The organism is Nitratidesulfovibrio sp. SRB-5, assembly GCF_019931275.1.
Taxonomy (GTDB): Bacteria; Desulfobacterota; Desulfovibrionia; order Desulfovibrionales; family Desulfovibrionaceae; genus Cupidesulfovibrio.
In genome coordinates, this window is record NZ_JAIOTY010000002.1 from 1142631 (window position 1) to 1200301 (window position 57671).

The 57671-nt window shown below is 67.8% G+C and carries 48 protein-coding genes and 2 rRNA genes (2 of these 50 cut by a window edge); 33 read left to right on the plus strand and 17 right to left on the minus strand.

Features of this window, described 5'->3' with window-relative positions:
- The 3 genes from K6142_RS12110 to K6142_RS12120 form a co-directional block, all read left to right on the plus strand.
- Nucleotides 1-1440: ribosomal RNA gene (locus K6142_RS12110) — 23S ribosomal RNA — on the plus strand (it extends 1488 nt beyond the left edge of the window).
- Nucleotides 1441-1543: 103 nt separating this feature from the next.
- Nucleotides 1544-1658 (plus strand): 5S ribosomal RNA (rrf, locus tag K6142_RS12115).
- 402 nt (nt 1659-2060) lie between these two features.
- A complete protein-coding gene (locus tag K6142_RS12120) occupies nt 2061-3869 on the plus strand; it encodes a methyl-accepting chemotaxis protein (protein ID WP_190245658.1) in 1809 nt (602 codons plus the stop codon).
- Nucleotides 3870-4105: 236 nt separating this feature from the next.
- Here K6142_RS12120 and K6142_RS12125 read toward each other — a convergent pair whose 3' ends face one another.
- From K6142_RS12125 to K6142_RS12145, 5 genes are all read right to left on the minus strand, one after another.
- Nucleotides 4106-4393: a YciI family protein gene (locus tag K6142_RS12125; RefSeq protein WP_190245659.1), complete on the minus strand. Its 288-nt coding sequence runs from the start codon at nt 4391-4393 to the stop codon at nt 4106-4108.
- Nucleotides 4394-4482: 89 nt separating this feature from the next.
- Nucleotides 4483-5649 carry a SufB/SufD family protein gene (locus K6142_RS12130; protein ID WP_190245660.1) on the minus strand — a complete coding sequence of 389 codons (1167 nt, stop codon included), beginning with the start codon at nt 5647-5649 and terminating at the stop codon, nt 4483-4485.
- A 2-nt stretch (nt 5650-5651) separates the two neighbouring features.
- Complete coding sequence (locus K6142_RS12135) at nt 5652-6440, minus strand: ABC transporter ATP-binding protein (RefSeq protein WP_012612060.1); 789 nt, start codon at nt 6438-6440, stop codon at nt 5652-5654.
- A gap of 386 nt (nt 6441-6826) precedes the next feature.
- Nucleotides 6827-7570, minus strand: coding sequence for a rhomboid family intramembrane serine protease (locus K6142_RS12140; RefSeq protein WP_190245661.1), 744 nt, complete (start codon nt 7568-7570; stop codon nt 6827-6829).
- 11 nt (nt 7571-7581) lie between these two features.
- Complete coding sequence (locus K6142_RS12145; protein ID WP_190245662.1) at nt 7582-9258, minus strand: dephospho-CoA kinase; 1677 nt, start codon at nt 9256-9258, stop codon at nt 7582-7584.
- Nucleotides 9259-9367: 109 nt separating this feature from the next.
- Between K6142_RS12145 and upp the strand changes: the two genes are divergently transcribed.
- Both upp and uraA read left to right on the plus strand, forming a co-directional pair.
- On the plus strand, nt 9368-9994 hold the full coding sequence (gene upp, locus K6142_RS12150) for a uracil phosphoribosyltransferase (RefSeq protein WP_012612057.1): 627 nt from the start codon (nt 9368-9370) through the stop codon (nt 9992-9994).
- Between the two features lie 224 nt (nt 9995-10218).
- Nucleotides 10219-11505, plus strand: a complete 1287-nt coding sequence (uraA, locus tag K6142_RS12155) for a uracil permease (RefSeq protein ID WP_190245663.1) — start codon at nt 10219-10221, stop codon at nt 11503-11505.
- A gap of 380 nt (nt 11506-11885) precedes the next feature.
- Here the strand turns inward: uraA and cmk are convergent, their stop codons facing one another.
- Together cmk and hisC are read right to left on the minus strand one after the other, a co-directional pair.
- Entirely contained in the window at nt 11886-12545 is a 660-nt protein-coding gene (gene cmk / locus K6142_RS12160; protein WP_012612055.1) for a (d)CMP kinase, read from the minus strand.
- A gap of 76 nt (nt 12546-12621) precedes the next feature.
- The gene (hisC, locus tag K6142_RS12165; RefSeq protein ID WP_190245664.1) at nt 12622-13785 is read right to left on the minus strand and encodes a histidinol-phosphate transaminase; all 1164 of its coding nucleotides are present in this window, start codon (nt 13783-13785) and stop codon (nt 12622-12624) included.
- A 549-nt stretch (nt 13786-14334) separates the two neighbouring features.
- Here hisC and K6142_RS12170 point away from each other — a divergent pair.
- On the plus strand, nt 14335-15693 hold the full coding sequence (locus K6142_RS12170) for an NAD(P)/FAD-dependent oxidoreductase (protein ID WP_190245665.1): 1359 nt from the start codon (nt 14335-14337) through the stop codon (nt 15691-15693).
- A 355-nt stretch (nt 15694-16048) separates the two neighbouring features.
- On the opposite strand, the gene K6142_RS12175 is transcribed toward K6142_RS12170, so the two are convergent.
- Nucleotides 16049-16492: a universal stress protein gene (locus K6142_RS12175; RefSeq protein ID WP_012612052.1), complete on the minus strand. Its 444-nt coding sequence runs from the start codon at nt 16490-16492 to the stop codon at nt 16049-16051.
- Nucleotides 16493-16777: 285 nt separating this feature from the next.
- Between K6142_RS12175 and K6142_RS12180 the strand changes: the two genes are divergently transcribed.
- Entirely contained in the window at nt 16778-17314 is a 537-nt protein-coding gene (locus K6142_RS12180) for a hypothetical protein (RefSeq protein WP_223290439.1), read from the plus strand.
- 291 nt (nt 17315-17605) lie between these two features.
- Here K6142_RS12180 and thpR read toward each other — a convergent pair whose 3' ends face one another.
- Both thpR and K6142_RS12190 read right to left on the minus strand, forming a co-directional pair.
- Nucleotides 17606-18421 (minus strand): RNA 2',3'-cyclic phosphodiesterase, encoded by an 816-nt coding sequence (gene thpR, locus K6142_RS12185; RefSeq protein ID WP_223380862.1) that lies wholly within the window; start codon nt 18419-18421, stop codon nt 17606-17608.
- 140 nt (nt 18422-18561) lie between these two features.
- Entirely contained in the window at nt 18562-19233 is a 672-nt protein-coding gene (locus K6142_RS12190) for a CinA family protein (protein ID WP_190246016.1), read from the minus strand.
- A 155-nt stretch (nt 19234-19388) separates the two neighbouring features.
- Between K6142_RS12190 and K6142_RS12195 the strand changes: the two genes are divergently transcribed.
- From K6142_RS12195 to K6142_RS12220, 6 genes are all read left to right on the plus strand, one after another.
- Complete coding sequence (locus K6142_RS12195; RefSeq protein WP_190246017.1) at nt 19389-20168, plus strand: hypothetical protein; 780 nt, start codon at nt 19389-19391, stop codon at nt 20166-20168.
- Between the two features lie 271 nt (nt 20169-20439).
- Nucleotides 20440-20790: a PilZ domain-containing protein gene (locus K6142_RS12200; RefSeq protein ID WP_190246018.1), complete on the plus strand. Its 351-nt coding sequence runs from the start codon at nt 20440-20442 to the stop codon at nt 20788-20790.
- 124 nt (nt 20791-20914) lie between these two features.
- Nucleotides 20915-21970 (plus strand): glucokinase, encoded by a 1056-nt coding sequence (locus tag K6142_RS12205; RefSeq protein ID WP_190246019.1) that lies wholly within the window; start codon nt 20915-20917, stop codon nt 21968-21970.
- 150 nt (nt 21971-22120) lie between these two features.
- Nucleotides 22121-22897, plus strand: coding sequence for a TVP38/TMEM64 family protein (locus K6142_RS12210; RefSeq protein ID WP_190246020.1), 777 nt, complete (start codon nt 22121-22123; stop codon nt 22895-22897).
- Nucleotides 22875-24446: a dihydrolipoyl dehydrogenase family protein gene (locus tag K6142_RS12215; RefSeq protein ID WP_223380863.1), complete on the plus strand. Its 1572-nt coding sequence runs from the start codon at nt 22875-22877 to the stop codon at nt 24444-24446. The genes K6142_RS12210 and K6142_RS12215 overlap by 23 nt, the downstream gene beginning before the upstream one ends.
- A 519-nt stretch (nt 24447-24965) precedes the next feature.
- A complete protein-coding gene (locus K6142_RS12220; protein ID WP_190246041.1) occupies nt 24966-25889 on the plus strand; it encodes a deoxyribonuclease IV in 924 nt (307 codons plus the stop codon).
- A 166-nt stretch (nt 25890-26055) separates the two neighbouring features.
- On the opposite strand, the gene K6142_RS12225 is transcribed toward K6142_RS12220, so the two are convergent.
- A complete protein-coding gene (locus K6142_RS12225) occupies nt 26056-26748 on the minus strand; it encodes a hypothetical protein (RefSeq protein WP_190246040.1) in 693 nt (230 codons plus the stop codon).
- A gap of 405 nt (nt 26749-27153) precedes the next feature.
- Complete coding sequence (locus tag K6142_RS12230) at nt 27154-28053, minus strand: hypothetical protein (RefSeq protein ID WP_223380864.1); 900 nt, start codon at nt 28051-28053, stop codon at nt 27154-27156.
- 386 nt (nt 28054-28439) lie between these two features.
- Here K6142_RS12230 and K6142_RS12235 point away from each other — a divergent pair, with 386 nt between their 5' ends.
- From K6142_RS12235 to K6142_RS12315, 17 genes are all read left to right on the plus strand, one after another.
- Nucleotides 28440-28967 (plus strand): Hpt domain-containing protein, encoded by a 528-nt coding sequence (locus tag K6142_RS12235; protein WP_190245952.1) that lies wholly within the window; start codon nt 28440-28442, stop codon nt 28965-28967.
- 221 nt (nt 28968-29188) lie between these two features.
- A complete protein-coding gene (locus K6142_RS12240; protein ID WP_190245953.1) occupies nt 29189-29821 on the plus strand; it encodes a hypothetical protein in 633 nt (210 codons plus the stop codon).
- 79 nt (nt 29822-29900) lie between these two features.
- Nucleotides 29901-31025 (plus strand): FlgO family outer membrane protein, encoded by a 1125-nt coding sequence (locus K6142_RS12245; RefSeq protein ID WP_223290474.1) that lies wholly within the window; start codon nt 29901-29903, stop codon nt 31023-31025.
- A gap of 618 nt (nt 31026-31643) precedes the next feature.
- Nucleotides 31644-31781 (plus strand): 50S ribosomal protein L34, encoded by a 138-nt coding sequence (gene rpmH, locus K6142_RS12250; protein WP_007522780.1) that lies wholly within the window; start codon nt 31644-31646, stop codon nt 31779-31781.
- On the plus strand, nt 31769-32311 hold the full coding sequence (rnpA, locus tag K6142_RS12255; RefSeq protein ID WP_190245957.1) for a ribonuclease P protein component: 543 nt from the start codon (nt 31769-31771) through the stop codon (nt 32309-32311). The genes rpmH and rnpA overlap by 13 nt, the downstream gene beginning before the upstream one ends.
- A complete protein-coding gene (gene yidD, locus K6142_RS12260) occupies nt 32308-32625 on the plus strand; it encodes a membrane protein insertion efficiency factor YidD (protein WP_012612036.1) in 318 nt (105 codons plus the stop codon). Before rnpA ends, yidD begins: the two co-directional genes overlap by 4 nt.
- Nucleotides 32615-34234, plus strand: coding sequence for a membrane protein insertase YidC (yidC, locus tag K6142_RS12265; protein WP_190245954.1), 1620 nt, complete (start codon nt 32615-32617; stop codon nt 34232-34234). Before yidD ends, yidC begins: the two co-directional genes overlap by 11 nt.
- Before the next feature lie 159 nt (nt 34235-34393).
- Nucleotides 34394-35908 (plus strand): protein jag, encoded by a 1515-nt coding sequence (locus tag K6142_RS12270; protein ID WP_223380865.1) that lies wholly within the window; start codon nt 34394-34396, stop codon nt 35906-35908.
- Between the two features lie 186 nt (nt 35909-36094).
- A complete protein-coding gene (gene mnmE / locus K6142_RS12275; RefSeq protein ID WP_190246037.1) occupies nt 36095-37531 on the plus strand; it encodes a tRNA uridine-5-carboxymethylaminomethyl(34) synthesis GTPase MnmE in 1437 nt (478 codons plus the stop codon).
- Nucleotides 37532-37659: 128 nt separating this feature from the next.
- The gene (locus tag K6142_RS12280) at nt 37660-38463 is read left to right on the plus strand and encodes a 4Fe-4S binding protein (RefSeq protein ID WP_190246038.1); all 804 of its coding nucleotides are present in this window, start codon (nt 37660-37662) and stop codon (nt 38461-38463) included.
- A 185-nt stretch (nt 38464-38648) separates the two neighbouring features.
- A complete protein-coding gene (locus K6142_RS12285) occupies nt 38649-40085 on the plus strand; it encodes a 4Fe-4S binding protein (RefSeq protein ID WP_223380866.1) in 1437 nt (478 codons plus the stop codon).
- 227 nt (nt 40086-40312) lie between these two features.
- The gene (locus K6142_RS12290; RefSeq protein ID WP_190245504.1) at nt 40313-40918 is read left to right on the plus strand and encodes a 3'-5' exonuclease; all 606 of its coding nucleotides are present in this window, start codon (nt 40313-40315) and stop codon (nt 40916-40918) included.
- 292 nt (nt 40919-41210) lie between these two features.
- Nucleotides 41211-41903, plus strand: a complete 693-nt coding sequence (locus K6142_RS12295) for a response regulator (RefSeq protein ID WP_190245505.1) — start codon at nt 41211-41213, stop codon at nt 41901-41903.
- Between the two features lie 244 nt (nt 41904-42147).
- Complete coding sequence (pstB, locus tag K6142_RS12300; RefSeq protein WP_035065552.1) at nt 42148-42915, plus strand: phosphate ABC transporter ATP-binding protein PstB; 768 nt, start codon at nt 42148-42150, stop codon at nt 42913-42915.
- Nucleotides 42916-43245: 330 nt separating this feature from the next.
- A complete protein-coding gene (phoU, locus tag K6142_RS12305) occupies nt 43246-43926 on the plus strand; it encodes a phosphate signaling complex protein PhoU (protein ID WP_012612028.1) in 681 nt (226 codons plus the stop codon).
- A 174-nt stretch (nt 43927-44100) separates the two neighbouring features.
- On the plus strand, nt 44101-44382 hold the full coding sequence (locus K6142_RS12310; RefSeq protein ID WP_190245506.1) for a hypothetical protein: 282 nt from the start codon (nt 44101-44103) through the stop codon (nt 44380-44382).
- A gap of 97 nt (nt 44383-44479) precedes the next feature.
- Nucleotides 44480-45865, plus strand: a complete 1386-nt coding sequence (locus K6142_RS12315; protein WP_190245507.1) for a 2-phospho-L-lactate transferase CofD family protein — start codon at nt 44480-44482, stop codon at nt 45863-45865.
- Nucleotides 45866-46254: 389 nt separating this feature from the next.
- On the opposite strand, the gene alaS is transcribed toward K6142_RS12315, so the two are convergent.
- Together alaS and recA are read right to left on the minus strand one after the other, a co-directional pair.
- The gene (gene alaS / locus K6142_RS12320) at nt 46255-48894 is read right to left on the minus strand and encodes an alanine--tRNA ligase (RefSeq protein WP_190245508.1); all 2640 of its coding nucleotides are present in this window, start codon (nt 48892-48894) and stop codon (nt 46255-46257) included.
- Nucleotides 48895-48998: 104 nt separating this feature from the next.
- Nucleotides 48999-50072: a recombinase RecA gene (gene recA, locus K6142_RS12325; RefSeq protein WP_167127348.1), complete on the minus strand. Its 1074-nt coding sequence runs from the start codon at nt 50070-50072 to the stop codon at nt 48999-49001.
- A 327-nt stretch (nt 50073-50399) separates the two neighbouring features.
- Here recA and K6142_RS12330 point away from each other — a divergent pair, with 327 nt between their 5' ends.
- Nucleotides 50400-51506 carry a tRNA(5-methylaminomethyl-2-thiouridylate) methyltransferase gene (locus tag K6142_RS12330; protein ID WP_190245509.1) on the plus strand — a complete coding sequence of 369 codons (1107 nt, stop codon included), beginning with the start codon at nt 50400-50402 and terminating at the stop codon, nt 51504-51506.
- Nucleotides 51507-51821: 315 nt separating this feature from the next.
- Entirely contained in the window at nt 51822-53186 is a 1365-nt protein-coding gene (locus K6142_RS12335) for a sodium-dependent transporter (protein WP_012612022.1), read from the plus strand.
- Between the two features lie 347 nt (nt 53187-53533).
- On the opposite strand, the gene K6142_RS12340 is transcribed toward K6142_RS12335, so the two are convergent.
- Both K6142_RS12340 and K6142_RS12345 read right to left on the minus strand, forming a co-directional pair.
- On the minus strand, nt 53534-53998 hold the full coding sequence (locus tag K6142_RS12340; protein ID WP_223290417.1) for a thermonuclease family protein: 465 nt from the start codon (nt 53996-53998) through the stop codon (nt 53534-53536).
- A gap of 307 nt (nt 53999-54305) precedes the next feature.
- Complete coding sequence (locus K6142_RS12345; RefSeq protein WP_190245510.1) at nt 54306-54668, minus strand: molybdenum cofactor biosynthesis protein MoaE; 363 nt, start codon at nt 54666-54668, stop codon at nt 54306-54308.
- A 52-nt stretch (nt 54669-54720) separates the two neighbouring features.
- On the opposite strand from K6142_RS12345, the gene K6142_RS12350 reads away from it, so the two are divergent.
- Nucleotides 54721-57345, plus strand: a complete 2625-nt coding sequence (locus tag K6142_RS12350; protein ID WP_190245511.1) for a tetratricopeptide repeat protein — start codon at nt 54721-54723, stop codon at nt 57343-57345.
- A gap of 230 nt (nt 57346-57575) precedes the next feature.
- Here the strand turns inward: K6142_RS12350 and K6142_RS12355 are convergent, their stop codons facing one another.
- A protein-coding gene (locus K6142_RS12355) for a Tex family protein (protein WP_263284405.1) crosses the window boundary here: on the minus strand, nt 57576-57671 show its 3' end. 2124 nt of this gene lie beyond the right edge of the window; only the last 96 of its 2220 coding nucleotides appear in the window; its start codon lies off the right edge, out of view; it ends in the stop codon at nt 57576-57578.

Sequence of the window (57671 nt, forward strand, 5' to 3'; positions counted from 1 at the left end):
TGGCTTAGCCGGTGCAAGCAGGTAGGCTTGAGGGTAGGCAAATCCGCCCTCTTTAAGGCCGAGACGCGAGTCCGTGACCGCAAGGTCTGAAGCTGTTGAGCCTCTACTGCCTAGAAAAGCTCCTAAGTTTAGCGCGTGCGAACCGTACCGGAAACCAACACAGGTGGGTGGGGTGAATAACCCAAGGCGCTCGAGAGAACTCTGGCCAAGGAACTCGGCAAAATAACCCCGTAACTTCGGAAGAAGGGGTGCTCTTATGGGTGAAGGATTTACTCTCTAAGCCCACGAGAGCCGCAGAGAAATGAGGGTGGCGACTGTTTACTAAAAACATAGGTCTCTGCTAAGTCGCAAGACGACGTATAGGGACTGACGCCTGCCCGGTGCCGGAAGGTTAAGAGGAGAGGTCAGCGCAAGCGAAGCTTTGAATCGAAGCCCCGGTAAACGGCGGCCGTAACTATAACGGTCCTAAGGTAGCGAAATTCCTTGTCGGGTAAGTTCCGACCTGCACGAATGGCGTAACGATCTCCCTACTGTCTCGGCCAGAGACTCGGTGAAATTGAAGTCGCGGTGAAAATGCCGTGTACCCGCAGAAAGACGGAAAGACCCTGTGCACCTTTACTATAGCTTGACATTGGGTTTTGGGCTTGCATGTGTAGGATAGGTGGGAGGCTGTGAACCCTGTACGCCAGTATGGGGGGAGCCACCGTTGAAATACCACCCTTGCAAGTCTAAGGCTCTAATCCATACCCGTTACCCGGGGTGGAGACAGTGTCTGGTGGGTAGTTTGACTGGGGCGGTCGCCTCCCAAACAATAACGGAGGCACGCAAAGGTTCCCTCAGCCTGATCGGAAACCAGGCGTCGAGTGCAAACGCATAAGGGAGCTTGACTGCAAGACAGACATGTCGAGCAGGGACGAAAGTCGGCGTTAGTGATCCGGTGGTTCCGCATGGAAGGGCCATCGCTCATTGGATAAAAGGTACGCCGGGGATAACAGGCTGATCGCGCCCAAGAGTTCATATCGACGGCGCGGTTTGGCACCTCGATGTCGGCTCATCACATCCTGGGGCTGAAGCAGGTCCCAAGGGTACGGCTGTTCGCCGTTTAAAGTGGTACGCGAGCTGGGTTTAAAACGTCGTGAGACAGTTTGGTCCCTATCTTCTGTGGGCGTAGGAGACTTGAGAGGGCCTGTCCCTAGTACGAGAGGACCGGGATGGACGCACCCCTGGTGGTCCTGTTGTCACGCCAGTGGCACAGCAGGGTAGCTATGTGCGGAAGGGATAACCGCTGAAAGCATCTAAGCGGGAAGCCTGCCTCAAGATAAGGTCTCCCTCTCTTCGGAGCTGAAGGGCCCGGGTAGACAACCCGGTTGATAGGCTGGAGGTATACATGCGGTGACGCATTCAGCTGACCAGTACTAATAGCCCGTGCGCCTTGTTTTCTTCTCTACACTTCCTTTCCACCCTGTTTGATTACAACTTTCGGTCCCGGCCGATGTGGCGGCGCAAAATAGCCAGCCTTGCCGGACGGTGACCAGAAATTTGTGCTGGTGTCCATGGAGGAGGGGGTACACCCGATCCCATTCCGAACTCGGAAGTTAAGCCCTCCATCGCCGATGATACTGCGTACTCTTGCGTGGGAAAGTAGGCCGATGCCAGCACTTATTTTCACAGGGATACGAGAAATCGCATCCCTACCCATCACGCGAAAGGCCCCGGTGAGAAATCACCGGGGCCTTCGTGCGTTTAACGGGCATGAGCCCGGACGCCGGGCGGGTGTCATTATCGAGGGCGGCGACACCGAGAGGACAGGGCCCGAACGTGGCGCACTTTCAGGCCTGGTGTGTGATTCGGAGTGGCACCGGGGCGAATCACACAGGCTTGAGCAGCCTTGCAGCGGTGCGTATGCAAGTGTCTACTGATAAAAGGTAGGGATATCACTCATTGCCAGAGCGGGGCGCAACGCTTAGGTTGGTAACATAGTAACTGCCTGTGCGCACGAACGCTTGGCCGCCTCATGGCGGCCCTTTATTTCATCCTTCGTCGGTTGCCTTGGGGGGAACATGTTCCGCAAGTTTACCATCGCCAAACGCATCTATGCCCTGTTCGCCATCATGACCCTGTTTCTGGCAGGAATGGCCATGGGGTTGTATCAGGTGGCGGACCACATTGCCGGGGCGGGCATCGCCACGGCCAAAGAGACCATGCTTTCGGCCGAGAAAAACCGCATTCAGGCGCTGACCCACTCGCTGGCTGTGTCCCTTGGTGATCTTGCAACAGGGCTTGGCGAGGAAGAGCAGCGGTCCGTCATTGCCAGGGGGATCGAGCGGGTGCGTTTTGACGCGGACCAGTCCGGTTACTTCTACGTCTACAAGGGTACGGTGAGCGCCGCGCACCCCGTGCAGAAACAACTGGTGGGCAAGGACCTGGGCGACACCAAGGACCGCGAGGGCAAGTACTACGTGCGCGAGCTGTCCCGCGTGGCATCTGCCGGGGGCGGCTTCGTGACCTTCGTGTTCCCCAAGCCGGGCATGGGCGACCAGCCCAAGCTGGGCTATGCCGAAAGCATTCCCGGCACTCCCTTCTGGGTGGGTACGGGCATCTACCTTGACAATATCCAGGCTGCCGAAGCGCAGGTGGCCGCTTCGATGGAGCAGGTGCGCACCCGCGAGGTGTTGTACACATACGCCGTCGTGTTGGGCCTGCTGCTCCTGGTGGGTCTGCCGGTGGCCTATCTGCTGGCCCGCTCCATCGTGCTGCCGCTGCGCGAGGCCACCCGCACCGCGCAGGACATCGCGGCGGGTGATCTTGACCGTCACATCGCCGTGGAGGGCGAGGACGAGGTCTCCGCCTTGCAGTCGGCCCTGGATGTGATGGTCACCACCCTGCGCGGCAATATCGAGCGCATGAGCGCCCAGCAGAACGAGGCCCGTCGCCTGGCCGAAAGCGCCAGCGAGGCCGCCCGCAATGCCGATGAGCAGGCCCGCGCCGCCATGGCCTCCAAGGAGGGCATGCTGGAGGCGGCTGCACGCCTGCAGCGCATGACCGAGGACCTTGGCGTGTCCGCGCGCGAACTGGCCAGCCGCTCGGCCACGCTGTCCGAGGGCTCGCGCTCGCAGACCACCCGCGTGGCTGAAACCGCCACCGCCATGGAGCAGATGAACGCCTCGGTCATGGACGTGGCCCGCAGCGCCGCCGATGCCGCCCGCGAGACGGAAGCCTCGCGCGAGCGGGCCCGCCAGGGGGCCGAGGCCGTTACCGCCACCATGGACGCCATGGGCGAACTGCGCCAGCTTGCCGAAAGTCTGCACGAGAACATGCGCAGGCTGGGCGGCCAGTCCGAGGCCATCGGCACGGTCATGAGCGTCATCAACGACATTGCGGACCAGACCAACCTGCTGGCCCTCAATGCCGCCATCGAGGCGGCCCGCGCCGGTGATGCCGGGCGCGGATTCGCCGTGGTGGCCGACGAGGTGCGCAAGCTGGCCGAAAAGACCATGAACGCCACCCGCGAGGTGGGAGAGACCATCAAGGGCATCCAGTCGCTGACCGAGGCCAACGCCCGCAGCATGGACGATTCGCTGCGGGCCATGGAACTGGCGGAGCGCCGTTCCGCCGATTCCGGCGAAGTGCTGCGCGGCATTCTGGATATGGCCGTGCGCGTCACCGGGCAGGTGCAGGCCATTGCCGCGGCGGCAGAGCAGCAGTCCGCCGCGTCGGAGCAGATTACCCGCAGCCTTGCGCAGGTGGACGGGATTGCCCGTGACAATGGGCGACTGGTTACCGAAGAGGACAAGGAAATCCGTGACCTGGGGCGCATGGCCGAACAACTGCGCGGGCTGGTGACGGAGTTGCAGCGCAAGGCCGGATAGCCGATGCGTTGCCGGGCGATGCGTTGACGGCCGAGGGTCCGGTTGCGCCGGGCCAGGCCCCGTACACGGGAGCCGTATCCGGATCCGTTCATGGGTTCGACATTGTTTCATGACGAAAGCGCCCCGCATGACGGGGCGTTTTTCGTTTTATGGCGTTAGCCGGTTGAGGGCGCGCAGCGACTGAAACAGAGCCCCCCCCCGCGATTCGGGTGATTTTGATTGGCATACCGGCGCGGCTACAGTCCTTGCAGCGCTGCAAGCGCTGGGGCGGTCATGGACGCGGTGAATTCGGTCACCGCGCAGGTTGCCACCCCGGCCACGCGAAACGGGTCGCGCTCCAGCCAGGCGTCCAGGCTGGCCCTGTCGCCGGATGCCAGGATGATTCCGCCGGTTCGGGGCGTCTTGCGTCCGGATGCCAGAAAGACACCGGCCGCGTAACCCTCACGCAGCCAGGCCACATGGGCGTCCAGCAGGGCATCCACCTGGTCCAGCGGCTTCACGTAGACAAGCGAGACGATGAACATGGCTGCTCCTTGCGTTGGCCTGCAAAGAACCGGGCCCGGAGCATGCTGCGTCCGGGCCCGAGGTGCGTGCGTGGTGTGGCGCCTGTCGCCTACATGGCGTCGCTGGCGTCCAACTGGTTGATCTGGTCTTCCACGGCCTGTTCCAGTTCGCGGGGCAGGCCCATGATGTCCACGTTCAGGAAGCCGCGCACGATGGTCGAGGTGGCTTCGTCCTCGTCCAGGCCGCGCGCCATGAGGTATTCGATCTCTTCCTGCGCGATCTTGCCGACGGCGGCCTCGTGGGACAGTTCCACGCCGTCCACGGTGCCTTCCAGTTCCGGAATGGCATGGATGACGCCGTTGCCCAGGATCAGCCCCTTGCACTCCAGGTGGCCGCGCGCGGGCACCTGGTAGGCGCCGATGTGCCCCCGGTTGATGATGGTGCCGCCGGTGGTCAGGGTGCGGGCGATGATTTCGCCGCGGGTGTCGGGCGCGTTGAGCAGGATGCGGTTGCCCGTATCCACGTACGAGCCTTCCGGCGCCACGATGACCGAGTTGAACCGCGCCACCGACCCGCGCCCGGCAAGGGTGAGGGTGGGGTACATCTGCAAGTCCTTCACGGGCTTGAGCAGCACGTAGTTGTTCACCAGCACCGCGTCTTCCTCGAGCATGCCGGCGGAACGCGGACGCACCGCCGTGTCTTCGCCCCAGTTGTGGATCATGGTGAAGGTGAGCTTGCCGCCCTTGTGCACGAAGAATTCGGAAATGCCCAGGTGCGCCGCCTCTCGCGTGCCGTGGGCAGTGGCGCAGCCGGTGATGATGTGCATCTCCGCGCCTTCTTCCACGATGACCACGTTGTGCACGTTCTGGCCCACGCCATTGCCCTTGATGAACAGGCACGACTGCACGGGCGCTTCGATCCTGGCCCCCTTGCGGGCGCGGATGAAGTAGCCGCCGTGCAGGTGTTCCGCCGCCGCGCGGGTGTATTCGTCGCGGTTGGGGTCCACCATCTTCCAGAAGTACTGCGGCAGGCCGTCATAGGTCTTGAGGGCCTGCTTGATGTCCATCAGTTCCAGGCCTTCCTGGGTGGACTGGCAGTGCACGCCGCTGTGGTTCATGTGCATGAACGAGCCGCTGCGTTCCTTGGCATTCACGTCGATGCCCGCGTACAGCAGCCGCTTGCGGTCGAATTCGTCCAGCGTGGAAAGGTCGGGGATGGTGTCTGCCTGCGCCCCTTCGAAGCTGTAGCGCGTAAGGTCTACGTTCTTGAAAGCCATGGCTACAGCGCCTCCTTGATCTGGCCGAGCGAAGTGTCGCTGTCGAGACAGCGCAGGCATTCCTGGTAGCCGTACTTGCTGACGTGGTCGAGGATGTCGCGGGGCCGCGCCTCGCAGCACAGGTGCCCGTCGTACATCACCTGGCCGCGGTCGGCGTTGACGTATTCGAGAATGTAGCCGGTGTGGGTGATTATCAGGCCGGAGGTCTTGCAGCGGGCCTTCTGCTGCTTCATCGAGCAGGACGCCGGGGGCATGCCGTCCAGCAACTGGCGGGCAGTCTGGCCGATGAGGGCCATGTTCTCGAGGTCAACGCCAGATTCCGGCTCGTCGAACAGCACCAGGTCGGGCCGCTGGGCCATGAGCTGGAGCATTTCGGACCGCTTGATCTCGCCGCCGGAGAACCCGGCGTTGACGTCGCGCTCCAGGAACCTGTCGAAATTCACCTTGCGCGCCAGGTCTTCCACGTCGATCTCGCGGCCACGCGCGCACATGTTCACCAGCAGTCCGGTCTTCAGGCCGTGGATGGTGGGCGGGCGCTGGAACGACATGCCGATGCCGAGGCGGGCGCGCTCGTACATGGGGGCATGGGTGATGTCCTGCCCCTTGAAGAGTATCTGGCCCTGGGTGACGGTATAGTTGGCGAAGCCCATGAGGGTCATGAGCAGGGTGGTCTTGCCGGAGCCGTTGGGACCGAACAGGATGAAGGTCTCGCCGGCTTCTATCTTGAGATCGATGCCTTTCAGAACCTCTACGTCGCCGATGCAGACGTGCAGGTCGCGTATTTCGAGCATGATGGACCCCTTGCGATGTTTTGCGCGATGCGCGGCCCGGTGCGGGCGCCCGTCCTTGTTGCCCCTTGCCCCGTTTGCAGTGGCGACGGGAAGGCGGGGCGGGCGAAAACGGCGCGAGCCGCCGCGCGGCAGCCCGAAACTTATGCGGCATACCCCCCGGTAAGTCAATGCGAGGAACCCTGCGGAAAACGTGAGGAAGCACTCGCAACAGTGCGGAAAGGTCGGCGGAAAGGCGGGCGGAAAGGCGGGAGCGGCGACGGTGCCAGGAGGGGGCGAGGGGGCTAGGGGGCGAGGGCGGGCAGGGTGGACGTCCGATCGGCGGCGCGGCAACCGCCACTACCGGCAGGGCGTCAGGATGTGCGGAACGGGAGGGGGCAGCCGTGCCGCTATGCCTCGGGATCGTGCGGCGCCCGGATGACGCCCCGGCCCCGGCCCTCCGGAAAATGGCAGTAGTAGCAGCGCCCCTTCTGGCGGAACAGCGGCAGCAGCACGAACCCGGCCACGAAGCCGCCCAGGTGCGCCCACCAGGCGATGCCCGCGCCGTCGCTGCCCAGGGATGACAGACCCGACAGCAGCTGCGTGACGAACCAGATGCCCAGGTAGACCACGGCGGGCAGGTCGAAGATCAGCGGGATGAACAGCAGCGGCACCAGCGTGGTGACCCGCGCGTGCGGATACAGCAGGAAGTACCCGCCCAGCACCCCGGCGATGGCCCCGGACGCCCCAACCACCGGCACCGTGGACGAGGCGGAAAAGACCATGTGCGTCAGCAGCGCCGCCAGCCCGCAGGTCAGGTAGAATATCGTGAAGCGCACCGGCCCCATGACGTCTTCGATGTTGTCGCCGAAGATCCACAGCGTCCACATGTTCACCAGAAAGTGGCCCCAGCCGCCGTGCAGGAACATGTGCGCGACAAAGGCGATGAAACCCCCCGGCGGGTAGCCGGAGGTCAGCGCCCAGTCCGGGTGGGCGAAGCGGGCGGGCACCACCCCCATGAAGTGGAACAGGCGCAGGGTTTCGCCGGGCGTCAGCGTCTGTTGCCACAGGAATATGGCCAGGTTGGCGGCAAGAATGCACCACACCGCCCAGGGGGTGTGCACGCGGGGAATGGTGTCGCGCAGGGGGAACATGCGCTAGCGTCTCATGCCTGCCACAGCGAGGCAAGGTGGTCGGCGGCGCGGGCATCGCGCGCTGCGCGCAGGCGGGCCAGTTCGGCCAACAGGCCGCGTGCCCGGCGGGTCAGGTCTTCCGGCGTGCCGGAATTGTCCACCACAAGGTGGCAGGCGCGCATCTTGTCCGCCTCCGGCCATTGCCAGGCCTCCATGGCGGCGATCATGTCCGGCGGCCAGCCGCGATGCGTTTCCAGCCTGCGGGCACGCTCGGCGAAGGGGCAGTGCACGCCGACAAGGAGGATATTCGGCAGGATGTTCGGCTGCGTGCCCGCCTTCCAGCCCGCCTCCAGGAACAGCGGCACCTCGGCCACGGCCACGGGCGCACCCGAGGCTTCGGCCTGCGCGAAGAATGCGTCCATGTCGTGCCGGGCCAGGGGGTGGATCATGTCTTCCACCTCGCGGCGCAGGGCGGCGTCCGCCTGCATGGCCGCGAACAGGGCGCGCTTGTCCACCGGTCCGGCGGGGTCGGGCACGAAGCGGTCGCCGTAGCGTCCCCGCAGCAGATGATGCCCGCCGCAGCCCGGCTCGTACAGTCGGGCCACGGCCGCGTCGGCGCTCCACACCGGCAGGCCCGCCTCGCCCAACTGGCGCACAAGGGCCGACTTGCCGCAACCCGGCGAGCCGGTCACCACCACCCGCTGCATGCGCCGCGACAGGCGCAGGGCCAGCGCGGCGAAGTCCGGCGGGGGCGGGCAGGTGAAGTGCATGTCCCTGTCCGTTTCCGGATGCCGGAACGACAGGCGCCAGGCGTGCAGCATCTGGCGCGAGGGAAAGTCCGGCAGTTCGCCCGCTGCGGGCGGCACGGCTTCCGACGGGCCGTACACCGCGTCCTGCCACAGGGGGTGGCCCAGGTGGGCCATGTGCACCCGTATCTGATGCGTACGTCCGGTGAAGATGCGCACCGCCACCAGGGCAAAGCGTCCGTCCGGGTCCGCCAGCAGCACCCGCCATGCCGATCGGGCGGGCTTGCCGCCGCGGTTTTCCGGCACCACGGCCATCTTCACCTTGTGCAGCGGGTGGCGGCCAATGGGGGCCTCCAGTTCGCCCTGTGCCTTGGGCACGCCGTGCACCAGAGCCAGATATTCCTTGTGCACCTGCCGCTCTGCAAAGGCGCGTGACAGTTCCAGCCGCACGGCCTCTGTCAGGGCCACCAGAAGAAGGCCGCTGGTGTCCTTGTCGATGCGGTGCACGATGCCGGGGCGAAAGCCCTCCTGCGCGGCCAGTTCGGGAAAGTGGCGCACCAGCCGGTGCACCAGCGTGCCTTCCGGGCAGCTGGGGCAGGGGTGCACGGTGAGCCCTGCGGGCTTGTCCAGCACGGCGATGGCCGCATCGCGGTACAGCACGGCCAGATCGCCGTCTTCGGGGGTTACCTTGGCGGCGGGCACGGCCAGCGTGAGGGTTACCGTCTGGCCCGGCTCCACGCGGGTGTTGGGCACGGTGCACGCGCGGCCCTGCACTGTGGCCGCGCCGTCGCGGATGGCCCGCTTGACCTTCTCGCGCGAGACGGCATCGCCGTGGCCGTCCCTTTCGCGCTGTTCGGCCATGGCGTCGCCCAGAAAGCGGTCCAGCCGCTGCCCGGCGTGTTCGGGGGCGACGGTGAAGGAGTGGGTGCGCGTTTCAGCCTGAGGGTGGGGTAAATTCGACATGTTTGGCAACGGTTATGCTTTCGCTTGACCGACGGGGGCGTGTTTTTTACAACCTGTGCGTTTGGGGGGCAAGCGCCCCCGCACACCGAGACAGACAAGGAGACCTATCGTGGCCGTTACCGTGGTGAATCATCCGTTGGTCAAGCACAAGCTGGGCATCCTGCGCCAGCACGACGTGCCGGTAAGCGAGTTCCGGGCCATTTCCAACGAAATATGCCGCCTGCTTACCTACGAGGCCACCAAGGACCTCGAAACGGAGAAGGTTACCATACAGGGGTGGGCCGGGCCTGTCGAGGTGGACCAGATCCGCGGCAAGAAGATCACCGTGGTGCCCATCCTGCGCGCGGGCCTTGGCATGCTGGACGGCCTGCTGGACATGATTCCCGGCGCCAAGGTGAGCGTTGTGGGCATGTTCCGCAACGAGGAAACCCTTGAGCCGGTCAAGTACTACGTGAAGCTGGCCAAGAACATCGAAGAGCGCATGGCCATCATCATCGACCCCATGCTGGCCACCGGCGGCACCCTGAACGCCACCATCGACCTGTTGAAGGAAGCGGGCTGCCCGCAGATCAAGGGCCTGTTCCTGGTGGCCGCGCCGGAAGGCATCAAGAAGGTCGTGGACCGTCACCCCGACGTGGACATCTACGTGGCGGCCGTGGACGAACGGCTCAACGAGCACGGTTACATCCTGCCCGGCCTTGGTGATGCGGGCGACAAGATATTCGGCACCAAATAGGGCGCACCACGGGGCGGGACAGCAAATGTCCCGCCCCTTTTTACGGGGGGCCTCGCCGCTCCCCGTCGTCCCCTGCGGCACGACCCCGGCAACGGGGGCGCGCCGCACGGACCCAGGTTTTCCGCAAGGCGGCAGGGCGGTTGCCCGAACCGCGCCGCGCAACGGCCCCGCGCCCGCGCGCCGCGCGCATGCACACACCACATCAGCACTTTTCGGAGAGGGCAATGGCCAGAAAGACCATCCAGGTGGAGGAAAAGGTTCCGTTTCTTCAGGGTATTCCCCTGAGCTTCCAGCACCTTTTCGCAATGTTCGGGGCGTCCGTTCTGGTGCCCACCCTGTTCAAGATCGACCCGGCCATCGTGCTGCTGATGAACGGCATCGGCACCCTGATCTACCTGGTGCTCTGCAAGGGCAAGGCCCCGGCCTTCCTCGGCTCCAGCTTCGCCTTCCTGTCGCCGGTGTTCGTGGTGCTGGGCGCGGACCAGGCCATGTGGGGCGCCAACTACTCCTACGCGCTGGGCGGGTTCATCGCCTCCGGCTGCATCTTCATCACCGTGGCCCTGATCATCTGGAAGTTCGGCCCGGAATGGATCGGCGTGGTGCTGCCCCCCGCCACGATGGGGCCCATCGTGGCCCTGATCGGCCTTGAGCTGGCCGGGGTGGCCACCGGCATGGCGGGCGTCATGCCTGACGCCAACGGCGTGTACAATTCCACCGCCATCATCATCTCCATGGCCACCCTGCTCACCGTGGCCTTCGGTTCGGTGCTGTTCCGGGGCTTCATGGCCATCATCCCCGTGCTGACCGGCATTGCCGTGGGCTACGCGGTGTCCATGGCCCTTGGCGCCGTGAACTTCGCGGGCGTGGCCGCCGCCCCCGTGCTGGCAACCCCCACCGTGTACGTGCCCAAGTTCGACATCAACACCATCCTGATCATCATCCCCGCCGCGCTGGTGGTCATTTCCGAGCACATCGGCCATCTGGTGGTCACCGGCAACATCGTGCAGCGCGACCTGACCCGCGACCCCGGCCTGCACCGCTCGCTCATGGGCGACGGCGTGTCCACCGTGCTGTCCGGCTTCTTCGGTTCCGTGCCCACCACCACCTACGGCGAAAACATCGGCGTCATGGCCATCACCCGCGTGTACTCGGTGTGGGTCATCGGCGGCGCCGCCGTCATCTCCATCCTGCTGGCCTTCGTGGGCAAGCTGTCCGCGCTCATCCAGTCCATCCCCACCCCGGTCATGGGCGGCATCTGCATCCTGCTGTTCGGCGTCATCGCCGCCTCGGGCATCCGCATGCTGGTGGAGTCGCGCGTGGACTACTCCAAGCCCGCCAACCTCACCCTGACCGCCATCGTGTTCATCACCGGCATCAGCGGCGTGCCCGTGCAGGTGGGCTCGGTGCAGCTCAAGGGCATGGCCCTCGCCACCGTGGTGGGCATGATCCTGTCGCTGATCTTCCATGTGCTTGATCGCAGCGGTGTGGCGAGTTCGCAAACGGATTTGTAAGAGTATTGAGGATAATCGGGGGAAGGGAGGGGGCTTTGAAAAGCCCCCTCCCTTCCCCCGAGCCCCCAACCCTCCCGCAAACTTTTCATTTGGTTCGTTGCATCCCTGTCGCGGTAACGCGGCGGGGATGTTTTTTTGTGGAGGTAGAGAGGTGTATTCACGGCATCATGGTTTGTATGTTTATCCACGGTTACGCCGAAACCTGAGTGCAACGCACGGCAGCCGTTATGCGAGTCTTCGAGCATTACGGATGGCGATCGCAACGCGCGGCAGCCGTTTGTCCGCCGGAGGCAGTGTGAAAACTGTCCTTGAAATGAAACGGCCCGCGCTTCTCGGGAAGCGCGGGCCGCGTCATTTGAGCAAGGGAGCGAGCGGGTGGTCTACAGCCCGCCGCGCGCGGTGATGTGCCGGGTCAGTTCCGCGAACACGCCGTCGATGTCCAGGGTGGTGGTGTCCACCGTCTCGGCGTCGTCGGCGGCACGCAGCGGGGCCACGGCGCGGTTGCGGTCCATGTCGTCGCGCTCGCGGATCTGGGCGGCGATGGTGGCAAGGTCGGCGGGCTGGCCCTGCGCTTCCAGTTGCTGGCAGCGGCGGCGGGCGCGTTCCTCTGGCGTGGCGTCCAGAAAGAACTTGTGGCGCGCCGTGGGAAACACCACGGTGCCCATGTCGCGGCCTTCCACCACCAGGGCGCACGAGGCCCCCAGCGCCTGCTGCGCGGCCTTCAGCCGTTCCCGCACCACCGGCAGGGTGGCGATGCGCGAGGCCAGCGCGGCCACTTCCTCGGTGCGGATTTCCTCGCCCACGGGCACGCCGTTGCAGGACAGCACGGAGGCCCCGCCCGCGCCGGACAGCGCAAAGCAGAAGCCTTCCAGCCGGGCGCGCAGGTCGCCTTCCGGCAGTTCGTGCGCGCCGGGACCCAGCTTCCAGGCCAGGGTGCGGAACATGGCCCCGGTATCCAGATAGGCCACGCCCAGCGCGTCGGCCAGCCGTTTGGCCAGGGTGGTCTTGCCCACGCCCGCCGGGCCGTCCAGCGTGACCACCGGTACGGAGGGGGAAGCGGTGGGCGAAGCGTTGGCGGGAATGCCTTTGCCCGCGCAGGAACAGGCGCGACACGTATCAGACATGGGCCATGATCTCCCCGGCAGCCTTCAGGAACGCCGCGTTCTCGTCCGGGCTGCCCACGCTGACGCGCAACAGGTCGGGCAGGCCATAGCTTTTCAGCGGGCGGATGATGATGCCGCGCCGCAGCAGTTCCTCGAACAGGTGCGCCGCGCTCTTGCAGGTCGGAGCCGGGCGGAACATCACGAAGTTGGCCTTGCTGGGGTACACGTGACAGCCCAGCGCGGTCAGCCCAGCCGTCAGCGCCGCGCGCCCCTCGCTGGTCACCCGCAGGGTTTCGGCGCGGAACACGTCGTCCGCCAGCGCGGCCAGCCCGGCCTCTTCGGCCAGGATGTTCACGCTGAACGGCAGCCGCACCCGGCGCAGGTAGTCGGCCAGTTGCACGGGCAGGATGCCGTAGCCCAGGCGCAACCCGGCCAGGCCGAAGCTTTTGGAAAAGGTGCGCAGCACGGCCAGATTGGGGAATTCGTCAATGCGGGCCAGTAGCGAGTGGGCCGACTCGTCGCCGCAGAAGTCCATGTACGCCTCGTCCACCACCAGCAGGCAGCCGGAGGGCAGGGCGCGGGCCAGCCGCTCCAGGTCGGCCACGGGTGGGCAGAAGCCGGAGGGGTTGTCCGGCGTGGTCACGAAGACCACGGCGGTGGCATCGTCCACCAGCGCCATCAGGCCGTCCCAGTCGAAGGAAAAGTCCGCCGCCAGCGGCGCCTGCCGGAACTCCACCCCCGCAAGCCGGGTTTGCAGTTCATAGATGCTGAAGCACGGGTTGAACGCCACCACGTTGTGCACGCCGGGCACGGCCCGCACCCGCACGATGAGGTCGATGATCTCGTCCGAGCCGTTGCCCGCCACCACGCGTTCCGCAGGCACGCCGTGATGCGCGGCGATGGCCGCCGTCAGGCGCGGGTTGCCCGACTGGGCATAGCGGAAGGCCAGGTCCGCCTTGTGGCGCAGGGCATGCTGCACCACGGGCGAGGTGCCCAGCGGATTTTCGTTGCTGGCCAGCTTGATGACGTGGGCAAGGCCGTACCTGTCGCGGATTTCGTCGATGGACAGGCCGGGGGTGTACGGCTTGAACCCGCACACCTCGGGACGCACGGCGCTGGGCGAGGCCAGCGGAAGCCCCGTGGGGGCCCCTGCGCTGGCTGTTTTGTCGGCACACATGGGGCAACATGCTCCTTCGTTGGGGCGTGGCGGGGCGGGGTGCGCCCGCCGTCGCGGAAGACCCCTCAGATAGTCCAAGGCGCCCGCACTGCGCAAGGGGCGGTGGGGCGCACGGGCGCACTGTTAAAGGGGGCAGTAGGCGGTGGGGCGCTGTGTGGTGCGATATATTGGTGTGGTGCAGGTCTTGCCCACTTTGCGGGCGGGCCGTCTTGCACCACCCGGCGCCGGGCGTGACCTTGCTACTGCGGGCTACTGCGGGCTACTGCGGGCTATTGCGGGCCGCCTCGGGCCGCCTCGGGCCACTTCGTGCCCCCCCCCTGCCAGTCCTTGCGAGCCCTTGCGCACTCCATGTCCGCCCATTGCCCCTTGCCGCCGCCTGTCGGGTGCGTATATCGTGAAGGATGGCCGCGTGCCCGTGCGCGGCCGGTTCAGTGTTCGCGGGTGCGCAGGCACAGGAACTGCGGAACTGCGGGGCCGTGGGCTCACGGTCTGCGAAACTGCGCGGACACGCCTGCAACCGCACGCGGGACAGCACATACGGAGGCGGACATGATCGGCGGCAACGATACGGACAGGTTTGCGCGCGGCGCCGGCAGGCCCCGCGTGGTCATCGTGGGGGGCGGCTTCGGCGGGCTGTGGGCGGCGCGGCGTCTGGCGCGTTCGGGCCGGGTGGACGTGGTGCTGGTGGACCGCAACAACTACCATACCTTCCTGCCGTTGCTGTATCAGGTGGCGGCGGCGGAGATAGAGCCGGAGCAGATCGCCTATCCCCTGCGCGGGGTGTTCCGGGGGCAGCAGAGGGTCAGCGTGGCGCTGGCGGACGTGCGCGGGGTGGATACGGCCCGGCGGGTGCTGCACACCGACGGGCCGGATATTCCCTACGACCATCTCATCCTGGCGCCGGGCAGCCTTACCTCGTTCTTCGGGGTGCCGGGCGCGGCGGAAAATGCCTATACCCTGAAATCGCTGGAAGATGCGGTGCGCCTGCGCAACCACATCCTGGCCTGCTTCGAGCGGGCCAGCCTGACCGAAGATCCGGCCCGGCGCGCCGCGCTGCTGACCTTCACCGTGGTGGGCGGCGGCCCCACCGGGGTGGAATTTGCCGGGGCGCTGGCGGAACTGGTGCGCACCCCGCTGGCGCGCGACTTTCCGGAACTGGCGGGTAAGACGCCCCCGCGCATCGTGCTGCTGGAAGCGGCGGACGGCCTGCTGACCGGCTTTCCCGAGCAGTTGCGCACCTATGCCCGCGACAGGCTGGCCCTGATGGGCGTGGAGGTGCGCACCCGGGCCGGGGTGGCCGAGGTGGGCCCCACCGACGTGCGCCTGGGCGACGGCCTGCGCATCGCCACCTGCACCGTGGCCTGGACCGCCGGGGTGCGCGGGCACGACGTGGCCGCCGCCATGGGCCTGCCCGTGGGGCGGGGTGGGCGTGTACCCGTGCTGCCCACCCTGCAGGTGGACGGTCACCCGGAAATCCAGGTGGTGGGCGACCTTGCGCTGCCGGATGGGCAGAACCCGCCCATGATCGCCCCCAACGCCACCCAGCAGGGCCGCCACGCGGCGGCCAACGTGCTGCGCCTGCTCAAGGGCGGCACGGCCAAACCCTTCCGCTACCGCGACAAGGGGGCCATGGCCACCATCGGGCGGCAGGCGGCGGTGGTGCGGCTGGGGCGGTTTGCCTTTTCCGGGCTGTGGGCGTGGGTGCTGTGGCTGTTCGTGCACCTTGCCTATCTGATCGGCTTCCGCAACAGGCTGTTCGTGCTGGTGAACTGGGCGTGGGACTATCTGTTTTTCGAGCGTTCGGTGCGGCTCATCCTGCCGCGCGTGGCCATGGACGACGCGGTGTGCGAGGCGCCGCCCGAGGCGGAGCCCGATGCCGCGAAAACCGGAGATTCCGCCGGGGCGTAGCGTCTGGAGGACGCGGTGGGGGGACGCAATGGACAGGCGCAATGGACAGGCGCGATGGTCGAACGCGGTGGGGCGGATACCCGGCATGAGTCCCGTCCGGCATGATCGTGGTCACCATGGTGGCGGACCGGCGTGACCGCTGTCCGGCGTGTCCGGGGTACGATGCGGCCAGTTGAGAAAGCGGCCAGTTGGGAAGCAGTAAATCGAGAACCGGAAAGGGCCGCCGCGAACTGTTCGCGACGGCCCCCGTTCGTCCATATATCGTTGCTGAAATGGGTGCCGTGGCACCCGGCCCCCCGGCATGCGCCGGTTTTCCTGCGGCTCTGCACTGCCCGAAACCGGGCGGCACCCGAAGCTACGCCGAAGGACGGATGGTCAGCACCGGCTGGCGGGCGCTCTTGACCACCTTTTCCGCCACGGAGCCGAACAGGATGCGGTCCAGGCCCTTGCGGCCATGGGTGCCCATGATGATCACGTCCGCGCCTTCCTTGTCCGCGATGCCCAGGATTTCTTCCGCCGCATAGCCGGTGACGATGCGGCCCTCGGCCTTGATGCCCGGGAAGTTTTCGGCCACGAACGATTCCATGGCCTTTTCAGCGCCGGAAACGATTTCGCCCACGAAGTTCTCGATGGAGTTCGGCGGCACGTGGAAGCCCACGTACTGGCTGAGCGAGGGGGCGGCGTACAGCACCACCACCGACCCGCCGGTCAGCTTGGCGAGAGAGGCTGCATAGTCGGCGACATCCTTGCTGTGCTCGGAAAAGTCCACCGCGCAGAGAATCTTCTTGAAGTCCTTCATGGTGTTTCTCCCAGGTTACGGGTTCCGTGCCCCTCGCGGGGCATGGTGGCAGTCTGAACCTCTTCGTATACTTACAGTATGCTTTGAGGGCGAAATAGACAAGGGTCGATTTGATGCGTAGTGTCCGCACATGGGCAAGCCGTGCCGCCCGGCAGCTTTTTCCCGCCTTGCGCGCCGTTGCGGCTCCCGTTGATGCGGGTGTGCCCTTGAAATTTCAACGTGTTGTGTGCGCTGGCCCCATGGCAGGGTTCTTGCTTGGCCACGGGCGTACCCTGCATGCACGACATGCGCTACATCCCTGACATGGGGGACGTCATGAAGATCGGCACGGAACAACTGGAGGCCCTGCAACGGCAGGAGTCGACGCAACGAAAGAACACCGGCGGCGCCAATGCCGTCGGCGACTTCGGCGCGTTGCTCTCGCAGGAGCTGGGCGGAACCGAATCGGCGCAGTCCGCTGCGTCGGTGGTGCCGCCGGGGGCCGCGGGCATCGACCCGCTGCTCATGGTTTCGGCCCCGGACGGCGTTGACGGCGTTGACGCCGTCTCGGATTCGACCGGCCTCGACCAGGCCATGGAGCAACTGGACGGTCTGCTGAACAACTGGGATGCCTACGCCCGCGAACTGGGGCAGGGCGCGTCCACAGGCGGGCTGCGCGGCGCCTATTCGATGCTGCAAGGCATCGACAACTCGCTGCGCGACCTGAAGCAGAACATGCCCAACCTTTCCGACCACGAAGGGCTCGCGGCCGTGGTCAACGAACTCGAAGTGATGGCCGCCACGGAGAAGTTCAAGTTCAACAGGGGCGATTACGCCTCGTAGGGCGCATCATCTTTTTTCGCGGGTTTCCCCAGCGGAAAAACCTGATTCGCCTTGACGACATGCCCGATTCCGCTCCGGCGGAGCAGGGCATGGCACAGCGGCATGAACGCCGCACCTTCGGGTGCGGCGTTTTTCATTTCTTGCGGGGATGGAAGGGAAGAAGCAGCCGGAAAGAAAGGAATTCAAACAAGCGACACCGAAAGGGGAGTGAGCCGCGCTGCACCCTGTTCCGGAGGAGTACCGGGGGAAAGGGCACTCGCATCCGCTCTTTCATCTGAAGGCACAGGGGAATCAGCCCCGCGCGGGCAGCACCGCCAGTGGGGTGTACACCGGGCGGCCACCGCCAGGATCGCTGCGCCACAGCACCATTTCGCGCACGGTGCAGACGGGCCACGGCGATGCGGCGCGGCTGATGCGGGTGTTGATGGCCGCCAGCAGGGCATCGCGCGCGTCCGTTGCCGCATGGGAAGAAGGCCGGGCAGGCGGGGAGGCCGATTCGCCGCCGGGCGGGGCGGCATGGCGCTGCCCGCCTTCGCGCCGGGCCTCGCGCAGCCGGGCCAGCGTAAGGTGCGGGGCAAAGGGGCGGTCCTCCGGCGCAAACCCCAACGGCACCAGCGCCGCGTTGACCGCCGTGGCCAGGGCCGCGCATTCCGGCGCGCCTTGCGCCAACCCCAGCCACAGTACGCGCGGGTCACCCCTGGCCGGGAACACCTCGGCCTTGCCCACGGCCAGTTGCAGGGGCGCAAAACTGATGGTCCGCAGCGCGCCCGCCACCTCGTCGCAGCGGGGGGCGGGCACGCCGCCCAGAAAGCGCAGGGTCAGGTGCCAGTTGCCGGGGGGCGTCCAGTGCAGGCGGGGCAGCAGGGCGGCCAGTGCCGTCAGCCGCATCGGGGCCGGGTCGCGCGTGACGGGGCCGGTTGTATCGGCGGTGGCGCAGGCCGCATGCAGATCGTCGCGCAGCGCGGCCAGCCGGTCCTGCCATTGCGGGGGCAGCGGCAACCCCACGAAACAGCGGACCGTGCCCTGCGTTTGCGCGCCGGGCGTGTCCGAAACGAGGGAGGCTCTGTGGTGGGCCTTTCCCGGCCCGGTTCGCCTGTTACCACTCATGGCGCGTCCTTGTTCATGGCCTGTTGCCGACACTGGCGTCCGGCTGGCTGTCCGGCTGGCTGTCCGGCTGGCTGCCCGGCTGGCTGCCCGGCTGGCTGACTGACGGGGCGGTGTCCGGGTGCTGTCTGGCAGGTGCCCGGCTAAGCGTCCTGTGGCATGGTTGGCGTCATGACTGGGAGCATGGCCAGCAGCATGTCCAGGGCCGCATCCACCGTGGCGCTGCGCACGGCGGCCCTGTCGCCCGAAAACAGAAAGCGTTCGGCCTGCACGTTTTCGCCGTCGGCCACGGCCACCCACACCGTGCCCACGGGCTTTTCCGGTGTGCCGCCATCGGGTCCGGCCACGCCGGATACGGCCACGGCAAAGCGGGTACCGGTCAGGCGGCGCACCCCGGTGGCCATGGCCCGCACCACCGGCCCGCTCACCGCGCCGTGGGCGGCCAGCAGGTCCGGGGCCACGCCCAGCACGTCGCGTTTCACCTCGTTGGCATAGGCCACCACGCCGCCGGTGAACCACGCGGAACTGCCGGGCACTTCGGTGCAGCGGGCCGCAATGAGCCCGCCGGTACACGATTCCGCCGTGGACAGGGTGGCCCCCAATGCCGTCAGGCGCTGGCCCAGCAGCCGGACGCGGGCGTGCGCGTCGTCGGAAGGCGGGGGAACTGGCGTGCCCGACATGCCCGATATGCCCGATAATCCGGATGCGCCCGATGAGCCGGACGTGCCCGATGGGGTGGACGGCTTGGGCCGGGCGGCATCGGCAGGATGCAGCGGGCAGGGGGCGTTGTGGGGGGCGTGCGGCGTGGCAGGCATCTGGTCTCCGGTGCGTGGGCATGCTGCGGGCGGCACGACATGCGCCGCCCCTGCCGCCCGGCTATCACCGAGGAAACGGTTCCGGCAAGTGGCGTGCTTGCTACGGGCTGCCCGCGCTGCTACTCTGTGGGTCGACCAGCAGTCATGGAGACGCAATGACCGACCAGCGAGAGGAAATGGTTTCGGCCTTGCAGGACGAAGTGCTCAGTGAAATGGCTGAGACCTTCTTTTCCGCCCGCAAGGCCGTGGATGACGAGATGGAACTGTTCCGCTCGCGCGAGGAGGAACTGCGCCGGGCCGCCCAGCGTGCCTTGTGTCACGCCGGGTGGCTGGCGGACCTGCTCACCGGGCCGGACATGGCCGAACAGCTGTGGCACGCTCTGGGGGTGCCCGTGGATTTCATGCGCCTGGTGGACGGCACCGCCGTCTGCCCGCATCGCGACATGCCCTTTGCATGGACCCGTTCCGGCCAGTATGAAAAGCTGCTGCTGGAAGTATACGAGGACACCTGGCGCGCTTTCGACGACTATGTCAACGGCGCTGCCGCCACCATACCGGGAAGGCCGGGCAAGGTACGCAAGCTGGGCCATCGGCGGTACCGGCTGTGGGCGGCGGAGATCAATCGCATGGTGGCCAAGGCCAACAGCGACCATTCGCCCTCGTGCGTGCTGGGCATGGCCCGTGCATTGGACGTGGAAGGGCAGGAAAGGATGAAAGTGGCGGGCAGCGGCATGGAAGGATATTCGTGCGCTCTGGACGCCACGCTGGCCCTGCCCCGCCTGGACGAGAGCGTGCCCCAGTTGCCGGACCTGCCGGAACTGCCGCCACCCGCTGCCGCCGCGCGCAGCCTGCGTGCCCTGGCGCGGCGCATCTGGAGTGAACGGCGGGACCGGGCAGCCGCAGCACTGGCGCGCGTGGAGCAGGCACAGGAATGACGTTTTTCGCGGGCATCCCCTGGCCTGACGCAGGTATGCCCGACGCCCGACGCCCGATGAGATGTCCGGATGGCTCCGGCTGACATCGGGCCAGCCTGACATGCGGTTGGCCCGATCTTCCGGCGGGCTGTCCGGCGATGGGGCGGGTTGTTGTGATATCACGGACTGGGACGCATGGCCCGAAATGGGGCAGGCCGTGCGTCCGACGCACATCAGAAGGCACGCCGGGTGCAGGGCCGTACCTTGCGATGCCATGCAGGAGGGGAAACCGATGGAAGCGAAACAGCAGGATGCCGCAAGCGCCGCACCCGCCGCCAAGACCGGGGGCGAGCGCAGGCGCGCCGCCCGCGTGGCCGGACGGTACAAGGGGCGCATAGAGATTTCCGGGTACGGCTTTTCGGTTATGACCTGGGACGTCAGCCTTACCGGCGCGCGATGCGCCGTGCGCGGCAAGTTTCCCGAGGGCACCGTGTGCACGCTGTTCGTGCAGAACGCCCGGGGCGAGGAAATGGGCCTGCCCGCCCGCGTGGTGCGCGGTACCGGCAACGACGTGCGGCTGAGCTTTTCGGCGGTGTCGTCCGAGGCCAGCGTCTTTTTGCGGGCGCTCACCGGCCTGACGTAACGGCGGCGTGCGTCGGGGCGTCCGGGCCGCTCCGGGTCGCTCCGGGACGTCCTGCTTGCCTCCGCACCCGAAGGACCGGAACGAGCGACCCGCGCGGCCACCCCGCACGGAAGGAGAACGGCGCATGCGCGTACTGGCGGCGGACATAGGCGGCACCAACAGCCGCTTTGCCCTGTACGAGACGGGCGGGCTGGCGCGCGGCCACGTGCCGCGCCCGCAGGACCGCCTGTGCGCGGTGCGCCTGCCCACGGCGGGTACGGCGTCCTTTGCCGATCTGCTGCGCCGTGCCGCCGCCGAAGAGCCGGGGCTGTTCACGTCCCCGGCGCTGCTGGTGCTGGCCGTGGCCGGACCGGTGCGCGGCGGGCGGCGCTGCACCCCGCCCAACATCCCCTGGGCGGTGGATCTGGACGACCCGGCGTTGCATGCGCCGGGCATGCCGCCCTTGCCCCCGGTACTGCTCATCAACGATTTCGTGGCCCAGGCCTACGCCTGCCTGCGCTCGGCGGCGCCGGACGAGCCGGATGCGCCGGACGTGCTGAACATGCTGGACGTGCTGGACGGGCATCCCGTGCCGGACGCTCCCATTGCCGTGGTGGGCGCGGGCACGGGCCTTGGCAAGTGCCTGCTGCTGCCCGCGTCCGGTGACGGCATGCCGCCCCGCGTTCTGCCCTCCGAAGGGGGGCACGCCCTGTTCCCCTTCACGGACGAGCGGGAGATGGCCTTTGCCGCGTTCGTGCGTGCCCACACCGGGCGGCAGGTCATCGGCGACCTGGTGGTGTCCGGCCCCGGCCTGCGCCTGCTGCACGCCTTTCACACCGGGCAGTGGCTGGAACCCGCCGAGGTGGCGGCCCGCCTTGCGACCGGAGAACACGGGGCCGATGCCGACCATGCCCTGCCTCACGTCCTGTCCCGGATACTGTCATGGTTCGCCCGCTTCTATGGCCGTGTCTGCCGCGACTACGTGCTGGAAACCCTGGCCCTGGGGGGGCTGTTCATCTCCGGCGGGGTGGCGGCGGCCACGCCCGCGCTGGTGACGCACCCGGCCTTTGCCGAAGCCTTTCGCCAAAGCGATACCCATGCCGACCTGCTGCGCGCGGTACCCGTGCGTCTGGTGCGCAGTCCCGACGCCGGGCTGCTGGGCGCGGCCCTGTATGGTGCCCTGCATCGGCCCACCCACTGAACCGGCCAGCCCCCTGAACTGGGCGGCACGCTGAATCGGCCACCCCCCCGAACTGGGCGGCACCCTGACCGGCGTGGTGTTCCGCCTGACACCGCCTGACACCACTTCGGGCGCCGACAACGGCGGCCCGGCAAACCGGAAAGGAATCTCATGCGTCCGGGATGGACTGATGCGGCGCGGCGCGCCCTGCTTCTGGCGGCGGTGGCCGTCTGCTTCTCGGCTGCGTGGTGGTCTGGCCTTGGCGAATGGCTGTCGCTGGCCCGGCTCAAGGCCTCGCAGGCGCAACTGGTGGCCTGGCACGAGGCCAGCCCCGCGCTGTCCGTGGGTGCCTACATGGCGGTGTACGTGGCCTCCGCCGCGCTGTCGCTGCCCTGGGCCACGGCCCTGACCCTTGCGGGCGCGGCGGTGTTCGGCTTCTGGACCACCCTGTGGGCCACCTCGCTGTCCAGCACCGTGGGGGCCACCCTGGCCTTTCTGGGCGCGCGCTACGTGTTCCGCGACGCGGTGCGCCGCCGCTTCGGCCACCGCATGGTCCGCCTGGACGAAGGGCTGGCCCGCGACGGGGCGTTCTATCTGTTCGGCCTGCGCCTGGTGCCCGCGTTCCCCTTCTTTCTGGTCAACCTGCTGATGGGCCTGACGGCCATGCCCGTGCGCACCTATTTCTGGGTATCGCTGGTGGGCATGCTGCCCGGCACGGCGGTGTACGTGAATGCCGGACGCGAACTGGGCGCCGTGACCACGCCGGGCGACGTGCTGTCGCCGGGGCTGCTGGCGGCCATGACCCTGCTGGGGGTGTTCCCGCTGGTGGCGCGCAAGGTGCTGGACCGGGTGCGTTCGCGGGGCGCGGCATCCGGCAGCGGACCGGTCGGGGAAATGCGGCGCAACGCCCGCAAGGAGGACGAGCATGGCCCGAACCCCACGGCATGACGCGGACCTGCTGGTCATCGGCGGCGGCGCCGCCGGGCTGACGGCGGCTGCGGGCGCGGCGCGCTTCGGCGCGCGGGTGGTGCTGGCCGAGCGTGAACCCGCCCTTGGCGGCGACTGCCTGCACCACGGCTGCGTGCCCAGCAAGACCCTGCTGGCCACGGCCCGTGCGCGCCATGTCATGCGCCGCGCCGCGCTGTTCGGCCTGCCCGCGCCGGAACTGGAGCCGGTGGACTTCGCCGCCGTGGCCCGGCGCATCCGCGAGGTGCAGGCCGTCATCCAGCGCCACGATTCTCCGCAACGCTTCACCGGGCTGGGGGTGGACGTGCGCTTCGGCCCGGCGCGTTTTTGCGACGAACACACCGTGGACATCGGCGGGCGGCGGGTAAGCGCCGCACGCATTCTCATCGCCACGGGTTCCTCGCCGCAGTTGCCGCCCCTGCCGGGGTTGGACACGGTACCCTTCCTGACCAACCGCGAACTCTTTTCGCTGGATGCGCTGCCCGCATCGCTGCTGGTGCTGGGCGGCGGTCCCATGGCCTGCGAGATGGCTCAGGCCTTCGCCCGGCTGGGTTCGCGGGTGACCATGGTGCTGCGCGGTCCCCGAATCCTGCCGCGCGATGACGCGGACATGGCCGGGGTGGTGCATGCCTCTCTGGCTGCGGACGGGGTGCGCGTACTGGCCGGAGCCACGGTGAAGATGCTGCGCGCGGTGTCTGCCGTATCTGCCGTATCTGGCAGTTCTGGCAGTTCTGGCGGACTTGGCGAATCTGGCGGGCTTGGCAAACCGGGCGAACCGGTTGGGCCTGACGGAAATGACGCAGCCGGAACGGGCGTGGAAGCAGAACTGGAAGTGCCCCAGGGCGAGGGGCGCGGGCCGCTCGTGGTCCGTGCGGATCGGCTGCTGGCTGCACTGGGCCGCACGCCGGAAACCGCCGGGCTGGACCTTGCGGCGGCGGGCGTGGCCACCGGCAGGCACGGCGGCATCACGGTGGATGGCCGCATGCGCACCAGCCAGCCGCATGTTTTCGCGGCGGGCGACGTGACCGGAGACTGGCAGTTCACCCACGCGGCAGGGCACGAGGCCGGGGTGGTGGTGGCCAATGCGGTGCTGCGCCTGCCGCGCCGGGCGGACCATGCGCGCATGCCGTGGTGCACCTTCACCGACCCGGAGCTGGCATCCGTGGGTTGCAACGAGCGCATGGCCGCCGAACGCGGCCTGCCCGTGGACGTGCATGTGGAGCCCTTTGCGTCCAACGACCGCGCCCTGGCCGAAGGCACGCCCGAAGGACGCCTGAAGCTGGTGCTGCGCAAGGGCGGCAACAGGGTGCTTGGCGTGCAGGCCGTGGGGCCGCATGCGGGCGAGGTGCTGAACGAATGGGTGGCGGTGCTGGGCGGCGGGGTGCGCCTTTCCGCGCTTGCCGGGGCCGTGCATCCCTATCCCACGCTGGGCGAGATTTCGGCCCGCGCTGCGGGCAACGTGGTGTCGCGGGTGCTGTTTTCCGCCGGTGCGCGCAGGCTGCTGCGCCTGCTGTTCGGTTACCGGGGGTGATGCCCAGACGCCTTGGCGTCGTCGTGCGCCCAGACGCCTTGGCGTCGTCGTGTGTCCAGACGCCCTGGCGTCGTCGTGTGTCCAGCCGCCAAGGCGTCGTCATGCTGTCGATCGGCGGACGATAAAGTGCCCCCGAAGACGGTGGCAGAAGCGGGGGTACCGTCTCCGGGGGCTGTTCCGGGGGCATGTTCGGGAAGGATTCCGTGGTTCGCGGCTTCCTTCGATGATGCCTGTCTAACACTGTCATGCACTGTGCGATATTGGGTGTAGCGCTAAATCTTTCGGTAGGGAGCGTGGTAGGGGACCCCCATGCGTGGCGCATGAGCAGTGCCGCCATGCAGGGGGAGCATCCATGCGTCACGGGGGCTTGCCATCCCGCGCCGGGATGGCGTGCATGCGCGTATCGGTACGTATGAGCGAAGCCGCACGGGATGGAGCGGGCCAGCGCGAAACGGCAATACGGCGGTGCGCCGTGCGCTACGCAGTTGCGGACAACATTCAATGGTACGGGGATATCCAATGCCGCAGTTCGGAGCGCACATGTCCGTGGCCGGGGGGCTCTGGCGCGCGGTGGAACACGCCGTGTCGGTGGGGGCGCAGGCCTTGCAGGTGTTCACCGCCAATCAGCGGCGGTGGGAGGTGCCCTGTCTTTCGGATGATGACGCAAGGCGCTTTCGTGCAGCCGTGGCCGACTGGGGCGGGGGCTTCGTGGCATCGCACGCCTCGTACCTGTTCAATCTCGCCTCGCCCGACGAGGACGCCGGAGCGCGCTCGGTGCGCGGGTTGGCGGAAGAGATCGGGAGGTGCGGCCTGCTGGGCATTCCGTGGGTGGTACTGCATCCCGGTGCGCATCTGGAAGGAGGTGATAGGCAGACCGTGGAGCACGCCGCCCATCGGGTGGCCGCGCGGCTGGCCGCGGCCTTCGACGCGGCGGGGCGCCTGCATCCCCATGCCGACGGCGTGGGCGTGCTGCTGGAAAATACCGCCGGGCAGGGCACCTGCCTTGGGGGCGATGTGGCGGACCTTGGACGCATCGTGGATGCCTGTCCGGCCCGCGAACGGCTGGGGGTGTGCATCGACACGGCCCATGCCTGCGCCGCCGGGTACGACCTGGCGACGGAGGACGGCTACGCGCGGCTGATGGCGGCGGTGGAGGGCGCGGTGGGGCTTGGGCGGGTGCGCCTGTTCCACGTCAACGACAGCGCCACGCCATGCGGCGCGCGCAGCGACCGGCACGCGCACATCGGGTTGGGGCACGTGGGGGCCGCCGGGTTTGCCCGGCTGGTGCGCGACCCGCGTTTTGCCGCCCACCCCATGGTGCTGGAAACGCATAAGGGCAAGGATCTGGCAGAGGACCGCCGCAACCTGCGGGTGCTGCGCCGCCTTGCCGCGGGTGATGACCCGGGCAAGGCCGCGTGCGACGTGGAAGGGCTGAAGGAATAGGGCGCGTTCCGGTCAGGCAGGGCGGATACGCCGGAAGCACCGGTTCCCCGTGGCGGAAACCGGTTTGGTGGAGGCACGCCGCAATATGGGGCCGATGGCTGCCCGCGCCGCATTCCGGCCCCGGCAGGGTCTCCCCGAGTGGGCGGGGCCAGTCCTTTGGGCGGTGTTAGTCCTTTGGGCAGGGCTCGTCGTGGGCGTCGTCGGCATTGTCCGCCGGAGAAGCGACCGAAGCGGCTTCCGTGGTGGTCAGGGGGGTACCCTGCCCCGGCAGCAACGAACCCGGCTGCATCAGGGAAGGGCAGGCCCCGCCAGCCGTGGCGGACGGGCATCCGCCCGCCACGTCCGTTCCTGAAGACGGACAGCCTGAACAGCCCGTATCGCCGTCATGCGTGGCAGAAGGCGCGCCGGGCGTGGTCACCGCGTATTCCGGGCGCAGGTGGGGCATCAGTTCCTTGGTGGCGGTACGCTGCGCCGCCTCCACGAACACCTTGCCGTCCCGCGCCGTGACGTCGAAGCGGGTCACCACCCGGCGGTCGTCCGGGAACATCAGCCGTTTCTGGCGGATCATTTCCTCCACGATGCCTTCCAGGGCCTCTTGCGCGTCGTCCGTCAGGTCGAAGCGCACCAGCGACAGGCGCAGGTTGGCCTGCCAGCGTTCGTCGGGCAGGAAGGCCGCGTTCCACGCGAACACTCCCAGGCTCACGGCGTTCTCCGGACCGCTCAGTTCTTCGGCAACGGCCAGCAGCGGGCGGCAAAAGTCGTGGATGAGTTGGGAAAAGGGGTCCATCTTCCGCTCGGCCTTGCGGCGGCGGATTTCGGCGATGCGTTTTTTGAGCTTCTTGGCGTCGGAAGCGGCCATGGTGCCTCGCTGCGGTGGGTTGCGTGGCGCGCGGCTGGGCGCGAACGGCAGGTGCATAGGCGGTTTCGCGGGCAAGCGCAACCCGGCGCCGGGGCGGCGGGGGCCTTTGACCGACGCGACCGGACGCGCCCGGACGCGATCGAACGCGCCGTGCACGTCAGACAGGCCAGACAGGCCAAGCAGGCCAGACACGCCGGAAGGGCGGATGGGCAAACGGCCACGCAGGCGAAACGGTGGACAAGCGGGCGCATGCCGCCCCACGCAGGCCCACCGGATGGTGCGAGCCTGCGTGATGCGAGCCTGCGTGATGCGAACCTGCGCGAAACGAGCCGCGTGATATGGAAATGTGCGTGGCATGCGCGCGGCGGCGGGACGGGCAGCGTCCGCCCGTTCCCTTTCCGGCTGTCAGCGGCTGCGCGAGCGGGCCCACAGGGCAATGCCCGCCAGCCCCACGATGTACCCGATGCCGCCCGCCACGTCGGACATGCGCGGCCCGCCGGACTGCATGGCCGCCAACGAATGACGCAACGGCGCCACCTGTTCGGCCACGGCCTCGGCCACGATGCGCCGCAGGGCGGCCTCGTCAATTGCCGCGCCTGTGGAAGGCCCGGCGGCGGAGGGTGCCGGTGTGGCGGCCTTTGGCGCGCTCTGCGCCGGGGCGGTGCCCAATGCGGCCTGCGGGGTCGCGGCCTGCGGGGTCGCGGGCGACGCGGCAGGAGGGGCGGGGGCTGCGGACGTTGCCGCCGCGCTCTCCACGACAGGCGCGGCCAGGTATTCCTCGGCGGGCATGGTCCAGGTGTTGCGGTGGCCTTCGCCAGCCTGCACCTCGATGACCAGGTCGGCCTTGGCGGCGCGCAGTTCCGGGGTGATGGGCAGGGCGCAGCGCCCCTTGGCGTCGGTGACGGCGGTGCCCATTACCGTGTTGCTGCCCGCAAGCCTGACGGTAACCTTGGCCTCGCGGGTGGGGTTGCCGCTGCTGAACGAACTTTCGCAACGGATGGCGCCGCCTTCCACCCAGGCAAAGATGTTCACCCTGTGGGCCAGGGCCGGGCTTGCCTGCCCCAGCAGCAGGAACGCGCCCACGAGCAGGAGCGTGAACAGCGTCGCCGCGTGGTGCCCCGTGCGCGGCATGACCCGGCGCGTCAGGGCTCGACGCGTTATGGCCCGGCTGGGCATGCCGAGCGCGTCGGGTGCGGCGGATGTACTGGATGCGCCCGCCGTGGTGGTGGGCCGCGTGGTGGTGTAGGCAGAAACAACGTCGCACAACGGCGTGCGGGCGAAAATCCGGGTCTGTTTGCTGGGCATGGGGCCTCCTGCGTGTTGCCCCCTTGGCATGCATCTTTTTTTCGTAAAGTTCAAACGCCAAGTGCGCATTATGAAGAATCGTGTCACGAATTTCGTGTGCGCCAAGCCGCCATGGTCGCCTTTTGCTTGCCTGCGCACGCCGTTGGGGCTATCTGCTTGATGATATCACCTTCAGGAAGAAGGGCAGGCGGATGAAGGACGAAAATCCGAACAGCATGGACAGTTGCAGCAGAGTTCCCTCCGGGCGGACGGGCGTTGGCCGCGTGGCTGGCGACAGTCCCGTGGCGGAAGCGGGTGCGCCAGGCCAGCTTTCTCCCGGTCAGGTTTCCCCGGGCCAAGTTTCGCCGGGCCAGACGTCCCATGGCACGGGTCTGCCGGACCCACGCTTGCCGGATCATCCCGTCCTTGACCGGTCCGGCGCCATGCGCCGCCTGGAACTGGATGCCGAAAGCTACGGCCAGCTTCTGGCGCTGATGACCCTGGAGGTTGGCGGCATGCTGGACGCCTTGGCCGAGGCCTGGCGCAATGGCGATGTGGCGGCCATGCGCCAGTATGCCCACCGGCTGAAAAGCGAGGCTGCCAACGTGGGGGCTGAAGAGGTGCGCTTTGCCGCAAGCAGGCTGGAGCAGTTGCTGCGGCAGCGGGAAGGGGCGGACAGCGGGTCCCCGCCTGCTTCCACCACGCGCTTTTCCCCCTTGGAGCATGCCGGGCTGTCAGGACAGCACGTGTCAGGGCAGCACGTGTCAGGGCAGCCTGTGTCCGGGCCGCATATGTCCGGGGCGCATATGTCCGGGGCGCATATGTCCGGGCCACATATGTCCGGGGCGCATGTTCTCCCGCCGGGCGAAGCCTCGGCGGCGGTCAGTCATCTGCGCACGGCGCTGGCCCGACTTGCCGCCGTGCTCGGCCAGTAGCGCTCCGCCGCGTGCCTGGCGCCAGTCGCCGCAGCGCGCGGTCGTTTCCTTCCTTGCCTGCGGCGGGCTTTCGCCGCCTGGGGTTTCCCGGCCCGGCATGGGGCGGCCCCGCATCCGCCACCCGGACATGCCGGGCGGTCTAAAGCAAAACGTCATCCAGCCGATGAGGTTTCCGACGGGGTGCGCCCACCCCGCCGCGACCCTTTGCGGAAGGTAGTCACATGCTTTGCCGTTTTCGTGCATTCCGTGGTCTTGCCCGCGCGCTGCTGCTGGCGGCGGCCCTGGCCGCGTCCGTTCCCGCAGCCTTGGGCCTGTGCGGCCCGGCGGCCACGCCGCCACCGCGCAACGTGCCCGACAAGCCCTTTGCCGACACCCGGTCCGGCCGTACCATCAGCGAGCCCGACGACTGGAGCCGCATGGCCACGGCCACGGCCCTGCGCGTGTACAAGGCCCTGGACGACCGCAGGGACCTGGTGGCCCTGCCCATCCGCATCACCCCGCCCAATGCCCGGCCCTTTGCGCTGGCCTACCAGAACCTGCTGGCTACCGAACTTGTGTCGCGGGGCATGCAGGTGACGCTGGCGCCGGAGAATGATTCGGTGGAACTGGACTTTGCGGTGCATGCCGTGCCCGTGGGGCCGCAGCGCCCGGTGCCGGAGGCCGCCGCCAACCCCGACGCCAAATGGCAAGTGGTGCTGACCACCACCATGTGGCACGGCAACCGCTATGTCATTCATGCGGCGGACGGCTTCGTGGTGCGCGGGGACGAGCTTGGCAAGTACGTGGACCCGGACGCGCCCGGACACACCGTGCGGCCCTTCCGGTCGCGCAGCGTGCCCATGGTCAACAGGTAGATCGACAGGGTGGCCGCAAGCGCGGGCCGGGGGATTCCGGCCATGCGCGTGTGCAATCTCACAGACCGGGAGGCGATGCATGTTCGCATCCAGACAATATTTCGATGGGCTGCAAGGTGCACTGCGCTCCCTTGCGGCAGGCCGTTTGTCAGGCCCGAAGTCCGCACTGCGTACCATGGCGCTTGCGGCGGGGGTGCTGGCTCTCGCCCTGCACGCCGTACCGGCGCAGGCCGATGCCGGTCCCGTTGGCGCCGCCGCGCGCCAGCCCGCCACCCCCGAAGGGGTGCTGGTCAACCCGCCGGAAGGGTCGGAACTGCTCAACGCCAATACCTACGCCGCCGATGCGCTGCACGCGGTGATGGCCTCGCGTGTGAGCACGGGCAGCCCCATCCTGGTGGCAACACTGGCCGACGTGGACAACCTGGAACGCAGCACCCCCTTCGGACGGGTGACCATGCAGCAGGTGGCCTCGCGCCTGGGGCAGCACGGTTACCGCGTGCTGGAGGCGCGCATGGGTCGGGCCCTCACCTTCACCCCGCAGGGCGAATTCCTGCTCTCTCGCGACGCCACCCGGCTGATGCAGTCGGAATACGACGCCCAGGCGGCGCTGGTGGGCACCTATTCCCTGGCGGGCGGCACGGCCTATGTGTCGTTGCGGGTGGTGCGGCTGGATGATGCGGCGGTGATGGCCGCCTACGAGTACCATCTGCCGGTGCGCGGTGACACGCGCAGGATGATGGCAGGGCAGGGCGACCCGTGGAGCCAGTATGCCGGACGGCGGCAGGCGTTTTCCGGCGCGGCGGTGGCCGCCGCGACCTCGGTGCCCGCCGTGACCGCCGCCACCGGTGGCGCGACCGGTGGCACGACCGGCTCGATCGGCACATCGGGGCAATCGGGCGGTCGTCCGGTCTACCCTGCACCGGTGGCCGTGCCTTCCCCGGCCACGGGGGCGCCCATGGACCCGGCGGCCATGCCGTTGCTCAAGGATTTTCCGCCCATCGGGGCCAAGTCTTCCGCCACCACGGGCAAGCCCGTGGCCAAGAAGGCCGCTCCCGCCCAAAAGCAGGCGGTCAAGAAGCCCGGCGCCCAGAAGCAGCCTGCCAAGGCCCCGGCGAAGAAGGCCGATGGCAAGCCCGCCGCGAAACCGGCCCCCAAGGCAACCCCCAAACCTTCGGCCACGGCAGCCCCAAGGTCGGCCGTCTAGGCGGTTCCGCCATCGGCCACCGTCCCCAGAGGTGTCCCGCACGGGCCGCATCCTTCAGGCGCGGGAGTTGCCTGGACGGGGATTTTCGATGGAGTGTGCTGAATGTTCGCCAAGGCCCGGCGATGCGCCATGTCAGGTGCTCCGCCGGGCCTCTTGCCTGCGGTGTCGCCCGATCCCGCCCGATCCAGCCAGTAGCGCCCGGTGCTGTCCCGCCCCGTGCAGCCCCGTGCCGTCCTGTGCCGCCCGATCCGGCCCGGTCTGGCTGGTCTGGCCCTGTTCCCGGGGGGCAAGGCGGGCGCGAACGTGCGGATCAAGGGCGCGGCAACGCGTGCCAGTGTGATCCGCCGTTTCGATTTCACTTGAATTCCAAGCCCGAAGGGCCTATGTCTGCGGTGCCGGAGGCGGGCCTTGCCCGGTCCGGCCTTGCGGTTCCGTCTGGCCCAGCCCTGTTTCGCCGGTTCCGCCAGTTTCATCGGTCACGCCGTGTCCGGTTGGCCGTGTCCGATCCGGCATCCCCAGGCCGCATGCGGCCCCGTGCCCGCAATGGCAGCCCGCGCTTGACGCGGGCCTGCATACCGGGTAAGCAGGTCCGTTCATATTTTTTGAAGGAGAAATTCCATGTCGAAGAGAACCTACCAGCCCAGCAAGATCCGCCGCAAGCGTACCTGCGGCTTCCGCGTCCGCATGAGCACCGCCAACGGCCGCGCCGTCATTCGTCGTCGTCGCGCCAAGGGGCGCAAGAGATTAGCTCTCTAGTCTTCCCCCGGCACAACCGGCTTGTCCGCAGGCCCGACTACCTGGCCTGCTACGACAAGGGACGCCGTCTCTTTACCAAGCATTTCGTCCTGTTTGTCCTATTCGACCTGGACCGCACGGCCAGCCCGGAAGGGTGGCGCCTGGGGCTGGCCGTTACCAGGAAGACGGGGTCGGCCGTGCAGCGCAACCGCGTCAAGCGGGTGCTGCGCGAGTTTTTCCGGCTCCACCGCGCCTTGATGCCCGGTGACGTGGACGTCATCGTGGTGCCCAAGCGCCACCTCAAGCCCGAGCGGGTCACACTCGCCCTCGTCACCCAGGAACTCCTGCCCCTGCTGCCGGAACTTCGCGCCCACCACGGCGCGGACGACCGCACCGGCGCCCCCAGGCCGGAGGCAGCCGTGGCGGATGGTTCCGGACCGGTGCCCTCCGGACCCGAAGCGGCCACGCCGCCCACGGCCCCCCCAGGCACCGCCCCCACCGACGAGGTCCGGCCAGACACGGCCCGCGAGGCGGAAACCGGAGCGCAATGAGCACCTTACCGCGCGAACTGGTCGTGTGGCCCATCCGCTGCTACCAGCGCTTCATCTCGCCTTGTCTTCCGCCCGCCTGCCGGTATGTGCCGACCTGTTCCGCCTACGCCGCCGAGGCCGTGCTGACGCACGGCGTCGTGCGCGGCCTGCTGCTGGCCTGCCGGCGGTTGCTGCGCTGCCACCCGTGGTGCGCAGGCGGGTATGATCCCGTGCCCCCGCCCCGGCATTCCGGATGCGCCGTCCCCGGCGCTTCCGCCACTGCAACAGCCAGACACGCAACAGCACAGGAGCTGTCGATCTCCCATGGAAAGTAAGCGCGCCATCATCGCCATCGCCTTGAGCTTCGTGGTCCTCGTGGGCTGGAGCTACCTTGCCGATCACATGGGCTGGAACGATCAGCCCGCTCCCCAGGTCCAGCAGGAAGGAACCGCACCGTCGGCCTCGCAGGCGGCTCCCCAGTCGGCCTCGCAGGCCGCCGCGCCTGCTCCCCGCGCCGAAACCCCCGTCTTCCTGCCGTCCGCCGGGCGCGAGGTGACGGTTGTCACGCCGCTGTACAAGGCCGTGCTGCATTCCGGCGGCGGCGTGCTGAAGCACTTCAGCCTGACGCGCTACCGGACGGCCATCACCGCCGGTGCCCCCGCCGTGGACATGGTGGACACCGCCTCCACGGTCATGTCGCCCCTGGGCCTGTTGATCAACGGCCAGCCCTCGTGGAACACCGGCCAGTGGTCCTTCGACGGCGGCGACTTGTCGCTGGGCGCCGGACAGTCCGGCGTGCTGACCTTCACCGGCGAAGTGGACGGCGTGCGCGTGGTGCGCGAACTGACCTTCAGCGCCGACACCTACCTCATTTCCGAAAAGGTGCGCCTGGCCCCGCTGGCCGATGCGCGCACCGTGCGCCTGGGCTTTACCGTGGGCACGGGCAACCTGTCGCCCAACGGCGGCCAGTACGACCACACCCGCGTGGCCTGGCTGCACGACGGTTCGTTCAGCGAAAAGACCAGCGCCTCCGATCTTGAAAAGGGCGTGCTGGAAACCGGTGCCCTGAGCTGGGGCGCGGTGATGAGCAACTACTTCCTGGTGGCGGCGGCCCCGGTGGACACCACCGGCGTGACCCTGAAGGGCAAGCTGCAGGAAAGCGTGTACCGCGTGGCCATGGAGCGCGGCGACGTGTCCATCCCCGCGGGCGGCGAAACCACCGTGGCCTGCAACTACTGGTTCGGTCCCAAGGACCGTGGCCTGCTGAAGGAAGCCCCCAACCAGCTTGCCGAGGCCATCAACCTCGGCTGGTTCAGCATCATCGCCCGTCCGCTGGTGGACATGCTGGAGTTCTTCCACAAGTACGTGGGCAACTACGGCGTGGCCATCATCCTGCTTACCGTGGTCATCAAGCTGGTGTTCTGGCCGCTTTCGCACAAGAGCTACAAGTCCATGGAGCAGATGAAGAAGCTTCAGCCCATGCTCCAGAAGCTGCGCGAAAAGCACGGCGACGACCGCGAGAAGATGAACGAAGAGATGATGCGCCTGTACAAGACCTACAAGGTCAACCCGGCGGGCGGCTGCCTGCCCATGCTGGTGCAGATTCCCGTCTTCTTCGGCCTGTACCAGGCGTTGCTGAACGCCATCGAACTGCGCCACGCCTCGTTCATCACGCATCTGCCGTTCACCGACATGGTCTGGCTGGCCGACCTTTCGGCCAAGGACCCCTACTACATCACCCCCATCGTCATGGGCGCCACCATGCTGTTGCAGCAGAAGCTGACGCCCGCCCCCGGCGACCCGACCCAGGCCAAGATCATGATGTTCATGCCCGTGGTGTTCACCTTCATGTTCCTGAGCTTCCCGTCGGGCCTCGTGGTGTACTGGCTGTGCAACAACGTGCTGTCCATCGCGCAGCAGTGGTGGATGCTCCGCAAGGCATAGGAAGCCCCTTTCGCCCCTCTCCGCCTGCCCAACGCGGGCGGAGAGGGGGCCATGCGCCGGTCGCGTGTCCGCATGGCGGGCGCATGACCGCGCGGCGGGCCGACCGTCCGCAAGGCACCTTCCGCTACGCCCCCCTCCCTCCCACTTCGAGGTGACAGCATGGATGGATACAAGGAGTTTCAGGGGAAAAGCCTCGACGATGCCATTCGCGAGGCGTGCTCCTACTTCGACGCCCCTCGCGAGAAGCTCGAGATAGACATCGTCCAGGATGCCAAATCCGGCATTTTCGGCATAGTGGGCGCGCGCAAGGCCAAGATCCGCGCGCGCCGCGCCCAGATAGGGCAGATAGGCCGCCTGGCACAATCCGCACAATCCGTTCAGTCGGGGCAGTCCGCTGCTCCCGCCCCAGTTGCCGCTGCCTCCAGCGACGCCGCTTCCACCACGCAGCCCCATGAAGAACGGGGCGCTGCCACCGCAGAAGCGGCGGAAGCGGACGCCGGCGAATCTCGTGCATCCCGTGCCCCCCGCCCGCGTGAAGATCGTCCCCGCGAAGAGCGTTCCAGAGACGAGCAGACCCGCCGTGAACGTGGTGAAGCCGCTCCGGCCATGGCCGGGCACGACGCCGGGGCCGATGGCCGTGACGACGCCGAATCCGGCGACGATGACGACGAGCACAGGCCGGAGGGCGAACGCAGCGGTCGCCGTCGCCGCCGTGGTGGCCGTGGCCGCCGTGAGCGTGACGGCGAGGCCCGTGGCGAGAATGCTGACCGGAGTGATCGGGGCGATCGGGGCGACAGGCCTGGCCAGTCCCGCGAAACCGATGGCGAGGCCGCCGAAGGGTCCGCATCCGGCGATTCCCGCATCGACGGCAGATCCGCCCGCGCGCCCCGTGCGCCGCAGGCCCAGCGCGGGCCGCGTCCCGCACGCCAGCCGCAGGATGGAGAATCCGGCGCGCAGGCGGGGCAGCAGGACCGCCGTGGCGGTCCTCGCCGCAACGGCGAGCGTTCGGAACGACCGGACAGGTCGGAGAGACCGGCCAGCCCGGCCCGGCCAGCCCGGCCAGCGCGACCAGAGAGCCAGGAACGGCACCCCCGGTCGGACAGGCCCGGCGGTGACGCAGGGCTGGGCATGCCGGATATGTTGGACATGCTGGACGGGGCCGACGAGCACGGCGGCGACGGCCTGCCGGAAATTCCGCTGGAACAGCTGGACCGGGAGCAGGTGACCCAGGTGGCCGTGGAGGTCATGGAACGCCTGGTTACCCCGGTCATCGGCGAAGCGGGCTTTTCCGTGGAACTGGCCGAAGGCCGCGTCAACGTTTCCGTGGATTGCGGCGAGAATTCCGGGCTGCTCATAGGCCGCGAGGGGCAGACCCTGTCGGCGTTGCAGTACCTGGCCTCGCGCATCGTTTCGCGCAAGCTCGGCGCCTCGGTGCGGGTGCAGCTGGATTCCGGCGACTACCGCGAACGCCAGGACGACAAGCTGCGCGACATCGCCCTGCACCTGGCCGAAAAGGTGCGCGCCACCGGCAAGCCGCAGTCCACCCGTCCGCTCAGCTCGTACCACCGCCGGGTGGTGCACGTGACGTTGCAGGACGATGAAGAGGTGGTTACCCGCAGCAAGGGTGACGGCCCGCTGAAGCGGGTGATCATCATGCGCAAGAAGAAAGGCTAGGCCGACCGGCCTCGGCGGCATTGCCTCCGGGGCGCGCGGGCGGAAGTTTCCGTTCGTGGCGGCGGCACACATATCGTCGAATCGCGTCGCGGGGGAGGCCCACAGGGTTTCCCCCGTTCGCGTCCGCAAGGGCGCGCGCCCGCAGGGCCATGGGGCCTGACAGGGTGCAGCGCCGGGGAGCATGCCATGCGGCAGGAAGACACCATCGCCGCCATCGCCACCCCGCCCGGCCACGGGGGGGTGGGCATCATCCGCATCAGCGGGCCGGACAGCCATGCCATTCTGGGGCGGCTGTTCCTGCCCGCTTCGCCGCGTTTTGCCGGGTTCCGGCCCTGGACGCTGCACCGGGGCCGCGCGTGCGACGCCACGGGCGCACCGCTGGACGACGTGCTGGCCGTGGCCATGCCCGGCCCGCGCACCTTTACCGGCGAGGATGTGGCCGAAATCCACTGCCACGGCGGCCCTGCCGTGCTGGCGGCGGTGCTGGAGGCGGCCTGCGCCTGCGGGGCACGACTTGCCGGACGGGGCGAATTCACCCGGCGGGCCTTTCTGAACGGACGCATGGACCTGACCCAGGCCGAAGCCGTGGCCGAAATGATCGCCGCGCCCGCACAGGGCGGGCTGCGCTTGGCACAGGCCCGGTTGCAGGGGCTGCTGGGCACGCGAGTGGCGGAACTGCGGGCGCGCCTGCTGGACCTGCGCGCGCAACTGTGCGTGGCCGTGGACTTTCCGGAGGACGAGGTGGACTGCCTTGCCCCCGAGGCCTTCGTGGCCGAATGCGATGCCGTTGCCGCCGGGGTGCGCGGGCTGTTGTCCGCGCACGAGCGGGGCCGCTGCTGGCAGGAGGGCGCGCTGGTGGTGCTGGCCGGGCACGTCAATGCGGGCAAGTCCAGCCTGATGAACGCCCTGCTGGGGCGCCGCCGGGCCATCGTCACCGACATGCCCGGCACCACGCGCGATTTCATCGAGGAACCGGTGCAACTGGCCGGGCTGCCGGTGCGCCTGGTGGACACGGCAGGCCTTCGCGACACCGGCGACATCGTGGAACAGGAGGGCGTGCGCATCAGCCGCGACCTGGTGGCCCAGGCCGACCTGGTCCTGCTGGTGGTGGACGCCGCCGCCGGGCTGGGCCATGCCGAGCGCGAACTGCTGCGCCACGTGCGCGACCAGCATGCCCAAGGGGGTAGGCCGGACAGGCCGGGCGGGCGGGTGCTGGTGGTGCTGAACAAGACCGATCTTGCCGCCGAGGCCGGTGCCGCCTTCCGGTGCCCGACCGAGGTTGAGGGCTGCCCCTGCGTGGCCGTTTCCGCCCTGCGCGGGCTGGGCGTGGACGAACTGGCCGCCGCCGCGCGGGCCATGGTACTGGCCGGGCTTGGCGGTGACGATGCCGGCGGCGAGCCGGAATCCGGCGACCTTGCCCCCAACCTGCGCCAGGCCCAGGTGCTGCGCCGCGCGCTGGACGAACTGGACGCCCTGGTGGCGGATGTTCGCGCCGGGGTGCCCTACGACCTGTGTTCGGTGCGGCTGGACGGCGCTTGCGCCGTGCTCTCCGAAATCACCGGAGAGACCACCCCAGCAGAGGTGCTGGAACATATTTTTTCTTCGTTCTGCATCGGGAAATAGATGTAATTCGTCTTGTAACGGGACCTTTGCGAAGTATACTGCCCATCCGTCCCTTGTGACCTGCGTCACTGACCGGAACCCGCCACCGTGCCACGCTGCACGCATGGCGGACACGCCACAGGAGTATCATGTCCGATCGCGCTCCCTCTCCCTTCATCGTCAACGGTTGTCGCGGTACGACCGTTGCCTCCTCTCGCGGGGGCACCTGCCGCTTTTCCCTGCCCGTGCCGGAAGGCTTTCTGGCCCGGCTGGAGCGGGTGGTGGCCGAAAGCGGCTGGCCGGACTTCCTGCGCGACGTGGTGCGCGGTCCCATCCTGCACCACCATGCCTTCCGGGTGGCGGTGTCCGCGTGTCCCAACGGTTGTTCGCGCCCGCACATCGCGGACGTGGGCATCATCCGGGCCTGGACGCCGGGCCGCGCCTCCGATGCCTGCACCCGCTGCGGGTTGTGCGAGCGGCTGTGCCCCGACCACGCCATGACGGTGGAAGAGGACGGGCCGCGCCTGCACCCCGAAAACTGTCTTTCCTGCGGGCTGTGCATCAAGCGCTGCCCGGAAAAGGCCCTGCCCGTGGCCCGCGAGGGCTGGCGGGTGGTGGTGGGCGGGCGCCTTGGGCGCCGCCCCCGGCTGGCCACCGAACTGGACGGGCTGGACGAAGTGCCCGGCGCTTCCGGCTTTCCCGGCCAGTCGCACCTGCTGGACGACGGCGGCGTGGTGCGCGCCCTGCGCAACGCGCTGGCGTGGTACATGCGCGAATACCGGCTGCACCTGCGCTTCGGCGACCTGGTGGCCTCCGACCCCGCCACGGCGGCGCGTCTGGCGGGCACCCTGCCGGGGCCGGTGCGCACCCCTGAAAAGATGCCCCCCATGCGCTTCGACACCCCCGACCCGGCAACCGGCGAAGGGGAGGGCGGGGCGGGTCAAACCCCGTAACTTCCCTTTTCGCGCGCATGGCCAGCCATCCTCCCGATTCCCGCCGCCCGCAGGCGGCAGCGGCACCGTCACACGACGGGGTAGATGCCTCGGCGAACTGTCCGGGGACCGGGGCAGACAACGGGATGGGCAGGGGGACGGGCAGGGGCGTGGACACCGGGACTCCCACCGGGAACCAGCCGCCCATGCAGCCGCAATTCGACGATTCATTCCGGCCCGCGCCGTCGTGTCCGCCCCCCGCTGATGGGGCGGGCGGCGGTGCGGGCCGTGCCGCGTTCTGGTCCGTGGTCGTGCCCTGCCTGCTGGCCTTTGCCCTGCTGGCCGCCCACGCCGTGCGCTCCGGCGACTGGGGCACGGCGGCGGGGTGGGGTGTGCTGGCGGGGCTGGCCTGCACCCGGCTGGCCTGGGCGCGCCTGGTGGTGTGCGCCGCGCTGTTCGCCGGGGGGCTGTTCTGGGTGTCCGTGGGCGTTGACCTGGTGCGCTTCCGCATGGCCTTCGGCATGGACTGGGTGCGCCTTGCGGCCATCATGGCGACGGTCACCGGCCTGACCATGGCCGCATGGTGGCGGCTGACCGGCCAGGCCGGGGAACGACGCCATCACCTCGGCGCGGATGCCGCGTGGCCGAGGGCAATGGCCTTCCTGCTGGCCGCCGGGCTGCTGTGGCTGGCCCGCTGGCGCGCATCAGGCATCGTGTTGTTGCTGTCCGACCGCTTCCTGCCCGGCTCCGGGCCGCTCCAGATCGCCCTGGCCGGGGTGTATGCCGCGTGGGTGGCCGGGCTGCTGCTGGACCCCGCGCGGGCGCGCAAGGCCCGTCCGCGCCTGTGGGGGCTGTTTTCCGCCGTGTTCTTCGGCCAGCTGGCCCTGGGCCTGCTGGGCGCGCACCGCCTGCTGATGACCGGGGCGCTGCACCTGCCCGTGCCCGCGCTGATCCTGGCCGGGCCGCTGTACCGGGGCGAGGGCGTGTTCATGCTGGTGCTGTTCGGCGTCTCCGTGCTGCTGCTGGGCCCGGCGTGGTGCAGCCACCTGTGCTACATCGGCGCGTGGGACGATGCCTGCTCGCGCCTGCGCGGGGCAGGCGCGAAAGCGCAAGGCAAGGGCAGGAGGGGCAAGGGGCCCGCGCCCCTGCCGCGCTGGGCCGTGGTGCTGCGCTGGTGCCTGGCCGCCGGGGTGTTTGCCGCCGCCTTTCTCATGGGGCGGGCCGGGGTGCCGGTGGGCGTTGCCGCCACCGCCGCCGGGCTGTTCGGGCTGGCGGGGGTGGCGGTGATGGCGGGGCTGAGCACGCGCCGGGGCATGATGGTACACTGCACCGCCTTCTGCCCCATGGGCGCCGTGGGCAACCTGCTGGGGCGCATCGCGCCGTGGCGGCTGCGCGTGGGGCCGGGCTGCACCCGCTGCGGGGCCTGCCTTGCCGTCTGCCGGTACAACGCGCTGGATGCGCGGCGGCTGGAGGCCGGGCGGCCCGCCCTGTCCTGCACCCTGTGCCGCGACTGCATCGGCGTGTGCCGTCATGGCGCCATGCAGCTGACCCTGCCGGGCTTGTCTCCGGCAAGGGCATGGCGCGTCTTTGCCGTGCTGGCCGCCGTGCTGCACGCGGTATTCCTTAACGTGGCGCGCATGTAGCGGAGCGCCGTGGCGCCGGGCTGTATGGCGCACGGGAGAACGTATCCGGCGGGTGTTCTCCGCCGCGCCAGTGTGCCGCCTCTCTTCCGGGGGTTTACGTAATCCGGCCCATCATGTATGAATGCCGCCGCCGGAGCCACCGCGCGCTTCGTGCCTTTTCAGCCCCCCGCGCCGCCGGTCCCTCGCATCTCCGGCTCCGTGGACCGCGCCTTCACGAGTGCCACCTGATGAAGAAGATTCCCGAACGGTATCGGCGTAAGATCAGCAAGGACGAGATCAACGAGCTGCCCCTTGAGCGGTATGCGGGTGAAATCCGCATCGTCCGCAGCGAGGAGGAACTCGCTGATGCCGTCGACCGTCTGCGTGACGAGGACGTGCTGGGCTTCGACACCGAAACCCGCCCCACCTTCCGCAAGGGCAAGGTCAACCTGCCGTCGCTGGTGCAGCTTGCATGCAGCGACGTGGTCTACCTGTTCCAGCTCAACTGGCTGCCCTTTGGCGATGCGCTGGCCGCCGTGCTGTCCGACGCGGACATCGTCAAGACCGGCGTGGCCGTGCGCGACGACATCCGCGACTTGCAAAAGCTGTTCGCCTTCAACGACGCGGGCGTGGTGGACCTGGGCGAGGTGGCGCGCGACTTGGGCCTTGAGACGCACGGTCTGCGCAACCTTGCCGCCAACTTTCTGGAAGTGCGCATTTCCAAGGGCGCCCAGTGTTCCAACTGGAGCAACCGCGAACTGGCCCCCCAGCAGGTGCTGTACGCCGCCACCGATGCCTGGGTCAGCCGCGAGATTCACCTGCGCATGCGCAGGCTGGGGCTCATCGACCGCTAGCCCGCCATCAGGCTGTCAGGCCGCTTTCCTCCGCCGCATCCTGCGCGCGTCCCCATGCATGGCATGGCGGCGCGCGTTTTGTTTTTTTCGCCTCTTCTTCGTTCCGCCGCCATTGTCACGCCGTTGTCACCAAGGTGCGGCATGGGTGGTTGCGCCATGGCGGCATGCCCCGGAAATTCCTGTCGCCTTGGCAGTGCCGGGGAAAAATGTCACATCCTTGTAACGGTGCAACCACGCATCCGTCACCGGCAACGCACATCTTCTCGGGCAGGAAAGCGCCAAGGAGTACCACATGACGAAAGAGCGCATTCTGGTGGTGGAAGACGACGAGGACATCCTGCAGTTGCTGACCTTCACCTTCGAATCCGCCGGGTTCGAGGTGCGCACGGCCACCACGGGGCGAGAAGGTCTGGAGATCGCGCTGCGGCAAAAGCCCGCGCTGGTTCTGCTGGACCTGATGCTGCCCGGCATGAGCGGCCTTGACGTGTGCCGCGAACTGAAGCGCATGCCGGAAACGGAAGACGTGCCGGTAATCATGCTCACCGCGCGCGGCGAGGAAGTGGACCGCATCGTGGGGCTGGAACTGGGCGCCGACGACTACGTGGTCAAGCCCTTCAGCCCGCGCGAACTGGTGCTGCGCATCCGTGCCGTGCTCAAGCGCGCGCAGGGCGTGGCCGAAAACCCCCAGCGCTCGCAGTGGCAGGTCGACGGTCTGGCCCTGGACCTCGACGCGCACCGGGTGGAGGTGGACGGCGAGGAAGCCGCCCTGACCGCCACCGAATTTCGCCTGCTGGCGGAACTGGTGCGCAACCGGGGCCGCGTGCGCACCCGCGACCAGTTGCTGAACACGGTGTGGGGCTACGAGTTCGAGGGGTACGCCCGCACGGTGGATACCCACGTGCGCAGGCTGCGCCAGAAGATCGGCGGCTACGCGGCCATGATCGAAACCATCCGGGGCGTGGGATACCGCTTCAAGGAACAGTAGCCCCGGATTCCGGGCCACGGCCATGAACCGCAGGGCGGCCTGCATGGCGCGACCGTGACGCACCGCCGCAGTATGGCCCGCCGCATCACGCTGCGGGCACAGCGGCCCGGTACGGGCAGACCGCCCCAACACGTGCAAGCGGCCCGGCACGGGCACATCGGCCCCTGCGGCGGCATGCCCCCCTTTAGCCAAACGCCCCAATGCCCCCAACGCGCGGCGCGCCACGCGCCGCCGGGAACGAGACATGCCAGACAGCAAGAACGTGAAGATGCACGCGGCGTCGCTGAATTTCTACTACGGCGACTTTCAGGCGCTGCACGACATAAACCTGGAATTCGAACGCAACCAGGTTACCGCGCTCATCGGGCCTTCGGGCTGCGGCAAGAGCACCTTTTTGCGGTGCCTGAACCGCATGAACGACCTCATCCCCATATCGCGCGTGGATGGCGAGATATGCCTCGACGGCATGAACATCCACGACGCCCGGCTGGACGTGGTGGAACTGCGCCGCCGCGTGGGCATGGTGTTCCAGAAGCCCAACCCCTTCCCCAAGTCCATCTTCGAGAACGTGGCCTACGGGCTGCGCGTCAACGGCGTGCGCGACAAGGAATACATCGCCGAAAAGGTGGAGCAGAGCCTGCGCCATGCCGCCCTGTGGGACGAGGTGAAGGACCGCCTGCACGAATCCGGGCTGGGTCTTTCTGGCGGCCAGCAGCAGCGCCTGTGCATCGCGCGGGCCCTGGCCGTGGAGCCCGAGGTGCTGCTGATGGACGAGCCCGCCTCCGCGCTGGACCCCATCGCCACCCAGAAGATCGAGGAACTCATCCACATCCTGAAGAAGGACTACACCATCATCATCGTGACCCACAGCATGCAGCAGGCGGCCCGCGTCTCCGACCTGACGGCCTTCTTCTACATGGGGAAACTGGTGGAGTGGGGCGCGACGGAAATGATGTTCACCCGGCCGCGCAACAAGCAGACCGAAGACTATATCACCGGCCGGTTCGGGTAGGGGGAGTTCTCGAATTGTCCTTTCGTCCGGGGGCTGACCGACCCGAAGGGCGCGAAGCGTGTCCGTTGGCGAGCTTGCGAGCCTTACGGACATCGTGCGCAGAGCGGTCGAACTTCGTCTGCCATAGCTTTGCTGTCCTTATCCGTAAGACTCGCGCTACGCGCTCACCTAACGGCTAAGGCTCGGTCGAATACAACAAGAACGCGTTGCGGTCCTCATCCATAAGGCTCGAAGACTCGCCAACGGCTGAGGCATACTCCCTCCTGTCAGGCTTGTTCTTCTTGCCGCGGAACGAAAATCCTGCTTTGACAACTCCCCCAGGAGAGTTCTGTGGAAACGCATTTTCACCAGCAATTGCAGAAACTTCGCCTGAAGGTGCTGGAAATGGCCGCGCATTCGCAGACGGCCATCGAAACCGCCGTGCGCGCCTTGCAGCACCGCGATGCCGACGCCGCGCGTTCGGTCATCGCGGGTGACAAGCTCATCAACACCATAGAGTGCGAGATCGACGAACTCAGCTTCCGGCTGCTGGCGCTGGACCAGCCCATGGCCGTGGACCTGCGCATCATCGTGGCCATCATGCGGGCCAGCATGCATCTGGAGCGGGTGGGCGACGAGGCCGTGAACATCGCCGAGGCGGCCATGTTCCTGGCATCCCGCCCGCCGTTGCCGGAAATGCCCAGCCTGAACGAACTGAGCACCCACGCCGTGGCCATGTTCCGCAAGGCGGTGGTGGCCTTCCGCGAAAGCGACGCCGGGCTGGCCCTTGAACTGCGCGTGCTGGACAAGCGCTGCAACCAGTTGGACGTGCAGGTGCTGCGCGAATTGATGGACTACATGAGCCGCGAAAGTCCCGCCGTGGAGCGTTCGGTGCACACCATCCTTGTCTCGCGCAGTCTGGAGCGGGTGGGCGACCTGTCCACCAACGTGGGTGAAACGGTGATGTTCATCGTCGAAGGGCTGAACATCAAGCACAACTTCCAGATCAATTCCGGCGGCGCGTGCGGCTAGCGCGCTGCACTGCCTTGCATCGGCATGGCGGGGCTGCCCAAGGGCGGCCCCGCTTTGCATTCGCGGGCGGCTGCGGTATGCTATTGCCCCGTCGCCCGCCGGATTGCCGGAAGGGGGCGACACATCCCATACACCCTTGCGGCCCGCACCTGCGGCACCCGCCCCGGAGACCCGATGACCCAATACGGCAAGCGTACCGTGCAGTTTTCCGTAACGCCGGAAGAAGCCCCCGGCCTTGTGCGCCGCATAGGCGAGCAGATGGCCGATGGCGTGATTACCCTGGAAGGCCGTTCCATAGAGATCGACGGCTTCGAGAGCATCGGCATTTCGCTGAAGCGCACCGGCGACAAGCTGCGCGCCCGCGTCAAGGTGAAGTTTCCCAAGCGGCCCGGCGAGGTGGGTGACGCGGGCGAGGTGGGCAGCGATGCCGATGACAGTGACGGGGATGACGATTAGCCGTCCTGCGGCATCCGCGGGCCACGGCGACCTGGTCGCCGGTGCGTGTCAGGTCGACCTGGTCGCCGGTGCGTGTCAGGTCGACCAGGTCGCCGGCGTGTGCAAGGTCGACCCGGTCGTCGGCGTGTGCAAGGTCGACCCGGTCGCCGGTTCCGGCCCGGCGGCGCATGCGGCTGCCGGAAGGGGGGCAGCCGACGATGCCGCGCATGGTCCGCGCATCGTCTTCTTTACCGGGGGCACGGCGCTGAAGTCGCTCAGCCATGCCCTGACGGGCCGGACGCACAATTCCGTGCATCTGGTCACCCCCTTCGATTCCGGCGGCAGCACGGCGGTGCTGCGGCGCTACATCCGCATGCCCGCCGTGGGCGACCTGCGCAACAGGCTGCTGGCCCTGGCCGACCCCGCCGTGGCCACGCCGCCGCTGGTGGCCCTGTGCGACCTGCGCCTGGCCGATGCCGGGGCGTACGACACCCTGATGCAGCGGCTGTATGCGCTGGCCTCGGAGCGCGACCCCGCCTGGCGCGGCATAGACCCGCTGGTGGCCGACGTGCTGCGCCTGCACCTGCGCTGGTTTCTGGAATTCGCGCCGCCCGGCTTCGACCCGCACGGCGCGTGCCTGGGCAACCTGCTGCTGGCGGGCGGCTACCTGCGCCATGGCGGCGGGCTGGGGCCGGTGCTGCATCTGTTCACGCGGCTGCTGCGGGTGCGGGGCACGGTGGCCCCCATCGTGGACGACGACCTGCATCTGGCGGCGGAACTGACTGACGGCACCGTGCTGCTGGGGCAGCACCGCATCACCGGCAAGGGCGCGCCCGGCATCACCGCGCCGGTGCGCCGCCTGTTCCTGACCCGCACCCGTCCCGATGGTGACGGCCAAGGCGGAGACGGCGGGCCAAACGGACACAACGGACCGACCGGACCGGTCTGGCAGGTCTGGCAGAACGGGGCCGGGGGTGAAGAACGCCACGGTGCCGAGGGCGGAAATTCCGCACCGCCCGCCGAGGCGCGTGTGCCCGTATCCGGCGTGGCCGCCCGGCACATCGCGGAAGCGGACCTGATCTGCTTTCCCATGGGCAGTTTCTACACCAGCGTGCTGGCCAATCTTTTGCCCGAAGGGGTGGGGCGCGCCGTGGCCGGGGCTCCGTGCCCCAAGGTGTACGTGCCCAACAGTGGCACGGACCCGGAACAGCTGGGCCTGTCCGTGGCCGATTGCGCCGCCGCCCTGCTGGCCGCGCTGCGGCGTGACGCGGGCGCTGACGTGCCCGCTGACCGACTGCTGAATACGGTGGTGGTGGATAGCCGCAACGGGGTGTACCCCGGCGGCATCGACCACGAAGGGCTGCGCGCGCAGGGGGTGGATGTGCTGGATGCGCCGGTGGTGCGCGCACTGCCCGGCGGCGGGGCGCAACCCGTCACGGTGGCGGGGCGGCACGACGCCGACGCGGTGGCCGACCTGCTGATGGGGCTGGCGCGCCCGCAGTGATACCGTTGGCGGGGGGCACGACGTCCGCCATCCACGAAGGCCCTTCCCATGCGGGGGCCAGAGCCGGACGTAACCTTCCTCCGCTCTCATTGCGCCTCGTTCTTCCTTTGTTTCTCGTTTTTCCTTCTGCACCTTGCGCCCAATTCTTCTGATTAACGGTGGCATGGGCACGGTGGCGTTTGCGATGGCCGACGAACCGGGCCTTGCGAGCCGCCAGCATGTCGCCAAATGAAAAGTTTTGGGGAAGGAGGGAGGGGGTTCGGGGGAGGGAGGAAGGTACTTTTTCAAAAGTCCCTTCCTCCCTCCCCCGCGAACCATATCGCGGAAACCAGAAACGCCCCCGCGTGCAGTGCACGCGGGGGCGTCGTCTTTCGTCCTGTCGGGGGCAGTTATCCCGCGATGGTCTTGCGCAGGATATCGAACGCCTCGTCGATGCCCGCCGGGTTGGTGCCCCCGGCCTGGGCCATGTCGGGCCGCCCGCCGCCGGAGCCGCCCACGGCGGCGGCCACGGCCTTGATGAGGGCCGGGGCGGTGAAGCGGTCGTGCAGGTCCTTGGAAACGGCCACGATCAGGCTCACCTTGTCGCCGTCGGGGGCGGCCAGGCAGGCGATGCCCGAGGGCAGCTTGGAGCGCACGTCGTCCATCAGGTCGCGCAGGGCCTTCACGTTGGGCACTTCCACCTTGGCGGCCAGCACCTTCACGCCGTTGATCTCGGCCAGTTCGTCCATGATGTTGCGGCCTTGGCCCGAGGTGGCCTGCGAGCTGGCCTTTTCCAGGTCCTTGCGCAGGCTCTTCACGTCCTTCTGCAGGGCCTCCACTCGGGGCACGATCTCGCCGGAGCGGGCCTTCAGCAGCCCGGCCACCTGGCCCAGTTCGGCGCGCTGGTCCATGACCATGCGCAGGGCGTTCCAGCCGGTGATGGCCTCGATGCGGCGCACCCCGGCGGCCACGCCGCCTTCGGACAGGATCAGGAACAGCCCGGCCTGGCCGGTGGAGCGCAGGTGCGTGCCGCCGCACAGTTCCACCGATTCGTCGGCAATGGCCACCACGCGCACTTCGTCGCCGTACTTTTCGCCGAACAGGGCCATGGCCCCCCGGGTCAGCGCGGCGTCGTAGGCCATGTGGTCGGTTTCCAGCGGCAGGTCGGCCAGGATCACCCGGTTCACCTCGCGCTCCACGGCGGCGATTTCTTCCGGCGTCATGGCGGCGATGTGGGTGAAGTCGAAGCGCAGGCGGTCGGGGGCCACCAGCGACCCGGCCTGCTTGACGTGGTCGCCCAGCACGCGGCGCAGGGCGGCGTGCAGCAGGTGGGTGCAGGTGTGGTTGCGGGCCGAGGCCACGCGCTCGTCCTCTTCAACCTGCAAGCGCACTTCCTGGTCGGGCAGGATTTCGCCGTCCACCGTTTCGATTTGGTGCACGGTGAGTTCGGGCGAGGGCTTCAGGGTGTCCAGCACACGGGCCTTGCCGGAAGGCGAGGTGATGGAGCCAAGGTCGCCCGTCTGGCCGCCCGAGGCGCCGTAGAACGGGGTGCGGGTGGCCACAAGGTAGCCCTTGGCGCCCTTGGGCAGTCCTTCGCTGGGCAGGCCGGTGGCATCCAGCAGGGCCACCACGCGGCTGTCGCCCGAAAGGTGGTCGTAGCCGATGAATTCCGAACGCAGGCCTTCTTCGAGCAGGGCGTGGAAGCGCGAGGCGATGTCCGATTCGCCCGATCCCTTCCAGGCGGCCTTGGCGCGTTCCTTCTGTTCGGCCATCAGGGTGCGGAAGCCTGCCTCGTCCACCGTGAAGCCGCGCTTTTCCGCGATGTCGTTCACGATGTCCAGCGGGAAGCCGTAGGTGTCGTACAGCTTGAAGGCCACGTCGCCCGCCACGCGGGTGCTGCCCGCGCCGCGCAGGCTTTCCAGCTCCTCTTCCAGCAGGGCCAGCCCCTTGTCCAGGGTGCGGTTGAAACGCTCTTCTTCCTCGCGCACCACGCGGGCCATGAAATCGGCGTTGCCGCGCAGTTCTGGGTAGTCGTCGCCCATCACCTCGACCACCTTCATGGCGGTCTTGTGCAGGAAGGTGCCGGTCTGCCCGATGAGCCGCCCGAAGCGGTAGGCGCGGCGGATCAGGCGGCGCAGCACGTAGCCGCGCCCCTCGTTGGAGGGCAGGATGCCGTCGGTGATCATGAAGGCCATGGAACGGCTGTGGTCGGCGATGACGCGCAGGGCGGTGTCCGTCTCGTCGTTGGCGCGGTAGGACACCCCGGCGATGCCGCAGGTGTACTGGATGATGGCCTGGAACAGGTCGGTGTCGAAGTTCGAGTACACGCCCTGACACACGGCGGCGATGCGTTCCAGCCCCATGCCCGTGTCGATGGAGGGCTTGGGCAGCGCGGTGCGGGTGCCGTCGGCGGCCTGGTCGTACTGCATGAACACCAGGTTCCAGATTTCCAGGTAGCGGTCGCAGTCGCACTTGCCGATGCCGCAGTTGGGCCCGCAGGTCATGTGCTCGCCCTGGTCGATGAGGATTTCCGAGCACGGGCCGCAGGGGCCGGTATCGCCCATGGACCAGAAGTTGTCCTTTTCGCCCATGCGGTAGATGCGTTCCGCCGGGACGTCGGTGTGCGCCAGCCACAGGTCGCGCGCCTCGTCGTCGTCGCGGAACACGGTGGCGTACAGGCGTTCCTTGGGCAGTTTCAGGTCTTCGGTCAGGAACTTCCAGGCGAACTTGATGGCGTCTTCCTTGAAATAGTCGCCGAACGAGAAGTTGCCCAGCATTTCGAAAAAGGTGTGGTGGCGCGCGGTGCGGCCCACGTTTTCGAGGTCGTTGTGCTTGCCGCCCACGCGCAGGCACTTCTGCGAGGTGGTGGCCCGCACGTAGCCGCGCTTTTCCTGCCCCAGGAAAATTTTCTTGAACTGCACCATCCCCGCGTTGGTGAACAGCAGCGAGGGGTCGTCCTTGGGCACGAGGGAAGAAGAGCGCACGATCTCGTGGCCCTGCGACTGGAAGAATTCAAGGAACCGGCGCCGGATTTCGTTGGCGGTTATCACTGGGTGTCTCCTGTGCGGATCGTATGGCGTCGCGGGCGCGCGGCGCCGCGCACGTCACCGCGCCCGCAGGGCGGGGGCTGGCGGCGGCGCGGCGCACGGTGCGGCTAGAATTCGTCGTCGTCCATGGCCCCGGCGTTGTCGTCGGGGTCCACGACCTTGGTGGGCATCATGCCCAGGTGCTCGATGAGCTTGGCTTCCACGTTCAGGCGCAGGGCCTCGTTCTCCTCCAGCAGGGCGCGGACGTTTTCCTTGCCCTGGCCAAGGCGCTCGGACCCGAAGGCGAACCACGAGCCGCTCTTTTCGATGATGCCAACGTCGGAACCAAGGTCGATGAGCTCGCCGGTGCGGGAGATGCCCGTGCCGTACAGGATGTCGAACAGCGCCTCGCGGAAGGGCGGGGCCACCTTGTTCTTCACCACCTTGACCCGGGTGCGCGACCCGTAGACTTCTTCCTTGTCCTTCAGGGTCTGGATCTTGCGGATGTCCATGCGGATCGAGCTGTAGAACTTCAGCGCGTTGCCGCCGGTGGTGGTTTCCGGGTTGCCGTAGCCCATGGTGCCGATCTTCATGCGGATCTGGTTGATGAAGATGACGGCGGTGCGCGACTTGTGGATGGTGCCGGTAAGCTTGCGCAGGGCGTGCGACATCAGGCGGGCCTGGCCGCCCACCTGCATTTCGCCCATGACGCCTTCCAGTTCCGCCTGCGGAATCAGCGCGGCCACCGAGTCGATGACCACGATGTCCACGGCGCTGGAACGCACCAGCATGTCGGCGATGTCCAGGGCCTGTTCGCCGAAGTCGGGCTGCGAGATCAGCAGTTCGTCGGTCTTCACGCCAAGGCGGCGGGCATAGTTGGTGTCCAGCGCGTGTTCGGCGTCGATGAAGGCGGCGGTGCCGCCCAGCTTCTGGCATTCGGCGATGATGTGCAGGGCCAGCGTGGTCTTGCCCGAAGATTCCGGGCCGTAGATTTCCGACACGCGGCCACGCGGAATGCCGCCCACCCCAAGGGCCAGGTCCAGCCCGATGGAGCCGGTGGGAATGACCGGAATGTTCACGTGGGCAGTGTCGGACAATTTCATGACCGAGCCCTGGCCGTACTTGCGCTCGATGGTGCTGAGGGCCGTCGAGAGGGCCTCGCGGCGCATCTCTTCCGGCGTCAGCGCGGGTTTCTTCGCCATGTATGTCTCCGGGGTGGGATGATTGCGGGCTTGGGGCGCCCCGATGGGTCCGGGTGCCTGACGGCAGGTCCGGCCAAGTCTGGGCGCCTGAGGGCTTCACGGGGAATATCAGAAGGCGCGACGGCGGGCAACGCCGGGTGCGCGGGTCCGGATGGGCCGGGCCAGACAGGGGCAAGGCAGGGGCAGGCCGGTGCCAGGCTGGAACCGGACGAGGGCAGGGGGAAGGCGGCAGGAGGAAACCGGCGGGGGGGCGACAACCCCCGTCCGCAGCGGGTGGGCATTCCGCGCCCCTTGCCAACGATCCCCCCGCGCCGTATGTCACCCCCCATGGAACGCAAACGCTATGACGCCGTGGCCCTGTTGTCCGGCGGTCTCGATTCTATTCTGGCGGTGAAGGTCATTGAGGAGCAGGGGCTTGCGGTCAAGTGCCTGCACTTCGTCTCTCCGTTTTTCGGCAAGCCCGGCAAGGTGAAGCACTGGGAGGCCATCTACGGCCTGGACATCGCCGCCGTGGATTTGGGCGAGGACTTTGCCGCGCTGCTGCGCGAACGCCCGGCCCATGGCTTCGGCAAGGTGCTGAACCCCTGCGTGGACTGCAAGATCATCATGATTTCCCGCGCGCGGGAGATGATGGAGCGCTACGGCGCCTCGTTCATCATCACCGGCGAGGTGCTGGGGCAGCGCCCCATGTCGCAGCGGCGCGACACCCTGAACGTCATCCGGCGCGACGCCGGGGTAAAGGAACTGCTGCTGCGCCCCCTGTGCGCCCAGAAGCTGGACCCCACCCCCGCCGAGGAATCGGGGCTGGTGGACCGCAGCCGCCTGCACGCCATCTTCGGCCGCGGGCGCAAGGAACAGATGGCCCTGGCCGAAAAGTACGCCCTGACCGAAATTCCCACCCCCGCCGGGGGCTGCAAGCTGGCCGAGCGCGAAAACGCGCGCCGCTACTGGCCGGTGCTGGCCCATTCCCCGCATGCCACCGCCGCGGAATTCAAGCTGGCCAACATCGGGCGGCAGTACTGGGCCGGGCCGCACTGGCTGTCCATAGGCCGCCACCAGGCCGACAACGAGGCCCTGGTGCGCTTTGCCTTTCCGGCGGACCTGCACTTCAAGGTGGCGGGCTTTCCCGGTCCGCTGGCCATCGGTCGGCAGTTCGACGGCAAGGCCTGGGACGCGGACGTGGTGCGTGACGCTGCCGCCTTCGTGGCCTCGTTTTCGCCGAAGGCGGTGCGCGAAGGCACGCCCGTCACGGTGCGCGTGGCCGGGCCGGACGGCATGGCCGAGGTGACGGTAACCCCGGCACGCACCACCCCGCTGGGCTGGGGCGAGCTGAACTGGCAGGGCGTGCGCGAGGAAATCCGCGCCGATGCCCGCGCTCGCGCGCTGCCCGTGCCCGAAGGCAATGACGACGGCCCCGACGGACAGTCGGAGTAGGCAGGCGGCATGGCCGGACGTTCTTCGTCCTGCCTGTCTGTCTGACCGGCTGGCTGGCCCGTAGCCCCACGCTGGTCAGTTGCGTGGTACCAGAAAGTACGACCAAGATCGCACCCTTCACAGGCGGCGCTTGCGTATGCGAGTGCCGCTTTCTTTTGGTATGGTCTGCCATTTCGCACTGTTGCGCACCACTGTCGGATTTCGGGGTGGTTGCGGAGGGCTGAGGCGACATAAATATCTTGATAAAGAAGGGGGATGAGTCTAATGAGGGATGCCCGGATTGCCCGGAGCCCACATTTCAAGGAAACAGTGCACATGGCGAAACAGATCACCACCGCCCGCGACGGCTTCGCAACGCGCCTCGGCGTGCTTGCGGCCACCCTCGGCTCGGCCGTGGGCCTCGGCAACATCTGGAAGTTCCCGGCCCTCACCGGGCAGAACGGCGGCGCGTCGTTCCTGCTGGTGTACGTGCTTGCCACCCTGCTGGTCGGCCTGCCGGTGATGATATCCGAAATCATGCTCGGTCGCCGCGCCCGGGCCAACGCCGTGGGCACCTTCCGCCAGCTTGCCCCCAAGGGCCAGCCCTGGCACCTGGTGGGCTTTTCGGGCGTGGTGGCCGCGTTCCTGATCATGGGCTTCTACACCGACGTGGCCGGGTGGGTGTTCGCCTACATATTCAAGTCCCTGTCCGGCGAAATCGCCACCACGGACCCCGCCGTGGCCGCCAAGGCCTTCGAGGCGCTGGTGGGCGACCCGGTGCAGTCGTTGCTGTGGCAGTGGGGCGTGCTGGTGCTGATCAGCGTCATCATCATCGCCGGTGTGGCGCAGGGCATCGAGCGCACCACCAAGGTGCTGATGCCCGTGCTGCTTCTGCTGCTGGTGGCGGTGTGCGCGCGCAGCCTTACCCTGCCCAAGGCGGCGGAAGGGCTGGCCTTCCTGTTCACCCCCGATTTCAGCAAGATCACCCCCGGCGTCATCCTGATGGCCCTGGGCCTGGCCTTCTTCAAGCTGTCCATCGGCATGGGCACCATGACCACCTACGGCAGCTACTTCCGCAACGATCAGGACATTCCGCTGACGGCCACCCGCGTCATGCTGTGCGACCTGACCATTTCCATCCTTGCGGGCATGGCGGTGTTCCCCGCCGTGTTCAACTTCGGCTTCGAGCCCAGCGCCGGGCCCAGCCTGCTGTTCATGACCATCCCCGCCGTGTTCACCTCGCTGCCGGGCGGCCAGGTGTTCATGGTCATCTTCTTCTGCCTTACCGCCATCGCCGCCACCGGCGCCATGCTCTCGCTGCTGGAAGTGCCCGTGGCCTGGCTGGCCGAATCGTTCGGCATGCCGCGCAAGCGCGCCACCATCCTCACCTCGGTGACGCTGGCCATCATCGGCCTGCCGGCCACGCTGTCCATGTCCACCATGGCCAACGTGAAGATCTTCGGCATGACCGTGTTCGACCTGTACGACTTCCTCTCGTCCAACGTGCTGCTGCCCGTGGGCGGCATCTTCATCTGCCTGTTCGCGGGCTGGGTGTGGGGCGCGGCCAACGTGAAGACGGAACTGTCCAACCGGGGGCAGCTGCTCAACGGGCCCATCATCGCCGCGTTCCTGACCGTGGTGCGCTGGGTGAGCCCGGTGCTGGTTTTGCTGGTTCTTCTCAAGGGGCTCAAGGTCTTCTAGCGCGCGTCGAAAACGCGCAGTGCGCGGGCAATGGCGGCGTCAAACCGTTTTTTTGCTCCGGTCGAGTACGGGACGAGTACACTCCCGTCGCAAAAAAACGGTTTTCCTTGCCCTTGCCGCACGTCCTGCGCGTTTTCGGAAAGCCGCTGAACCCGCGTGAAAGCCGGAAATACTGCCGCGCGCGGATGCAGGTACGCCTCCCCTTTGCCTGCCTGCCGAAAGGTACACACACAAGGGCCCCGCTTCGGCGGGGCCTTTTGCGTTGATGGAGCAGGGGGGCTGAGAAGCAGGGGAAGGGAAAGAGGGGGAGAAGGCGCACAAGGAAGATGCGGGCCGGTCCCGCAACCTCACCACTCCTTGCGGCCACCCTCGTAGGGCTTGGCCAGCCCGCGTTCGATGAGCGCGGAGGCGATGTCGCCGCCGTCGGCCTCCACATCGGCCAGCAGGCGGAAGTACTTGTCGCGGCGCAGGTTGCGCAGGGTCACGGTGCTGCCCGGCGCGGCCATGTGCAGGGTCAGTTCGCGGGCGCGGCGTGAAAGTTCGCGCAGTTCCGCGCGCGGGTCGCGCTTTTCCGGGGTGTCGCACCCGGCAATGCGCACGCTGATGGCCCGGCCCGCCACCGGCGGGTAGCCGGGAATGTCCACGACCAGCGTGTCGCCGTCCGGCACGCGAAGCACCACGGCCCGCGCATCGCCGAATGTTTCCCCGGCCCGGCAGGCAAAACCGCCCGTGTCCGCCAGCAGCGGCGGAAACAGCAGGGGCAGGGCCAGAAGCCCGGCGCGGAGCATGCGGGCAAGAAGTGTGCGGCGCATGGATATATAAAAATCTATACGCGGAAAAAGTGCAAGAGGGGCGCGCGCCACGGGATGGGGTATCGGGCTGGAGTGAGTAGTGCGCCCGTTCACGCACGTCAGGGCCGTGCGTGCCGGGCGGCGCCAGCCCGCACGTGGCAAAACTCCGGAAAATCCGGCATACCTTGCCGCCGCAATCGTGCCCCGGCCCGAATGGCGTGGAAAGGAATGGAATTTGCTGTGCCTTTGGCGCAAGGAGAAAAAAATGCCCCGGCGGCACGGCCACCGGGGCGAAAGGGTCTGCGGCGGGGCCGTGCGTCCCGTGGCGTCAGCCGAAGATTTCTTCCTTGGTCACCGCCTCGGCCTTGATGCGGTCGAGCAGTTCGGCGAACACGGCCTTGACGTTTTCGCGGATGTCGCCCGCCACGACCAGGAACAGCACGTCGTCGCCGGGGGCCAGTTCGCCCTCCACGGCGTCGGCCAGGATGCGGAAGATGCCCGGACGCGCCGACAGTTCGCGGCATATTTCATTGATGCGCTCGCGGTCGGGGGTTACCCTGATGGCGACCACGTTGTTCTTGTCCTTGCGCGACCAGCCGCGCACCACGCCGTTGTGCACCAGCACCATGCCGACGTTGTCGGCGAAGCCCGGTTCCTTCTTCAGGTCCGCGAGGGCCTTGGTAACGTCCATTCGTCACTCCGTATCAGGGATGTTCCCTGGTTAGCCGTATCCAGAGGTCCGGATGCCCCAGTTGCAATCGTTGCTGCGCCGCCTGCCGGAGTTCCGCGAATCGCGCATGAGCGCCGCGGGCCTTGCCCTGTGGCTGAACTGGCAGGGCGACATCAATCCCGCCGTGCCGCAGACCCTGCAGGACTATGGCGGCATGACCATTGCCGCCGAACGTGACCAGTCGCTGTGGTTCTTCTTTTCGGCGGACGTGTTCCTGGCGCTGGCGCGGCTGGAAATATGGGGCAAGTTCAACCCGTTGCCCGTGGCGGGTCAGGTGTTGCCCGCGCGCCTGCTGCTGGGCATGAAGCGCGAGATTTCCCTGTCGCTGGAAAACGTGCTGACCACGCAGGAACTCATTGCCCCGCAGGAATTCCAGGTGTGGGTGCACCCCCGCGCCCGCGAGATGGGCACCGGCGTGCCGGGGCTGTCCTTCGAGAAGGCGGCGGCCCTGCGCGGCATGGTGCCCGCAGAATGGACCATGCTGCGGGCCGATTCGCGCCTGCCGTACCAGTCAACCACCGGATGGTACTCGGTGCTGCGCCCCCTGGGCAACCCCCTGGACAAGGGATTTCAGGCGGGCTGGCGATCCATGTTCGGCGAGATCGAGGAAATTCTCAAGCGCCACAAGTTCAAGTACATCCTGCACGAATCCTTCCTTATCTTTCCGCTGGAAAACCTGCGCCTGTACCGGCAGTGGTGCCGCGACCTTTTGCAACGCGTGCGCGAGGTGAAGGAACAGCGCCCCGACGGCTACTGGCCGTGCGTCAGCGCCATCGTGGATCGCAAGGGCCTGAACTTCAATAATGAATTGCCCCGCAAGGTCGCCCTGGACTGGGACCAGCTGGTGCCCGACTACCCGCACACCAGTTTTCGCAACGCCTACCTGCTGGGCGATGGATTCACCATCCACGAGGTGCGTTTTTCGGTCGAGCACAGCAGCATGGACGACTGGTGCAACGTGGGCCTTGCCGACGACGGGCAGGAAGCGGGCGCGCTGCCGGTGGTGGTTTCCACCCGCGCGGTGGCGGGCAACAACCCGTGCTGCTTCTACTGCGGCATGCGCAACCACGAGGTCACGGCCTGCCCCAGCCGCAAGCTGGAGACCCTGACCCCCAGCGTGTGGCGCGACGTGGCCCTGCTGGATTTCGAGACCCTGAACCAGGGCTTCCAGATCATCGACGCGCAACTTGCAGGTGACATCGGCGAAGGCGTTGCCGTGCTGCTGGCCTCCGAAGGGGCCGAAGGCATCATGACCCGCGCCATGTTCGACATCGGCAGCGCCGGGCAGCACCGCATGGTACGCCGCATGTGGCTGGCGCGGGGCAAGGACTATCCGAAAGGCCTCGACGAGCTGGCCCCCAAGGACGACAACCCGGTGTGGGGCGTTCTGGAATCCATCCGCCACGGCGAGCCGGTGGCGCTGGAGCGCGAGCTGGCCCAGATCCAGATCAAGAACCCGCGTGACTACCGCAACCGCACCATGCTGGGCTTCGTGGCCCTGGAGCGCGGCGACCACCTGCGCGCCGCCTCGCTGTGGAAGGAAGCGGAAACCCTGGCCCCCACGGCGTTGCAGCAGGGCTGGCACATCTTTCTCCAGGCCCGCCTGCACGAGGTGCAGGGCAAGTACCAGCCCGCCACCCAACTGTACCGGCAGGTGGTGCGGTTGTGTCCGCAGTGGGCCGATGCCGAATACCGGCAGGCGGTGTGCCATGTGAAGATGGGCTTCGTGGAGCAGGCCACGGCACAGTTGCTGACCCTGATCGGCCAGGATCCCAACGTGTTCAACCGGGTGCTGCTGGACCCGGAACTGGAGCGCGGCCACCTGCACCTGCTTACGGCGCTGCACGTGCCGTGGAGCGAGGCGGAGAACCGCGTGGAGGAAGAAAAGCAGGGGCTGGCGCGCCTGCGGGCGGAACTGGGCACGTGGTTCAGCGAGGAACATCCCTTTGCGGTGCAGACCGACGTGCGCGTGACCAATCTGGTGCGCATGGCCGAGATACGCAACTTCGTGCCGTTCCAGACGGTGATCAACGGGCGCTCGCAACTGGAAAAGGACATGCAGTTGCGCATCGGGCGCGAGGCCAAGGACCTGAAGACGCGCTTCAACGGTTTCATGGCCCGGCTAATGTACATTCGCGACGAGGCGGCATGGTTCCCGTTCCCGCGCATCCTTGTGGAATTCAACAAGAACTACAACATGTGCGCCGCCAGCCTGAACTGGGCGCTGAAGACGAACCTGCAGGTGGCGGAAACCTTCAAGCGCGCCCATGCCGTGGCCGAAGCCGAGGAAGATCGGCTGAAGGACCTGGAATCGCGCCTGAAGTTCCTGCGGATGGTGCGCGATTCCACGCTGTTCATGCTGCTGTTCTGGCGCAGCTTCTTGTGGATGGAGATCGTGGGGCTGCTGCTGATCCTGGTGGCGGCGCCGCTGGCCCTGTTCTATGGCGAACGCGCCGGGGCCACGTGGGCCTCGGGCCTCATCAGCACCCAGAAATGGCAGTTGCAGAAGGGGCTGATTCTCATCCTGTCCGTGGTGGCCCTGGGGCTTGCCGCGCTGCGCACCACCATGGTCTTCGAAAAGAAGAAGGACAAGCTGTTCACCGAGGCCCGCGAAAAGCGCAAGAAGAAAAAGAAGTAGGAGCGTCGTGGTGATCCGGTTGCCCTCGCCCGGGGCGGGGGCCGGCCATGACGCCCGGGTATACGGGAAAACGCCCGCGCGATGGCTGACGCGCGGGCGTTTCTGCTTTTGGCCGGGTCTGTTTTCGGACGCCATCCGTACGGCCGGGGGACTCGCCTGCGGCTGCCGCAAAAGGGTCCCTCACCCGCAGGAATTCGGGGCTGCATATGCTCGATGCACGCCGGGCCGGGCTACTGCTGGTCCACGCCCTTCATGGCCAGGCTCACCCTGCCGCGCGCCCGGTCCACCTCCAGCACCCGCACCCGCACGGTACGCCCCGGGGCCAC

Excerpts from the sequence above, each read along its gene's own strand:
- K6142_RS12120 (WP_190245658.1), top strand. The coding sequence starts at position 2,061 with ATGTTCCGCAAGTTTACCATCGCCAAACGCATCTATGCCCTGTTCGCC.
- K6142_RS12125 (WP_190245659.1), bottom strand. The coding sequence starts at position 4,393 with ATGTTCATCGTCTCGCTTGTCTACGTGAAGCCGCTGGACCAGGTGGAT.
- K6142_RS12130 (WP_190245660.1), bottom strand. The coding sequence starts at position 5,649 with ATGGCTTTCAAGAACGTAGACCTTACGCGCTACAGCTTCGAAGGGGCG.
- K6142_RS12135 (WP_012612060.1), bottom strand. The coding sequence starts at position 6,440 with ATGCTCGAAATACGCGACCTGCACGTCTGCATCGGCGACGTAGAGGTT.
- K6142_RS12140 (WP_190245661.1), bottom strand. The coding sequence starts at position 7,570 with ATGTTCCCCCTGCGCGACACCATTCCCCGCGTGCACACCCCCTGGGCG.
- K6142_RS12145 (WP_190245662.1), bottom strand. The coding sequence starts at position 9,258 with ATGTCGAATTTACCCCACCCTCAGGCTGAAACGCGCACCCACTCCTTC.
- uraA (WP_190245663.1), top strand. The coding sequence starts at position 10,219 with ATGGCCAGAAAGACCATCCAGGTGGAGGAAAAGGTTCCGTTTCTTCAG.
- hisC (WP_190245664.1), bottom strand. The coding sequence starts at position 13,785 with ATGTGTGCCGACAAAACAGCCAGCGCAGGGGCCCCCACGGGGCTTCCG.
- K6142_RS12170 (WP_190245665.1), top strand. The coding sequence starts at position 14,335 with ATGATCGGCGGCAACGATACGGACAGGTTTGCGCGCGGCGCCGGCAGG.
- K6142_RS12175 (WP_012612052.1), bottom strand. The coding sequence starts at position 16,492 with ATGAAGGACTTCAAGAAGATTCTCTGCGCGGTGGACTTTTCCGAGCAC.
- K6142_RS12180 (WP_223290439.1), top strand. The coding sequence starts at position 16,778 with ATGCGCTACATCCCTGACATGGGGGACGTCATGAAGATCGGCACGGAA.
- thpR (WP_223380862.1), bottom strand. The coding sequence starts at position 18,421 with ATGAGTGGTAACAGGCGAACCGGGCCGGGAAAGGCCCACCACAGAGCC.
- K6142_RS12190 (WP_190246016.1), bottom strand. The coding sequence starts at position 19,233 with ATGCCTGCCACGCCGCACGCCCCCCACAACGCCCCCTGCCCGCTGCAT.
- K6142_RS12195 (WP_190246017.1), top strand. The coding sequence starts at position 19,389 with ATGACCGACCAGCGAGAGGAAATGGTTTCGGCCTTGCAGGACGAAGTG.
- K6142_RS12200 (WP_190246018.1), top strand. The coding sequence starts at position 20,440 with ATGGAAGCGAAACAGCAGGATGCCGCAAGCGCCGCACCCGCCGCCAAG.
- K6142_RS12205 (WP_190246019.1), top strand. The coding sequence starts at position 20,915 with ATGCGCGTACTGGCGGCGGACATAGGCGGCACCAACAGCCGCTTTGCC.
- K6142_RS12210 (WP_190246020.1), top strand. The coding sequence starts at position 22,121 with ATGCGTCCGGGATGGACTGATGCGGCGCGGCGCGCCCTGCTTCTGGCG.
- K6142_RS12215 (WP_223380863.1), top strand. The coding sequence starts at position 22,875 with ATGGCCCGAACCCCACGGCATGACGCGGACCTGCTGGTCATCGGCGGC.
- K6142_RS12220 (WP_190246041.1), top strand. The coding sequence starts at position 24,966 with ATGCCGCAGTTCGGAGCGCACATGTCCGTGGCCGGGGGGCTCTGGCGC.
- K6142_RS12225 (WP_190246040.1), bottom strand. The coding sequence starts at position 26,748 with ATGGCCGCTTCCGACGCCAAGAAGCTCAAAAAACGCATCGCCGAAATC.
- K6142_RS12230 (WP_223380864.1), bottom strand. The coding sequence starts at position 28,053 with ATGCCCAGCAAACAGACCCGGATTTTCGCCCGCACGCCGTTGTGCGAC.
- K6142_RS12240 (WP_190245953.1), top strand. The coding sequence starts at position 29,189 with ATGCTTTGCCGTTTTCGTGCATTCCGTGGTCTTGCCCGCGCGCTGCTG.
- K6142_RS12245 (WP_223290474.1), top strand. The coding sequence starts at position 29,901 with ATGTTCGCATCCAGACAATATTTCGATGGGCTGCAAGGTGCACTGCGC.
- rpmH (WP_007522780.1), top strand. The coding sequence starts at position 31,644 with ATGTCGAAGAGAACCTACCAGCCCAGCAAGATCCGCCGCAAGCGTACC.
- yidD (WP_012612036.1), top strand. The coding sequence starts at position 32,308 with ATGAGCACCTTACCGCGCGAACTGGTCGTGTGGCCCATCCGCTGCTAC.
- yidC (WP_190245954.1), top strand. The coding sequence starts at position 32,615 with ATGGAAAGTAAGCGCGCCATCATCGCCATCGCCTTGAGCTTCGTGGTC.
- K6142_RS12270 (WP_223380865.1), top strand. The coding sequence starts at position 34,394 with ATGGATGGATACAAGGAGTTTCAGGGGAAAAGCCTCGACGATGCCATT.
- mnmE (WP_190246037.1), top strand. The coding sequence starts at position 36,095 with ATGCGGCAGGAAGACACCATCGCCGCCATCGCCACCCCGCCCGGCCAC.
- K6142_RS12280 (WP_190246038.1), top strand. The coding sequence starts at position 37,660 with ATGTCCGATCGCGCTCCCTCTCCCTTCATCGTCAACGGTTGTCGCGGT.
- K6142_RS12285 (WP_223380866.1), top strand. The coding sequence starts at position 38,649 with ATGCAGCCGCAATTCGACGATTCATTCCGGCCCGCGCCGTCGTGTCCG.
- K6142_RS12290 (WP_190245504.1), top strand. The coding sequence starts at position 40,313 with ATGAAGAAGATTCCCGAACGGTATCGGCGTAAGATCAGCAAGGACGAG.
- K6142_RS12295 (WP_190245505.1), top strand. The coding sequence starts at position 41,211 with ATGACGAAAGAGCGCATTCTGGTGGTGGAAGACGACGAGGACATCCTG.
- pstB (WP_035065552.1), top strand. The coding sequence starts at position 42,148 with ATGCCAGACAGCAAGAACGTGAAGATGCACGCGGCGTCGCTGAATTTC.
- K6142_RS12310 (WP_190245506.1), top strand. The coding sequence starts at position 44,101 with ATGACCCAATACGGCAAGCGTACCGTGCAGTTTTCCGTAACGCCGGAA.
- recA (WP_167127348.1), bottom strand. The coding sequence starts at position 50,072 with ATGGCGAAGAAACCCGCGCTGACGCCGGAAGAGATGCGCCGCGAGGCC.
- K6142_RS12330 (WP_190245509.1), top strand. The coding sequence starts at position 50,400 with ATGGAACGCAAACGCTATGACGCCGTGGCCCTGTTGTCCGGCGGTCTC.
- K6142_RS12335 (WP_012612022.1), top strand. The coding sequence starts at position 51,822 with ATGGCGAAACAGATCACCACCGCCCGCGACGGCTTCGCAACGCGCCTC.
- K6142_RS12340 (WP_223290417.1), bottom strand. The coding sequence starts at position 53,998 with ATGCGCCGCACACTTCTTGCCCGCATGCTCCGCGCCGGGCTTCTGGCC.
- K6142_RS12345 (WP_190245510.1), bottom strand. The coding sequence starts at position 54,668 with ATGGACGTTACCAAGGCCCTCGCGGACCTGAAGAAGGAACCGGGCTTC.
- K6142_RS12350 (WP_190245511.1), top strand. The coding sequence starts at position 54,721 with ATGCCCCAGTTGCAATCGTTGCTGCGCCGCCTGCCGGAGTTCCGCGAA.